Origin of the sequence: Pseudomonas sp. EZ-C24 (assembly GCF_014525325.1) — a bacterium.
Lineage (GTDB): Bacteria > Pseudomonadota > Gammaproteobacteria > Pseudomonadales > Pseudomonadaceae > Aquipseudomonas > Aquipseudomonas shirazensis.
Genome location: NZ_JACDIU010000034.1, coordinates 111,288 through 168,736 on the forward strand (window position 1 = coordinate 111,288; position 57,449 = coordinate 168,736).

The 57,449-nt window shown below is 59.9% G+C and carries 52 protein-coding genes (1 of these 52 only partly in view); 36 read left to right on the forward strand and 16 right to left on the reverse strand.

Annotation, left to right across the window (positions count from 1 at the left end; translation table 11 throughout):
* Positions 1–169: 169 nt before the first annotated feature.
* The 4 genes from gyrB to dnaA are packed head-to-tail and all read right to left on the reverse strand — an operon-like array spanning position 170 to position 6,385.
* Positions 170–2,590: a DNA topoisomerase (ATP-hydrolyzing) subunit B gene (gene gyrB, locus IDM28_RS22725; RefSeq protein ID WP_101322780.1), complete on the reverse strand. Its 2,421-nt coding sequence runs from the start codon at positions 2,588–2,590 to the stop codon at positions 170–172.
* Between the two features lie 4 nt (positions 2,591–2,594).
* Positions 2,595–3,698: a DNA replication/repair protein RecF gene (gene recF / locus IDM28_RS22730; RefSeq protein WP_101322781.1), complete on the reverse strand. Its 1,104-nt coding sequence runs from the start codon at positions 3,696–3,698 to the stop codon at positions 2,595–2,597.
* A 15-nt stretch (positions 3,699–3,713) separates the two neighbouring features.
* On the reverse strand, positions 3,714–4,817 hold the full coding sequence (gene dnaN / locus IDM28_RS22735) for a DNA polymerase III subunit beta (RefSeq protein ID WP_101322782.1): 1,104 nt from the start codon (positions 4,815–4,817) through the stop codon (positions 3,714–3,716).
* 41 nt (positions 4,818–4,858) lie between these two features.
* On the reverse strand, positions 4,859–6,385 hold the full coding sequence (gene dnaA, locus IDM28_RS22740; protein WP_101322783.1) for a chromosomal replication initiator protein DnaA: 1,527 nt from the start codon (positions 6,383–6,385) through the stop codon (positions 4,859–4,861).
* 613 nt (positions 6,386–6,998) lie between these two features.
* Here dnaA and rpmH point away from each other — a divergent pair.
* From rpmH to IDM28_RS22855, 23 genes are all read left to right on the forward strand, one after another.
* Positions 6,999–7,133, forward strand: a complete 135-nt coding sequence (gene rpmH / locus IDM28_RS22745; protein ID WP_002551315.1) for a 50S ribosomal protein L34 — start codon at positions 6,999–7,001, stop codon at positions 7,131–7,133.
* Positions 7,134–7,146: 13 nt separating this feature from the next.
* On the forward strand, positions 7,147–7,551 hold the full coding sequence (rnpA, locus tag IDM28_RS22750) for a ribonuclease P protein component (RefSeq protein ID WP_101322784.1): 405 nt from the start codon (positions 7,147–7,149) through the stop codon (positions 7,549–7,551).
* Entirely contained in the window at positions 7,544–7,789 is a 246-nt protein-coding gene (yidD, locus tag IDM28_RS22755) for a membrane protein insertion efficiency factor YidD (RefSeq protein WP_101322785.1), read from the forward strand. Before rnpA ends, yidD begins: the two co-directional genes overlap by 8 nt.
* 2 nt (positions 7,790–7,791) lie before the next feature.
* A complete protein-coding gene (gene yidC / locus IDM28_RS22760; protein WP_101322786.1) occupies positions 7,792–9,477 on the forward strand; it encodes a membrane protein insertase YidC in 1,686 nt (561 codons plus the stop codon).
* A 90-nt stretch (positions 9,478–9,567) separates the two neighbouring features.
* Positions 9,568–10,938, forward strand: a complete 1,371-nt coding sequence (mnmE, locus tag IDM28_RS22765; protein WP_101322787.1) for a tRNA uridine-5-carboxymethylaminomethyl(34) synthesis GTPase MnmE — start codon at positions 9,568–9,570, stop codon at positions 10,936–10,938.
* 532 nt (positions 10,939–11,470) lie between these two features.
* Complete coding sequence (gene mnmG / locus IDM28_RS22770) at positions 11,471–13,363, forward strand: tRNA uridine-5-carboxymethylaminomethyl(34) synthesis enzyme MnmG (protein ID WP_101322788.1); 1,893 nt, start codon at positions 11,471–11,473, stop codon at positions 13,361–13,363.
* Positions 13,360–14,010 carry a 16S rRNA (guanine(527)-N(7))-methyltransferase RsmG gene (rsmG, locus tag IDM28_RS22775; protein ID WP_150572356.1) on the forward strand — a complete coding sequence of 217 codons (651 nt, stop codon included), beginning with the start codon at positions 13,360–13,362 and terminating at the stop codon, positions 14,008–14,010. The genes mnmG and rsmG overlap by 4 nt, the downstream gene beginning before the upstream one ends.
* Before the next feature lie 18 nt (positions 14,011–14,028).
* Positions 14,029–14,820, forward strand: a complete 792-nt coding sequence (locus tag IDM28_RS22780; protein ID WP_101322790.1) for a ParA family protein — start codon at positions 14,029–14,031, stop codon at positions 14,818–14,820.
* Between the two features lie 9 nt (positions 14,821–14,829).
* Positions 14,830–15,702: a ParB/RepB/Spo0J family partition protein gene (locus IDM28_RS22785; RefSeq protein WP_101322791.1), complete on the forward strand. Its 873-nt coding sequence runs from the start codon at positions 14,830–14,832 to the stop codon at positions 15,700–15,702.
* Between the two features lie 149 nt (positions 15,703–15,851).
* Positions 15,852–16,268, forward strand: coding sequence for a F0F1 ATP synthase subunit I (locus tag IDM28_RS22790; protein ID WP_188036922.1), 417 nt, complete (start codon positions 15,852–15,854; stop codon positions 16,266–16,268).
* A 7-nt stretch (positions 16,269–16,275) separates the two neighbouring features.
* Positions 16,276–17,145, forward strand: coding sequence for a F0F1 ATP synthase subunit A (atpB, locus tag IDM28_RS22795; RefSeq protein WP_101322793.1), 870 nt, complete (start codon positions 16,276–16,278; stop codon positions 17,143–17,145).
* 144 nt (positions 17,146–17,289) lie between these two features.
* Positions 17,290–17,547 carry a F0F1 ATP synthase subunit C gene (atpE, locus tag IDM28_RS22800; protein ID WP_002555987.1) on the forward strand — a complete coding sequence of 86 codons (258 nt, stop codon included), beginning with the start codon at positions 17,290–17,292 and terminating at the stop codon, positions 17,545–17,547.
* 58 nt (positions 17,548–17,605) lie between these two features.
* Entirely contained in the window at positions 17,606–18,076 is a 471-nt protein-coding gene (locus IDM28_RS22805; RefSeq protein WP_101322794.1) for a F0F1 ATP synthase subunit B, read from the forward strand.
* Positions 18,077–18,088: 12 nt separating this feature from the next.
* Entirely contained in the window at positions 18,089–18,625 is a 537-nt protein-coding gene (locus tag IDM28_RS22810; protein WP_101322795.1) for a F0F1 ATP synthase subunit delta, read from the forward strand.
* Between the two features lie 21 nt (positions 18,626–18,646).
* Complete coding sequence (gene atpA / locus IDM28_RS22815) at positions 18,647–20,191, forward strand: F0F1 ATP synthase subunit alpha (protein WP_101322796.1); 1,545 nt, start codon at positions 18,647–18,649, stop codon at positions 20,189–20,191.
* A gap of 48 nt (positions 20,192–20,239) precedes the next feature.
* Positions 20,240–21,100, forward strand: coding sequence for a F0F1 ATP synthase subunit gamma (gene atpG, locus IDM28_RS22820; RefSeq protein WP_101322797.1), 861 nt, complete (start codon positions 20,240–20,242; stop codon positions 21,098–21,100).
* A 27-nt stretch (positions 21,101–21,127) separates the two neighbouring features.
* Positions 21,128–22,504 carry a F0F1 ATP synthase subunit beta gene (gene atpD, locus IDM28_RS22825; RefSeq protein ID WP_101322798.1) on the forward strand — a complete coding sequence of 459 codons (1,377 nt, stop codon included), beginning with the start codon at positions 21,128–21,130 and terminating at the stop codon, positions 22,502–22,504.
* Between the two features lie 44 nt (positions 22,505–22,548).
* Positions 22,549–22,968 carry a F0F1 ATP synthase subunit epsilon gene (locus tag IDM28_RS22830; RefSeq protein ID WP_101322799.1) on the forward strand — a complete coding sequence of 140 codons (420 nt, stop codon included), beginning with the start codon at positions 22,549–22,551 and terminating at the stop codon, positions 22,966–22,968.
* Positions 22,969–23,088: 120 nt separating this feature from the next.
* Positions 23,089–24,456 carry a bifunctional UDP-N-acetylglucosamine diphosphorylase/glucosamine-1-phosphate N-acetyltransferase GlmU gene (gene glmU, locus IDM28_RS22835; protein WP_188036923.1) on the forward strand — a complete coding sequence of 456 codons (1,368 nt, stop codon included), beginning with the start codon at positions 23,089–23,091 and terminating at the stop codon, positions 24,454–24,456.
* Positions 24,457–24,628: 172 nt separating this feature from the next.
* A complete protein-coding gene (locus IDM28_RS22840; protein ID WP_188036924.1) occupies positions 24,629–25,405 on the forward strand; it encodes a DeoR/GlpR family DNA-binding transcription regulator in 777 nt (258 codons plus the stop codon).
* A 1-nt stretch (position 25,406) separates the two neighbouring features.
* Positions 25,407–27,242 carry a glutamine--fructose-6-phosphate transaminase (isomerizing) gene (gene glmS, locus IDM28_RS22845; protein WP_181088479.1) on the forward strand — a complete coding sequence of 612 codons (1,836 nt, stop codon included), beginning with the start codon at positions 25,407–25,409 and terminating at the stop codon, positions 27,240–27,242.
* A gap of 356 nt (positions 27,243–27,598) precedes the next feature.
* Entirely contained in the window at positions 27,599–28,168 is a 570-nt protein-coding gene (locus IDM28_RS22850; protein WP_188036925.1) for a TetR/AcrR family transcriptional regulator, read from the forward strand.
* Between the two features lie 60 nt (positions 28,169–28,228).
* Positions 28,229–28,705 (forward strand): DUF1348 family protein, encoded by a 477-nt coding sequence (locus IDM28_RS22855; RefSeq protein ID WP_150570327.1) that lies wholly within the window; start codon positions 28,229–28,231, stop codon positions 28,703–28,705.
* Positions 28,706–28,710: 5 nt separating this feature from the next.
* Here IDM28_RS22855 and IDM28_RS22860 read toward each other — a convergent pair whose 3' ends face one another.
* On the reverse strand, positions 28,711–29,580 hold the full coding sequence (locus tag IDM28_RS22860) for a helix-turn-helix domain-containing protein (protein ID WP_101322805.1): 870 nt from the start codon (positions 29,578–29,580) through the stop codon (positions 28,711–28,713).
* Positions 29,581–29,711: 131 nt separating this feature from the next.
* On the opposite strand from IDM28_RS22860, the gene pobA reads away from it, so the two are divergent.
* The 3 genes from pobA to cfaB all read left to right on the forward strand — a co-directional run bounded on the left by pobA (position 29,712) and on the right by cfaB (position 32,954).
* Positions 29,712–30,896, forward strand: coding sequence for a 4-hydroxybenzoate 3-monooxygenase (gene pobA, locus IDM28_RS22865; protein WP_188036926.1), 1,185 nt, complete (start codon positions 29,712–29,714; stop codon positions 30,894–30,896).
* Between the two features lie 61 nt (positions 30,897–30,957).
* Positions 30,958–31,683, forward strand: a complete 726-nt coding sequence (locus tag IDM28_RS22870; protein ID WP_150570330.1) for a transporter substrate-binding domain-containing protein — start codon at positions 30,958–30,960, stop codon at positions 31,681–31,683.
* 86 nt (positions 31,684–31,769) lie between these two features.
* The gene (cfaB, locus tag IDM28_RS22875; RefSeq protein WP_188036927.1) at positions 31,770–32,954 is read left to right on the forward strand and encodes a C17 cyclopropane fatty acid synthase CfaB; all 1,185 of its coding nucleotides are present in this window, start codon (positions 31,770–31,772) and stop codon (positions 32,952–32,954) included.
* Between the two features lie 6 nt (positions 32,955–32,960).
* Here the strand turns inward: cfaB and cls are convergent, their stop codons facing one another.
* Positions 32,961–34,400, reverse strand: coding sequence for a cardiolipin synthase (gene cls / locus IDM28_RS22880; protein ID WP_188036928.1), 1,440 nt, complete (start codon positions 34,398–34,400; stop codon positions 32,961–32,963).
* Between the two features lie 130 nt (positions 34,401–34,530).
* On the opposite strand from cls, the gene IDM28_RS22885 reads away from it, so the two are divergent.
* A complete protein-coding gene (locus IDM28_RS22885) occupies positions 34,531–35,064 on the forward strand; it encodes a DUF3617 domain-containing protein (protein WP_101322810.1) in 534 nt (177 codons plus the stop codon).
* A gap of 43 nt (positions 35,065–35,107) precedes the next feature.
* Here IDM28_RS22885 and folE2 read toward each other — a convergent pair whose 3' ends face one another.
* Entirely contained in the window at positions 35,108–35,986 is an 879-nt protein-coding gene (folE2, locus tag IDM28_RS22890; RefSeq protein WP_188036929.1) for a GTP cyclohydrolase FolE2, read from the reverse strand.
* Positions 35,987–36,098: 112 nt separating this feature from the next.
* On the opposite strand from folE2, the gene zigA reads away from it, so the two are divergent.
* Together zigA and IDM28_RS22900 are read left to right on the forward strand one after the other, a co-directional pair.
* Positions 36,099–37,307, forward strand: a complete 1,209-nt coding sequence (gene zigA / locus IDM28_RS22895; protein ID WP_188036930.1) for a zinc metallochaperone GTPase ZigA — start codon at positions 36,099–36,101, stop codon at positions 37,305–37,307.
* A 121-nt stretch (positions 37,308–37,428) separates the two neighbouring features.
* Positions 37,429–38,403 (forward strand): CobW family GTP-binding protein, encoded by a 975-nt coding sequence (locus IDM28_RS22900; protein WP_188036931.1) that lies wholly within the window; start codon positions 37,429–37,431, stop codon positions 38,401–38,403.
* Here the strand turns inward: IDM28_RS22900 and IDM28_RS22905 are convergent.
* Positions 38,394–38,795: a DUF3301 domain-containing protein gene (locus IDM28_RS22905; protein WP_150570353.1), complete on the reverse strand. Its 402-nt coding sequence runs from the start codon at positions 38,793–38,795 to the stop codon at positions 38,394–38,396. The genes IDM28_RS22900 and IDM28_RS22905 overlap by 10 nt on opposite strands.
* Before the next feature lie 120 nt (positions 38,796–38,915).
* Here IDM28_RS22905 and pdxY point away from each other — a divergent pair, with 120 nt between their 5' ends.
* Positions 38,916–39,788 (forward strand): pyridoxal kinase PdxY, encoded by an 873-nt coding sequence (pdxY, locus tag IDM28_RS22910; protein WP_188036932.1) that lies wholly within the window; start codon positions 38,916–38,918, stop codon positions 39,786–39,788.
* Here the strand turns inward: pdxY and IDM28_RS22915 are convergent.
* A complete protein-coding gene (locus tag IDM28_RS22915) occupies positions 39,785–40,270 on the reverse strand; it encodes an acyl-CoA thioesterase (RefSeq protein ID WP_101322816.1) in 486 nt (161 codons plus the stop codon). The genes pdxY and IDM28_RS22915 overlap by 4 nt on opposite strands.
* Positions 40,271–40,645: 375 nt before the next feature.
* Here IDM28_RS22915 and IDM28_RS22920 point away from each other — a divergent pair, with 375 nt between their 5' ends.
* Positions 40,646–42,406: a cation:proton antiporter gene (locus tag IDM28_RS22920; RefSeq protein ID WP_101322818.1), complete on the forward strand. Its 1,761-nt coding sequence runs from the start codon at positions 40,646–40,648 to the stop codon at positions 42,404–42,406.
* 50 nt (positions 42,407–42,456) lie between these two features.
* On the opposite strand, the gene IDM28_RS22925 is transcribed toward IDM28_RS22920, so the two are convergent.
* From IDM28_RS22925 to uvrD, 3 genes are all read right to left on the reverse strand, one after another.
* The gene (locus IDM28_RS22925; RefSeq protein WP_101322819.1) at positions 42,457–42,864 is read right to left on the reverse strand and encodes an SMI1/KNR4 family protein; all 408 of its coding nucleotides are present in this window, start codon (positions 42,862–42,864) and stop codon (positions 42,457–42,459) included.
* A gap of 112 nt (positions 42,865–42,976) precedes the next feature.
* The gene (locus IDM28_RS22930) at positions 42,977–43,831 is read right to left on the reverse strand and encodes a Tim44 domain-containing protein (protein ID WP_101322820.1); all 855 of its coding nucleotides are present in this window, start codon (positions 43,829–43,831) and stop codon (positions 42,977–42,979) included.
* A 134-nt stretch (positions 43,832–43,965) separates the two neighbouring features.
* Positions 43,966–46,149: a DNA helicase II gene (gene uvrD / locus IDM28_RS22935; protein WP_188036933.1), complete on the reverse strand. Its 2,184-nt coding sequence runs from the start codon at positions 46,147–46,149 to the stop codon at positions 43,966–43,968.
* Between the two features lie 200 nt (positions 46,150–46,349).
* Between uvrD and IDM28_RS22940 the strand changes: the two genes are divergently transcribed.
* Positions 46,350–48,716, forward strand: a complete 2,367-nt coding sequence (locus IDM28_RS22940; RefSeq protein WP_188036934.1) for a putative bifunctional diguanylate cyclase/phosphodiesterase — start codon at positions 46,350–46,352, stop codon at positions 48,714–48,716.
* Here IDM28_RS22940 and zwf read toward each other — a convergent pair.
* Positions 48,713–50,155 carry a glucose-6-phosphate dehydrogenase gene (gene zwf, locus IDM28_RS22945; protein WP_101322823.1) on the reverse strand — a complete coding sequence of 481 codons (1,443 nt, stop codon included), beginning with the start codon at positions 50,153–50,155 and terminating at the stop codon, positions 48,713–48,715. The genes IDM28_RS22940 and zwf overlap by 4 nt on opposite strands.
* 104 nt (positions 50,156–50,259) lie before the next feature.
* Between zwf and hexR the strand changes: the two genes are divergently transcribed.
* Positions 50,260–51,126 (forward strand): transcriptional regulator HexR, encoded by an 867-nt coding sequence (gene hexR / locus IDM28_RS22950; RefSeq protein WP_101322824.1) that lies wholly within the window; start codon positions 50,260–50,262, stop codon positions 51,124–51,126.
* Between the two features lie 84 nt (positions 51,127–51,210).
* Positions 51,211–51,429 (forward strand): PA3496 family putative envelope integrity protein, encoded by a 219-nt coding sequence (locus tag IDM28_RS22955; RefSeq protein ID WP_101322825.1) that lies wholly within the window; start codon positions 51,211–51,213, stop codon positions 51,427–51,429.
* On the opposite strand, the gene IDM28_RS22960 is transcribed toward IDM28_RS22955, so the two are convergent.
* Complete coding sequence (locus IDM28_RS22960) at positions 51,371–52,318, reverse strand: LysR family transcriptional regulator (RefSeq protein ID WP_181003831.1); 948 nt, start codon at positions 52,316–52,318, stop codon at positions 51,371–51,373. The genes IDM28_RS22955 and IDM28_RS22960 overlap by 59 nt on opposite strands.
* Before the next feature lie 202 nt (positions 52,319–52,520).
* Here IDM28_RS22960 and IDM28_RS22965 point away from each other — a divergent pair, with 202 nt between their 5' ends.
* On the forward strand, positions 52,521–53,936 hold the full coding sequence (locus tag IDM28_RS22965) for an acetyl-CoA carboxylase biotin carboxylase subunit (protein ID WP_101322827.1): 1,416 nt from the start codon (positions 52,521–52,523) through the stop codon (positions 53,934–53,936).
* Between the two features lie 11 nt (positions 53,937–53,947).
* Positions 53,948–55,756, forward strand: a complete 1,809-nt coding sequence (oadA, locus tag IDM28_RS22970) for a sodium-extruding oxaloacetate decarboxylase subunit alpha (RefSeq protein ID WP_188036935.1) — start codon at positions 53,948–53,950, stop codon at positions 55,754–55,756.
* 68 nt (positions 55,757–55,824) lie between these two features.
* On the opposite strand, the gene IDM28_RS22975 is transcribed toward oadA, so the two are convergent.
* Together IDM28_RS22975 and IDM28_RS22980 are read right to left on the reverse strand one after the other, a co-directional pair.
* Positions 55,825–56,643: an amino acid ABC transporter permease gene (locus IDM28_RS22975; protein WP_188036936.1), complete on the reverse strand. Its 819-nt coding sequence runs from the start codon at positions 56,641–56,643 to the stop codon at positions 55,825–55,827.
* A protein-coding gene (locus tag IDM28_RS22980; RefSeq protein ID WP_188036937.1) for an ABC transporter substrate-binding protein crosses the window boundary here: on the reverse strand, positions 56,640–57,449 show its 3' portion. The gene runs 9 nt beyond the window's last position; the window shows 810 of its 819 coding nt (coding positions 10–819); its start codon lies off the right edge, out of view; its stop codon occupies positions 56,640–56,642. The genes IDM28_RS22975 and IDM28_RS22980 overlap by 4 nt, the downstream gene beginning before the upstream one ends.

Consider the following 57,449-nt stretch of genomic DNA (forward strand, 5'->3'; position numbering starts at 1 on the left):
AGCAGTGACGGCAGACAAGAACTGGGTGACCGTGAAGCCGGACGACATTCAATAAGAGGTAGTCGGCTGACAGAGCAGTGAAATACTGAAAAAACAAAAAGCCCGCGAATGCGGGCTTTTTGTTGATCGGCGGGCCCAAGCTTGAGCAGCACCGGTCATTTACGGCAGATCAGAAGTCCAGGTTGGACACCGACAACGCGTTGTTCTCGATGAACTCACGACGAGGTTCCACTGCGTCGCCCATCAAGGTATTGAAGATCTGATCAGCAGCGATCGCATCTTCGATGGTGACCTTGAGCATGCGGCGAACCGCTGGGTCCATAGTGGTCTCCCAGAGCTGATCCGGGTTCATCTCGCCCAGACCTTTGTAGCGCTGGATGGTGTGACGCTTGGCAGTCTCGTTCATCAGCCAGTCGAGGGCTTCCTTGAACTCGCTGACTGCCTTGCGCCGTTCGCCACGTTGCACGTAAGCGCCTTCACCGAACAGGGTGCTGATCTTGCCACCCAGGTTAACCACAGTGCGGTAGTCGTTGCTGCCGAAGAAGTCACGGTTGAAGGTGATGTAGCTTGCGAGGCCGTGGGAGGTGATTTCCACTTCCGGCAGCCAAACGTTGCGCTCTTTGTCTTCACGCAGGCTAGCGTTGTAGGCCAGGCCCGACTTCTGGTTGCTGTGCAGGCGAGCCTGGAAGGTTTTCAACCAAGCCTGCATGTGAGCGTGGTCACCCAACTGCTCCAGGGTGATTTCATCCATGTAGATGAAGTGCTCGGTCAGCTCCTGCGGATACAGGCGCGACAGACGCTTGAGGGTCTTCATCACACTGCGGAATTCTTGGACCAGACTTTCCAGCTGTACGCCGGAAACTGCTGGCGCCGATTCGTCCAGGTGCAGGCTGGCATCATCCAGAGCCGACTGGGTCATGTACTCTTCCATGGCCTCGTCGTCTTTGATGTACTGCTCCTGCTTGCCGCGCTTGACCTTGTACAGCGGTGGCTGAGCGATGTAGATGTAGCCGCGCTCGACCAGCTCCGGCAGCTGACGGAAGAAGAAGGTCAGCAGCAGGGTACGGATGTGCGAACCGTCGACGTCGGCATCGGTCATGATGATGATGTTGTGGTAACGCAGCTTGGCGATGTTGTACTCGTCGCGGCCGATACCACAGCCCAGCGCGGTGATCAGCGTACCGACTTCCTGGGACGAAATCATCTTGTCGAAGCGAGCTTTCTCGACGTTGAGGATCTTACCCTTCAACGGCAGGATCGCCTGGGTACGACGGTTACGGCCTTGCTTGGCCGAACCACCTGCGGAGTCACCCTCCACCAGGTACAGTTCAGACAGGGCAGGGTCCTTCTCCTGGCAGTCAGCCAGTTTCCCCGGCAGGCCAGCGATGTCCAGTGCACCTTTACGGCGAGTCATCTCACGCGCTTTACGCGCAGCTTCACGAGCACGGGCAGCGTCGATCATCTTGCCGACCACAGCCTTGGCTTCGTTGGGGTTTTCCAACAGGAAGTCAGAGAAGAACTTGTTCATCTCTTGTTCGACGGCGGTTTTCACCTCCGACGAGACCAGCTTGTCTTTGGTCTGCGAGCTGAACTTCGGATCCGGCACCTTCACCGAGATAATCGCGGTCAGGCCTTCCCGGGCGTCGTCACCCGTGGTTGCAACCTTGTTCTTCTTGGCCAGGCCCTCTTGCTCAATGTAAGCATTCAGGCTGCGGGTCAACGAAGAACGGAAGCCGACCAGGTGAGTACCACCATCGCGCTGCGGAATGTTGTTGGTGAAGCACAACAGGTTTTCGTTGAAGCTGTCGTTCCACTGCAGGGCAACTTCAACACCGACGCCATCTTCACGCTGGGTGCTGAAGTGGAAGACCTGGCTGTTGACCGGCGTCTTGTTGGTGTTCAGATACTCGACAAATGCGCGCAGGCCGCCTTCATATTTGAAGAGCTCTTCTTTGCCACTGCGCTCATCCTTCAACAGAATGCCAACACCCGAGTTCAGGAACGACAACTCGCGAATACGCTTGGCCAGAATGTCCCAGCTGAAGTGGATATTCTTGAAGGTGTCAGCAGACGGCTTGAAGTGGATATGGGTACCGGTGCTGTCGCTTTCGCCAACAACCGCCATAGGCGCTTGCGGTACGCCGTGGACGTAAGTCTGTTCCCATACCTTGCCACTACGGCGTACGGTCAGAATGAGTTGCTCAGAAAGGGCGTTCACTACCGAAACGCCAACACCGTGCAGACCGCCGGATACTTTGTACGAGTTGTCGTCGAACTTACCGCCGGCGTGCAGCACAGTCATGATGACTTCAGCAGCTGAGACGCCTTCTTCTTTATGGACGTCGACCGGAATACCACGGCCGTTGTCTCGGACGCTAATGGATTCGTCCGGATGGATGATGACGGTGATGTCATCGCAGTGACCGGCGAGGGCTTCGTCGATCGAGTTGTCGACCACCTCGAAGACCATGTGGTGCAGGCCGCTGCCATCATCGGTGTCGCCGATATACATGCCGGGACGTTTGCGTACGGCATCAAGCCCTTTCAGCACTTTAATGCTGGACGAGTCGTACGTTTGATTTTCGCTCATGCCTTCACTCCCGATGGTCGTGGGTCTGGGTGATACGGCCCTGTTCCACGTGGAACAAAGCAACTGGCGTTTCCGTCTGCCAGCCTTCCCTCAGTAATTCGTGATCTACACAGGTGATGAACACCTGGCAGCGTAATTCTTCAAGCAAGCGGCACAGTGCGCGGCGATGCTGCTCGTCCAGCTCAGACGGCAGGTCATCTACGAGATAGATACAAAGACCGCGGCGAGCCTGGCTAACCAGATGACCTTGGGCGATGCGCAATGCGCACACCACAAGTTTCTGTTGCCCACGGGACAAGATATCCGCAGCGTTGTTTGCACCAATACGCAGGCGCAAATCTGCACGTTGCGGACCGGCCTGGGTATGGCCAATCTGCTGATCGCGTTGAAGAGAAGTGGCGAGGACCTCGTTAAGTTCCCGGTCCTTGTCCCAGCCGCGATAGTAGCTCAAGGTCAATCCGTCCAGCTCGACCAGTTCGCTCAGGGTACGCTCGAAGACGGGCTTCAAGGCCTTGATGTAGGTGCGACGGTATTCATCTATCTCCGCGCTCGCCAGGCACAATTCTCGGTCCCAGGCGGCTTGCGAAGCAGCGTCAAGTGTACCATGCCGCAACCATGAGTTCCGCTGCCGCAGCGCCTTCTGCAAGCGCTGCCAAGCACCGAGGAAACGGGGTTCCACGTGGAACACTCCCCAGTCGAGAAACTGCCGACGTATTTTCGGAGCGCCCTCGAGCAGGCGAAAGCTGTCCGGGTTGATCAATTGCAGCGGCAGTAGCTCGGCAAGCTGCGCAGCACTGCGAGCGTTCTGCCCATCGATGCGAATGGTGAAGTCGCCCTGGCGCTCGCGTGATACACCCAGGTTGCTGGTGCCACCTTCGGCCAGTTGCACTTCACCAAAGACGGTACAGGTCGGCTGCTCGTACTGGATAACCGGCGTCAGCCGGGTGCTGCGAAATGATCGAGCCAGACCCAGAAGGTACACGGCTTCAAGCACGCTGGTCTTGCCGCTGCCGTTGGCGCCGTAAAGGATGTTGATGCGGGGGGAGGGCGTGAGGGTCACTGGGTGCAGGTTGCGCACCGCAGTGACCATGATACGTCGTAGGGACATTCGCTCAGCTACAGATCACAGGCGCATCGGCATGACGACGTAGGACGAGTCATCGTTGCCAGCTTCCTGCAGCAGGGCACTGCTGTTGGAGTCGGATAGAATCAGACGAACCTGTTCTGTGGTCATTACGCCCAGCACGTCCAGCAAGTAGCTGACGTTGAAGCCGATCTCCAGCGCGCTGCCGTTATAGTCGACGCTGATTTCTTCCTCAGCTTCTTCCTGCTCAGGGTTGTTGGCCTGGATTTTCAGTTGGCCGGCGGCCAACTGCAGGCGAATCCCGCGGTACTTCTCGTTGGACAGAATCGCAGTACGGCTGAAAGCTTCACGCAATGCCTGACGATCACCCACCACCAGCTTGTCACCGCCTTTAGGCAGCACCCGCTCGTAGTCTGGGAACTTGCCGTCTACCAGCTTGGAGGTAAAGGTGAATTCACCGGTGGTAGCGCGGATATGGTGCTGGCCGAGTACGATACTGACCATGCCTTCTGGATCGGTCAGCAAACGCGCCAGCTCCAGGATACCTTTGCGTGGCACGATCACCTGGTGCCGGTCAGCTTGCTCGATGCCTGCGGTCATCGAGCACATCGCCAGGCGATGGCCGTCAGTAGCAACGGCGCGCAGGGTGCCAGGGGACACTTCAAGCAGCATACCGTTGAGGTAGTAGCGCACGTCCTGCTGAGCCATGGCGAAGCTGGTGCGCTCGATCAGACGGCGCAGGCGGCTCTGCTCCAGGTCGCAGGTCAGCGAGCCTGGGCCTTCTTCAACAGTCGGGAAGTCATTGGCGGGCAGCGTCGACAGGGTGAAGCGGCTGCGACCGGCTTTAACCAGCAGCTTCTGCTCATCAACCTTGATGTCGATCAGCGCGTCACTTGGCAAGCTCTTGCAGATGTCCATCAGCTTACGTGCCGGGACAGTGATTTCGCCTGGCTCGGCTGGTTCTTCCAGCTGCACGCGACCAACCAGTTCGACTTCCAGGTCGGTACCGGTCAACGACAGCTGCTGGCCTTGTACGACCAACAGGACGTTGGACAGGACCGGCAAGGTCTGGCGACGCTCGACGACACCTGCGACCAGTTGCAGGGGTTTCAACAGGGCTTCGCGTTGAATGGTGAAATGCATGGTCTAGTCCCTTGCCTTCAAAATGGCTGCGCCGGCGATCATCATGTCGTCAGCGTCCGCAGCAGGTTCTTGTAGTCCTCGCGGATGTCCGCATCGGATTCTTTCAGTTCGTTGATCTTGCGGCAGGCGTGCAGCACGGTGGTGTGGTCGCGGCCGCCAAACATATCGCCAATCTCAGGCAAGCTGTGGTTGGTCAGCTCTTTCGACAACGCCATGGCTACCTGACGCGGACGCGCTACCGAGCGCGAGCGACGCTTGGACAGCAGATCGGAGATCTTGATCTTGTAGTACTCAGCGACGGTGCGCTGAATGTTATCCACACTGACCAATTTATCCTGCAGCGCCAGCAAGTCCTTCAGCGACTCGCGGATCAGCTCGATGGTGATATCGCGGCCCATGAAGTGCGAGTGAGCGATGACCCGCTTCAGCGCGCCCTCCAGCTCACGCACGTTGGAACGAATACGCTGGGCAATGAAGAAGGCTGCGTCATGCGGCAAATCCACCTTGGCCTGGTCGGCCTTCTTCATCAGGATCGCAACGCGGGTCTCGAGTTCTGGCGGCTCGACTGCAACAGTCAAACCCCAGCCGAAGCGCGATTTCAGACGCTCTTCAAGGCCTTCGATTTCCTTCGGATAGCGGTCGCTGGTCAAAATCACCTGCTGACCGCCTTCAAGCAAGGCGTTGAAGGTGTGGAAAAACTCTTCCTGCGAACGCTCCTTGCGGGCGAAGAACTGAATGTCATCGATCAGCAGCGCATCGACTGAGCGGTAGAAGCGCTTGAACTCGTTGATGGCATTGAGCTGCAGCGCCTTGACCATGTCGGCCACGAAGCGCTCGGAATGCAGGTACACCACCTTGGCATTCGGGTTCTTCTTCAGCAGGTGGTTACCCACAGCGTGCATCAAGTGAGTTTTCCCCAGGCCTACACCGCCATACAGAAAGAGCGGGTTGTAACCATGCTTGGGGTTATCCGCCACCTGCCACGCAGCCGCACGGGCAAGTTGGTTGGATTTACCTTCCACAAACGTATCGAAGGTGAACGTGCGGTTCAGATAGCTGGTGTGCTTGAGCGCACCTTCTACCTGCACAGTGCGCTGTTCAGTGCGCCCAGGTGCAGTTGGCTGCACGGGCGTATCGCCGCCCATCGAGTCAAAGCTGTGGCGCGAAGTCGGCTCTTCGACTTCGTTGACCATTACCGGCTCGATCGATTTGGCCGCAGTGCGCTCTTCAGACGGAGCCGCAGGTGCAGGCTGCTGAGACTGTGCAATCGCTGCCGCCGCAGCACTGACCGGGGCGTTGGGAGCTGCGCGTGCTGCAGAACTGCGGCGGCTGCCTATCAACAAGGACAGCGCCGGTGCGATGCCGCTGCCGTGCTCACCCAGCAGCTCAAGCAGCCGGCCCAGGTACTTTTCATTGACCCAGTCGAGGACGAAGCGATTAGGCGCGTATACGCGCAGCTCGTCGCCTTCGGCTTCGACCTGTAGTGGACGGATCCAGGTGTTGAATTGCTGGGCAGGCAGTTCGTCGCGCAGAAGCTCCACGCACTGCTGCCAAAGTTCCACTGACACGGATATCCCCTGAGTTGAAAGCCGGATGAGGCAAAAAGCAAACCGCCATTGTACCGGGCGGGTGAGTACTTATCCACATAAGAGCGGCATGGATAGCGTGCCAAAGCAGCCAATTCATGTCCGAAAAGCCATCTTAACCCCTGAATAAGGTCTGTGGATAACCCCACATAAGGGCTATGCACAACCCTGGGTTGAAGCCTGTGGATAAAACCCCTGTGGATAAACAGCCATTTGATCCACAGGTTTCGACCATGCGCAGCACAAGCGCAGCACCTGTTTCTGACAGAGTCTACGATCTCTGTACATAGTATGGATAAAGGGCTGCGTAATGTTATCCACAGAAAAGGCTGTGTATAAGATCTATAAGTTATTCAGAAAAGCTTTATATATGCCTCTTTTATATTTTCATATTGAGCGTGTCTGTGAAAAGCGCTCAGGCCGATGACACACTCGGTCCAGCACCACCTCATCCACCTCGCCGATGAAAAAAGTGCTGCCATCCATAAGGAAAGGCTGGTTGGAAATTGACCTATTGGCTTGCTTTCTCTAGAATCGCCGATCTCTTAAAACGGGGGCCATTCCGGCCCGTGTCGTCGAACCCAGGTAACACGCCATGAAACGTACTTTCCAACCAAGCACCATCAAGCGCGCGCGCACCCACGGCTTCCGTGCCCGTATGGCCACCAAGAACGGTCGTGCAGTACTGTCGCGTCGTCGCGCCAAAGGCCGTAAGCGTCTGGCCGTTTGATTTTTCGGCACAGGTGGTGAGTCAGGACTTCAGTCGGGATAAGCGACTGCTTACAGCCCGGCACTTCAAAGCGGTCTTCGACTCGCCAACTGGCAAGGTTCCAGGCAAAAGCCTGCTTATCCTTGCCCGCGAGAACGGCCTCGATCACCCGCGCCTCGGCTTGGTGATCGGCAAGAAGAGCGTCAAGCTTGCCGTTCAACGCAATCGCCTCAAACGTTTGATGCGTGATTCCTTTCGTCTGAATCAGCAGAGTCTTGCTGGGCTGGACATTGTGATCGTCGCGCGCAAAGGCTTGGGCGAGGTAGAAAACCCAGAATTGCACCAACACTTTGGCAAACTCTGGAAGCGCCTGGCTCGCAGTCGGCCCTCTCCAGCGGTAACTGCCGATCCTGCAGGGGTAGACAGTCCAGATGCGTAAACTGGCCCTCGTTCCGATCCAGTTTTACCGTTACGCCATTAGTCCTCTGATGGCCAGCCACTGTCGTTTCTACCCCAGCTGCTCCTGTTACGCCTACGAAGCCATTGAAAACCATGGCCTCTTGCGTGGCGGGTGGCTAGCCGTTCGTCGCCTGGGGCGTTGTAATCCGTGGAACGACGGCGGTTTCGATCCCGTCCCACCCGCTCCCTCCTCCCGAACTTCTTCGATAGCCGAGTAATCATGGATATTAAACGCACGATCCTGATCGTCGCCCTGGCAATCGTGGCCTACGTGCTGGTCCTTAAATGGAACCAGGACTACGGTCAGGCTGCTCTGCCGACTCAGCACACTGCTGCCAGCAACGCTGCACCGGCTCTGCCGGACACCGTACCGGCTGGTAACAACGACGGCGCCAGCGCCGACGTGCCGAGCGCCAATGCTGATGCCAGCCCGGCCGAACTGGCTCCAGTGGCCGTCAGCAAGGACCTGATCCGCGTCAAGACCGACGTCCTTGATCTGGCTATCGACCCGGTCGGTGGTGACATCGTCCAGCTGAACCTGCCGCAATTCCCGCGTCGTCAGGATCATCCGGATATCCCGTTCCAGCTGTTCGACAACGGCAATGAGCGCACCTACCTGGCCCAAAGCGGCCTGACCGGCGCCAATGGCCCGGACGCCCGCGCCACCGGTCGCCCTGTATATGCCGCCGAGCAGAAGAGCTTCCAGCTGGCCGATGGCCAGGAACAACTGGTCGTCGACCTGAAGTTCAGCGAGAACGGCGTCAACTACATCAAGCGCTTCAGCTTCAAGCGCGGCGAGTACGATCTGACCGTCAGCTACCTGATCGACAACCAGAGCGGCCAGGCCTGGTCGGGCAACATGTTTGCTCAGCTCAAGCGTGATGCCAGCTCCGATCCATCGTCGAGCACCGCGACCGGTACCGCGACCTACCTGGGCGCTGCCCTGTGGACGCCGTCCGAGCCGTACAAGAAAGTGTCGATGAAAGACATCGACAAGGGCAGCCTGAAAGAAACCGTATCCGGTGGCTGGGTTGCCTGGCTGCAGCACTACTTCGTAACTGCCTGGATTCCGGCCAAGTCGGATAACAACGTCCTGCAGACCCGGAAAGACAGCCAAGGCAACTACATCATCGGCTACACCGGCCCGGCGCTCAGCGTGCCTGCTGGTGGCAAGGTCGAAACCAGCGCCATGCTGTACGCCGGTCCGAAGATTCAGTCCAAGCTCAAGGAGTTGTCCCCAGGCCTGGAACTGACCGTCGACTACGGCTTCCTGTGGTTCATTGCCCAGCCGATCTTCTGGCTGCTGCAACATATCCACAGCCTGCTGGGTAACTGGGGCTGGTCGATCATCGTCCTGACCATGCTCATCAAAGGTCTGTTCTTCCCGCTGTCGGCTGCCAGCTACCGTTCGATGGCGCGCATGCGTGCCGTATCGCCGAAACTGGCCGCGCTGAAGGAACGCTTCGGTGACGATCGCCAGAAGATGTCCCAGGCGATGATGGAGCTGTACAAGAAAGAGAAGATCAACCCGCTCGGTGGCTGCTTGCCGATCCTGGTGCAGATGCCGGTGTTCCTGGCCCTGTACTGGGTTCTGCTGGAAAGCGTCGAGATGCGCCAGGCACCATGGATGCTGTGGATTACCGACCTGTCGATCAAGGATCCGTTCTTCATCCTGCCGATCATCATGGGCGCGACCATGTTCATCCAGCAGCGCCTGAACCCAACCCCGCCGGATCCGATGCAGGCGAAGGTCATGAAAATGATGCCAATCATCTTCACCTTCTTCTTCCTGTGGTTCCCAGCTGGTCTGGTGCTGTACTGGGTTGTGAACAACTGCCTGTCGATTTCGCAGCAGTGGTACATCACTCGCCGTATCGAAGCAGCCTCCAAAAGTGCTGCCGCCTAACAGGCTGATACGCTAGCCTGTGAATAAAAACGCCCCCTCGTGGGGCGTTTTTGCTATCTGTGTAATGAATTTGTGGAGAGGCTTGCGAGCATGAACCCTGTGCGTGAAACCATCGCCGCGATTGCCACCGCCCAAGGCCGCGGTGGGGTCGGCATCGTCCGGCTGTCCGGTCCATTGGCGAGCGAGGCCGGGCTGGCCATTACCGGCCGCAGCCTGAAACCACGTTATGCACACTACGGCCCGTTCCGCGACCAGGACGGCCTGGTGCTCGACGAGGGCATCGCGTTGTTCTTCCCCGGGCCGAACTCGTTCACCGGCGAAGACGTGCTCGAGCTGCAGGGCCACGGCGGCCCGGTGGTATTGGACATGCTCTTGCAGCGTTGCCTGCAGCTGGGCAGCCGCCTGGCGCGTCCGGGTGAATTCAGTGAGCGGGCTTTTCTCAACGACAAACTCGACCTGGCCCAGGCAGAAGCCATCGCCGACCTGATCGAGGCCAGCTCGACTCAGGCTGCGCGAAATGCACTGCGGTCACTGCAGGGCGAGTTTTCCAAACGTGTGCACAGCCTGACCGAAGCGCTGATTGCCTTGCGCATCTACGTCGAGGCGGCGATCGATTTTCCCGAAGAGGAGATCGATTTCCTCGCCGATGGCCACGTACTGGGCATGCTCGATGAGGTTCGCACTGCGTTATCCACAGTGCAGAAGGAAGCAGGCCAGGGCGCATTGCTGCGTGACGGCATGAACGTGGTGATCGCCGGCCGGCCCAATGCCGGCAAGTCGAGCCTGCTCAACCGGCTGGCCGGGCGCGAAGCGGCGATCGTAACTGAAATCGCCGGCACCACCCGGGACATCCTGCGTGAACATATCCACATCGATGGCATGCCGTTGCACGTTGTGGATACCGCAGGCCTGCGCGATACCGATGATCATGTGGAAAAGATCGGGGTGGAACGTGCGTTGAAGGCAATCAGCGAAGCTGACCGTGTGCTGCTCGTCGTCGACAGTACCGCGCCGGAAGCGGCAGATCCATTCGCTTTGTGGCCCGAATTTCTCGACCAACGGCCAGATCCGGGTAAAGTCACCCTGATTCGCAACAAGGCCGACCTCAGTGGTGAAGCGGTTGCAGTTGAACAATGCGCCGATGGCCACGTCACCATCACGCTTAGCGCCAAGGGCGATGACACCGGCTTGGAGCTGCTGCGCGAGCACCTGAAAGCCTGCATGGGTTATCAACAGACCTCCGAAAGCAGCTTCAGCGCGCGTCGGCGCCACCTGGAGGCGCTGAACATCGCAAGTACGCATCTGGAGCACGGTCGTGCTCAGCTCACGCTGGCGGGCGCGGGAGAGCTGCTGGCCGAGGATCTGCGCATGGCGCAGCAGGCACTCGGCGAAATTACCGGTGCGTTCAGCTCGGACGACCTGCTTGGGCGCATCTTCTCCAGCTTCTGTATCGGTAAATAATCCACAAATCTGTCGCCGACGGGCCTGAGCGCAGGCCTTTCGGCCCATGACAGCGGCAGCACACTGGACGCAATGTCCGGTTTTACTCCCTCCTTTGTAAAAAATCCCTAATCCGTGGCTGCTGATTTTGATCAACAGGCTCGTTCTCTGCGTCTAAGCTCTGTGGATAAGCCGCCCTTAGCTCAGTTGATAACCATGCTTTTTTTCTGAGGATAAATCCGCCTGTGGGTAACATGGCATTCTATCCACAGGCTCAAAGGGCTTATCCAGAGCCCTCATAGGCACATGGACACAGGGTTTAATTCCTCTGTACATGCCATGAATTCTGGCCTGTAGCGTTCTATCCACAGATAATGGCCTGCATAGAAATAAACATAAAAACAAAGCTTTTAAATATTTTCCTTTTTAATTTCTGTTATCCCGTTCATCCACAGGCTGGTCAAAATTTGCGCAGACGGTTTCTTTAGAAGGCAGGAAGTCGCATACTTGTCCGCTTAATTTTTCTATTCGCGAAACAGGCACGAGGTGCGTGGTGGATTTCCCTTCCCGTTTTGAAGTGATCGTCATCGGCGGCGGCCATGCCGGTACCGAGGCTGCGCTTGCGTCTGCACGCATGGGTGTAAAAACCCTGTTGCTGACCCACAACGTGGAAACCCTCGGTCACATGAGCTGCAACCCAGCTATCGGTGGCATCGGCAAGAGCCATCTGGTCAAAGAGATCGATGCGCTCGGCGGCGCCATGGCGTTGGCCACCGACAAAAGCGGTATCCAGTTCCGTGTTCTGAACAACCGCAAAGGTCCAGCTGTACGGGCAACCCGTGCCCAGGCCGACCGCGCTATCTACAAGGCGGTGGTACGCGAGATTCTCGAGAACCAGCCCAACCTGTGGATTTTCCAGCAGTCCTGTGACGACCTGATCGTCGAGCAGGACCAGGTCAAGGGCGTGGTTACACAAATGGGTCTGCGCTTTTTCGCGGATTCGGTGGTGTTGACCAGTGGCACCTTCCTCGGCGGGCTTATCCACATCGGCATGCAGAACTACAGCGGTGGTCGCGCCGGTGACCCGCCTTCCAATGCCTTGGCCCAACGCATGCGTGAACTGCCGCTGCGTGTCGGTCGCCTGAAAACCGGTACACCGCCACGCATCGACGGCCGCTCGGTGGATTTCTCGGTAATGACCGAGCAGCCGGGTGATACACCGATTCCAGTGATGTCGTTCATGGGCAACGCGCAGATGCATCCGCGTCAGGTCAGCTGCTGGATTACCCATACCAACGCCCGCACCCACGAGATCATTGCCTCGAACCTGGATCGCTCGCCGATGTATTCGGGCGTGATCGAAGGCGTCGGCCCGCGTTACTGCCCGTCGATCGAAGACAAGATCCACCGCTTTGCCGACAAGGACAGCCACCAGGTATTCATCGAGCCGGAAGGCCTGACTACCCACGAGCTGTACCCCAACGGCATTTCCACTTCGTTGCCGTTCGACGTGCAACTGGAGCTGGTGCGCTCGATCCGTGGTATGGAAAACGCCCACATCGTGCGCCCCGGCTATGCCATCGAGTACGACTACTTCGACCCGCGTGATCTCAAGTACAGCCTCGAGACCAAGGTCATCGGCGGCTTGTTCTTCGCCGGTCAGATCAACGGCACCACCGGTTACGAAGAGGCCGGTGCACAAGGTTTGCTCGCCGGGACCAACGCTGCGCTGCGCGCGCAGGGCCGTGACAGCTGGTGCCCGCGGCGCGACGAGGCCTACCTCGGGGTGCTGGTCGATGACCTGATTACCCTCGGCACCCAGGAGCCGTACCGCATGTTCACTTCGCGTGCCGAGTACCGCCTGATCCTGCGCGAAGACAACGCCGACCTGCGCCTGACCGAGAAGGGCCGTGAGCTCGGCTTGATCGACGATCAGCGTTGGGCCGCGTTCTGCACCAAGCGCGAAGGCATCGAACGTGAAGAACAGCGCCTGAAATCCACCTGGGTGCGCCCTAATACTGCGCAAGGCCAAGCCATTGTGGATAAGTTCGGCACGCCGCTGAGCCACGAGTACAGCCTGCTCAACCTGCTGGCCCGCCCAGAGATCGACTATGTCGGCCTGATCGAGGCTACCGGGGGCGAAATCCTCGATGCACAGGTTGCCGAGCAGGTCGAAATAAAGACCAAGTACGCCGGCTACATTGACCGCCAGCAGGAAGAAATCGCCCGCCTGCGCGCCAGTGAAGACACCCAGCTGCCTGTGGATATCGACTACACGACGATTTCCGGGCTGTCCAAAGAGATCCAGAGCAAGCTTGGCCAGACCCGTCCAGAGACTCTCGGCCAGGCTTCGCGTATCCCCGGCGTCACGCCGGCGGCGATTTCGCTGTTGTTGATCCACCTGAAAAAACGCGGCGCTGGCCGCGAATTGGAGCAAAGCGCTTGAGTTCTTCGGTCACCCCGCAGCACGCAGAAGAGTTGTCCACAGGCGCGCGCCAGCTTGGCGTCGCCCTGAGCGAGCAGCAGCACCAGCAATTGCTGGGTTATCTGGCCCTGTTGATAAAATGGAACAAGGCCTACAACCTCACCGCAGTGCGCGATCCTGATGAAATGGTTTCGCGGCATTTGCTCGACAGCCTCAGCGTGATGCCGTTTATCCACAGCGACGCGCAAAGCTGGCTCGATGTTGGCAGCGGTGGTGGCATGCCCGGTATCCCGTTGGCGATTCTGCATCCGCACAAGCAAGTGACCCTGCTCGACAGCAACGGCAAGAAAACCCGCTTCCTGACCCAGGTGAAGCTGGAGCTCAAGCTCGACAACCTGCAGGTTATCCACAGCCGGGTCGAGGAGTATCAACCGGCGCAGCCGTTTGCCGGGATCATCTCCCGAGCGTTCAGCAGCATGGAGAACTTCACCGGCTGGACGCGCCACCTCGGTGACACGCAGACGCACTGGCTTGCAATGAAAGGGCTGCATCCTGCCGACGAACTGGTAGCATTGCCCGCAGACTTCACAGTCGAAAGCGAGCAGGCCCTGACCGTTCCGGGTTGTCAGGGCCAGCGTCATCTGCTGATACTGCGCCGCAAGGCATGACTGGGAACACACGCAACAATGGCTAAGGTATTCGCAATTGCGAACCAGAAGGGTGGTGTGGGTAAAACCACCACCTGCATCAATCTCGCCGCATCGCTGGCTGCGACCAAGCGTCGTGTGCTGCTGATCGACCTCGATCCGCAGGGCAACGCGACCATGGGCAGCGGGGTCGACAAGCATGAGCTCGAGCATTCGGTCTATGACCTGCTGATTGGCGAATGCGACCTGGCCCAGGCGATGCACTACTCCGAGCACGGTGGCTATCAGCTGCTGCCGGCCAACCGCGACCTGACCGCCGCGGAAGTCGTCCTGCTGGAAATGCAGGTCAAGGAGAGCCGCCTGCTCAATGCGCTGGCGCCGATCCGCGACAACTACGATTTCATCCTGATCGACTGCCCGCCGTCGTTGTCGATGCTGACGCTCAATGCGCTGGTAGCCTCCGATGGCGTGATCATCCCGATGCAGTGCGAGTACTACGCATTGGAAGGTCTCAGCGACCTTGTGGATAACATCAAGCGCATCGCCGCCAAGCTGAACCCGCAGCTGAGGATCGAGGGTCTGCTACGGACGATGTTCGATCCGCGCCTGAGCCTGAACAATGACGTCTCGGCGCAGCTCAAGCAGCACTTCGGCGACCAGCTCTACGACACCGTGATCCCGCGCAACATTCGCCTGGCCGAAGCGCCAAGCTTCGGCATGCCGGCGCTGGCCTACGACAAGCAATCGCGTGGCGCGCAGGCTTATCTGGCCCTGGCCGGCGAGCTGGTCCGCCGCCAACGTCGGCCATCACGCACTGCACAAACAACTTAAGGAATCCGCATGGCCGTTAAGAAACGAGGTCTCGGACGTGGGTTGGATGCACTGCTCAGTGGTCCTTCCGTCAGCTCGCTCGAGGAGCAGGCTGTCAAGATCGACCAGAAAGAACTGCAACACCTGCCGGTCGAGCTGATCCAGCGTGGCAAGTACCAGCCACGCCGTGACATGGACCCGGAGGCGCTGGAAGAGCTGGCCGCCTCGATCCGTATCCAGGGCGTGATGCAGCCGATCGTGGTCCGTCCGATCGCTGATGACCGCTTCGAGATCATCGCCGGTGAACGCCGCTGGCGGGCGACTCAGCTGGCTGGCCTCGACACCATCCCGGCGATGGTCCGCGATGTGCCCGATGAAACCGCCATTGCCATGGCACTGATCGAGAACATCCAGCGTGAAGACCTCAACCCGCTGGAAGAGGCGATCGCCCTGCAACGGCTGCAGCAGGAGTTTGAACTGACTCAGCAGCAGGTTGCCGATGCGGTCGGCAAGTCGCGGGTGACCGTGGCCAACCTGCTGCGCCTGATCTCGTTGCCGGAGGCGATCAAGACCATGCTCGCTCATGGTGATCTGGAGATGGGCCACGCGCGTGCTTTGCTCGGTCTTGAAGAGAATCGGCAGGAAGAGGGGGCGCGTCATGTTGTCGCACGTGGCCTGACCGTGCGCCAAACCGAGGCACTGGTACGCCAGTGGTTGAGCGGTAAACCTGATCCGGTAGAACCGAACAAACCTGATCCGGACATCGCTCGCCTTGAACAGCGTCTGGCAGAGCGGCTGGGCTCCGCAGTGCAGATTCGCCATGGCAACAAGGGCAAAGGCCAGCTGGTAATCCGTTATAACTCGCTAGATGAGTTGCAGGGTGTGCTTGCTCACATCCGCTGAAACAATTTCTGTTGTAGCGCGTAGTCGGAAATCACTACCCAAGAGTTGAATAGGGGTTAAACCACCCCTATACTCTGCGCGCATTTTGTCGGCACAAATTATGCCAAGTCGATGCTGACTTGAGGGTCGGCATTCGAGGAGTAGTGGTGATGGAAACCCGCACGCCAAACCGCTTGCCTTTCCATCGCTGGGCGGTTTTTCCGGTGCTGCTGACGCAATGTGTCATTGTCCTGCTGGCAACTTTGGTGTTGTGGCAGTGGAAGGGTGCAGTCAGTGGATATTCAGGCCTCTGTGGAGGACTGATTGCCTGGTTGCCCAATGTGTATTTTGCCTGGAAGGCTTTTCGCTTTAGCGGAGCCCGGGCAGCGCAGGCCATCGTCAAGTCGTTCTACGCAGGCGAGGCAGGCAAATTGATTTTGACGGCAGTGCTGTTTGCACTGACCTTCGCAGGAGTGAAGCCATTGGCGCCGTTAGCAGTCTTCGGCGTCTTCATGCTGACCCAACTGGTCAGCTGGTTCGCGCCCCTGCTAATGAATAAAAGACTTTCGAGACCTAAGGGCGTTTGAGGCAACCATGGCAGCAGAAACCGCTTCGGGCTATATCCAGCACCACTTGCAGAACCTGACCTACGGTCAACTACCAGACGGCAGCTGGGGCTTGGCCCATTCGGCTGCTGAAGCCAAGGCTATGGGTTTCTGGGCATTCCACCTGGACACCCTGGGCTGGTCGGTTGCACTGGGTCTGATCTTCCTGTTCATCTTCCGCATGGCAGCCAAGAAGGCCACTTCCGGCCAGCCTGGCGGTCTGCAGAACTTCGTCGAAGTGATGGTCGATTTCGTTCACGGCAGCGTGAAGGACTCGTTCCACGGTCGTAGCCCGGTGATTGCACCGCTGGCGCTGACTATCTTCGTCTGGGTGTTCCTGATGAACGCCATCGACCTGGTACCGGTTGACTGGATCCCGCAACTGGCGATCCTGATCTCGGGCGACCCGCACATCCCGTTCCGCGCTGTGTCGACTACCGACCCTAACGCTACTCTGGGCATGGCCCTGAGCGTGTTCGCGCTGATCATCTTCTACAGCATCAAGGTCAAGGGCATCGGCGGCTTCATCGGCGAACTGACCCTGCATCCGTTCGGCAGCAAGAACGTCTTCGTTCAGGCGCTGCTGATCCCGGTCAACTTCCTGCTGGAATTCGTTACCCTGATCGCCAAGCCGATCTCGCTGGCCCTGCGACTGTTCGGCAACATGTATGCCGGCGAGCTGGTGTTCATTCTGATCGCGGTGATGTTCGGCAGCGGCCTGCTCTGGCTCAGCGGCCTGGGCGTGGTGCTGCAATGGGCGTGGGCTGTGTTCCACATCCTGATCATCACACTGCAAGCATTCATCTTCATGATGCTGACCATCGTCTACCTGTCGATGGCGCACGAAGATAACCATTAAGACCGCCTGGCGTGTCTGATAGCCTTCCCCGCCTGGCTGGGGGGAGGGCTGAAAAAGTCCGCAAGGGCAGCTGTACCAAACGATTCGTTTTACCGCTTCAAACTAAAAAACCTAACCAATACGACGTAAAAGTCGGGAGGAAAGATGGAAACTGTAGTTGGTCTTACCGCTATTGCTGTTGCTCTGCTGATCGGTCTGGGCGCACTGGGCACCGCCATTGGTTTCGGCCTGCTGGGCGGCAAGTTCCTCGAAGGTGCTGCTCGTCAGCCTGAGATGGTTCCAATGCTGCAGGTCAAAATGTTCATCGTTGCCGGTCTGCTCGACGCCGTAACCATGATCGGTGTTGGTATTGCTCTGTTCTTCACCTTCGCAAACCCGTTCGTTGGTCAACTCGCTGGCTAATCATCTCGTCCTACGAGTTGATGGCTGGTGATGAACAAAGACCGAGCGAGGTGTTGGCGTGAACATTAATGCAACCCTGATTGGCCAATCCGTTGCCTTCTTGATTTTTGTTGTTTTCTGCATGAAGTACGTTTGGCCTCCGGTCATCGCTGCTCTGCAAGAACGTCAAAAGAAGATTGCCGATGGTTTGGACGCTGCCAACCGCGCAGCTCGCGACCTGGAGCTGGCCCAAGAGAAAGCGGGTCAGCAACTGCGTGAAGCTAAAGCACAGGCAGCTGAAATCATTGAGCAGGCCAAGAAACGCGCTGCTCAGCTTGTCGAGGAAGCCCGTGACCAGGCCCGCGTCGAAGCTGACCGTGTGAAGGCTCAGGCTCAGGCCGAGATCGAACAGGAACTGAACAGCGTCAAAGACGCCCTGCGTGCCCAAGTGGGTGCCCTGGCTGTTGGCGGTGCTGAGAAGATCCTTGGGGCCACAATCGATCAAAACGCGCATGCGGAGCTGGTTAACAAACTGGCCGCTGAAATTTAAGCGAGGGCGATCATGGCAGAACTGACCACGTTGGCCCGACCTTACGCTAAGGCTGCCTTTGAGCATGCCCAGGCCCATCAGCAACTGGCCAATTGGTCAGCCATGCTCGGCCTGGCTGCTGCTGTGTCGCAAGACGACACCATGCAGCGCCTGCTCAAGGCCCCGCGACTGACGAGCGCACAAAAGGCCGCCACGTTCATTGACGTGTGCGGTGACAAGTTTGATGCACAGGCACAGAATTTCATTCATGTTGCCGCGGAAAATGGCCGTCTCCTGCTCCTGCCGGAAATTGCCGACCTGTTCGAGCTGTACAAGGCCGAACTGGAAAAATCCGTGGACGTGGAAGTCACCAGTGCTTTTGCGTTGAACCAAGAACAGCAAGACAAACTCGCCAAGGTTCTCAGTGCACGGCTCGGCCAGGAAGTTCGCCTGCACGCGTCAGAGGATGCCAGCCTGATCGGCGGCGTCCTCATCCGCGCCGGCGACCTGGTAATCGATGGCTCTGTTCGCGGCAAAATCGCGAAACTGGCCGAAGCATTGAAATCTTGAGTTTGAAGGGGCAGCAGAGCAATGCAGCAACTCAATCCTTCCGAAATAAGTGAAATCATCAAGGGCCGCATCGATAACCTCGATGTAGCCTCTCAAGCCCGCAACGAAGGTACCGTCGTCAGCGTTTCTGACGGTATCGTGCGGATTCACGGTCTGGCCGACGTTATGTACGGCGAAATGATCGAGTTTCCGGGTGGCGTGTACGGCATGGCCCTGAACCTGGAGCAAGACTCCGTAGGTGCAGTGGTCCTGGGTGCCTATGACACCCTCGCCGAAGGCATGAGCGCCAAGTGCACCGGCCGCATCCTCGAAGTTCCGGTTGGTAAGGAACTGCTGGGTCGCGTTGTCGACGCACTGGGCAACCCAATTGATGGCAAGGGCCCGCTGGGCAACACCGAGACCGATGCGGTCGAGAAAGTTGCTCCAGGCGTAATCTGGCGTAAGTCGGTAGACCAGCCTGTACAGACTGGCTACAAATCCGTCGACGCCATGATCCCTGTCGGCCGTGGCCAGCGTGAGCTGATCATCGGTGACCGTCAGATCGGTAAAACTGCAATGGCCATCGACGCCATCATCAACCAGAAAGACTCCGGTATTTTCTGTGTTTATGTTGCTGTCGGCCAGAAGCGTTCGACCGTTGCCAACATCGTTCGCAAGCTGGAAGAAAACGGCGCCCTGGCCAACACCATCGTGGTGGTTGCCAGTGCTTCGGAATCCGCCGCACTGCAGTTCCTGGCACCTTATGCCGGCTGCACCATGGGCGAGTTCTTCCGTGACCGCGGCGAAGACGCACTGATCGTCTACGATGACCTGTCCAAGCAGGCTGTTGCCTACCGTCAGATCTCCCTGTTGCTGCGCCGTCCACCAGGTCGCGAAGCATACCCAGGCGACGTGTTCTATCTCCACTCCCGTCTGCTGGAGCGTGCATCGCGCGTTTCCGAAGAGTACGTAGAGAAGTTCACCAACGGCGCAGTGACCGGCAAAACCGGCTCCCTGACCGCGCTGCCGATCATCGAAACCCAGGCTGGCGACGTTTCCGCGTTCGTTCCGACCAACGTGATCTCGATCACCGACGGTCAGATCTTCCTGGAATCGGCCATGTTCAACTCGGGCATCCGCCCTGCAGTGAACGCCGGTGTTTCGGTATCCCGCGTAGGTGGTGCCGCTCAGACCAAGATCATCAAGAAGCTCTCCGGTGGCATCCGTACCGCCCTGGCTCAGTACCGTGAACTGGCTGCATTCGCCCAGTTCGCATCTGACCTGGACGAAGCCACCCGCAAGCAGCTCGAGCACGGTCAACGTGTAACCGAGCTGATGAAGCAGAAGCAATACGCTCCAATGTCCATCGCGGACATGGCGCTGTCGCTGTATGCCGCTGAGCGTGGGTTCCTGACCGACGTTGAAATCGCCAAGGTTGGCAGCTTCGAACAAGCGCTGATCGCCTACTTCAACCGTGATCACGCCGATTTGATGGCCAAGATCAACGTGAAGGGTGACTTCAACGACGAAATCGATTCGGGCATCAAAGCCGGTATCGAGAAGTTCAAGGCCACCCAAACCTGGTAAGCCGCGGCGGGGGCTTCGGCCCCCGCTTGCTAACCTGATAGGTGATACATGGCAGGCGCAAAAGAGATTCGCAGTAAGATTGCGAGCATCAAAAGCACGCAAAAGATTACCAGCGCCATGGAAAAAGTGGCGGTCAGCAAAATGCGCAGGGCTCAAATGCGCATGGCTGCTAGCCGTCCCTATGCGGAGCGTATCCGCCAGGTGATCGGTCATCTGGCCAACGCCAACCCGGAATACCGCCACCCGTTCATGATCGAACGTGCCGTAAAGCGCGTCGGTTATATCGTGGTGAGCAGTGACCGTGGTCTGTGCGGTGGCTTGAATACCAACCTGTTCAAGGCCCTGGTCAAGGACATGAACGCCAATCGCGAGCAGGGTGTTGAAATCGACCTGTGCGTGATCGGTAGCAAGGGTGCGACTTTCTTCCGCATCTTTGGCGGCAACGTGGTAGCTGCAATCAGCCATCTGGGCGAAGAACCGTCGATCAATGATCTGATCGGTTCCGTCAAGGTCATGCTGGACGCCTACCTGGATGGCCGTATCGACCGCCTTTCGGTGGTATCGAACAAGTTCATCAATACCATGACGCAAAGTCCGACGGTCGAGCAGTTGGTACCGTTGGTGGCAACCCCGGATCAAGAACTCAAGCACCACTGGGACTACCTCTACGAACCCGATGCCAAAGAGCTGCTGGACGGCTTGATGGTGCGTTACGTGGAGTCGCAGGTCTACCAGGCGGTGGTCGAGAACAACGCGGCCGAACAGGCTGCCCGGATGATCGCCATGAAAAACGCCACAGACAACGCCGGTGACCTGATCAGCGACCTCCAGCTGATCTACAACAAGGCGCGTCAGGCTGCGATCACCCAGGAGATCTCGGAAATCGTCGGCGGCGCTGCCGCGGTTTAACGGTTCAAAAATTCAGAGGATCCAGCTATGAGTAGCGGACGTATCGTTCAGATCATCGGCGCCGTCATCGACGTGGAATTCCCACGTGACGGCGTACCGAGTGTTTACAACGCGCTGAAAGTTCAAGGCGCGGAAACCACCCTGGAAGTTCAGCAGCAGCTGGGCGACGGCGTGGTTCGTACTATTGCGATGGGCTCGACCGAAGGCTTGAAGCGCGGTCTGGCTGTAGTCGACAGCGGCGCTGCCATCTCTGTCCCGGTCGGTAAAGCGACTCTGGGCCGGATCATGGACGTGCTCGGCAACCCGATCGACGAAGCTGGCCCGATCGGCGAAGAAGAGCGTTGGGGTATTCACCGCGACGCACCTTCCTTCGCTGACCAGGCAGGCGGCAACGACCTGCTCGAAACCGGCATCAAGGTTATCGACCTGGTTTGCCCGTTCGCCAAGGGTGGTAAGGTTGGTCTGTTCGGTGGTGCCGGTGTCGGCAAGACCGTAAACATGATGGAACTGATCCGTAACATCGCCATCGAGCACAGCGGTTATTCCGTGTTCGCCGGTGTGGGTGAGCGTACTCGTGAGGGTAACGACTTCTACCACGAGATGAAGGACTCCAACGTTCTCGACAAAGTAGCCTTGGTCTACGGTCAGATGAACGAGCCACCAGGCAACCGTCTGCGCGTAGCGCTGACCGGCCTGACCATGGCCGAGAAGTTCCGTGACGAAGGTAACGACGTTCTGCTGTTCGTCGACAACATCTATCGTTACACCTTGGCCGGTACTGAAGTATCCGCACTGCTGGGCCGTATGCCTTCGGCAGTAGGTTACCAGCCGACCCTGGCTGAAGAGATGGGCGTACTGCAAGAGCGCATCACTTCGACCAAGGAAGGTTCGATCACCTCGATCCAGGCCGTATACGTGCCTGCGGACGACTTGACCGACCCGTCGCCAGCGACCACCTTCGCCCACTTGGACGCCACCGTCGTTCTGTCCCGTGACATCGCCTCCCTGGGTATCTACCCAGCGGTCGATCCACTCGACTCGACTTCGCGCCAGCTGGATCCGAACGTGATCGGCAACGAGCACTACGATACCGCTCGCGGCGTTCAGTACGTGCTGCAGCGCTACAAAGAGCTGAAGGACATCATTGCGATTCTGGGTATGGACGAACTGTCCGAAACAGACAAGCAGCTGGTATCCCGCGCTCGTAAGATTCAGCGCTTCTTGTCCCAGCCGTTCTTCGTGGCCGAAGTCTTCACCGGTTCTCCAGGCAAATACGTTTCCCTGAAAGACACCATCGCAGGCTTCAGCGGCATCCTCAAAGGTGACTACGACCACCTGCCAGAACAAGCGTTCTACATGGTCGGCAGCATCGAAGAAGCTGTTGAGAAAGCCAAGAAACTGTAATCCCGGTGCCCCGCAAGGGGCGCCAATCAGGTTGAGGCAAGCAGATGGCTATGACAGTCCATTGCGATATCGTCAGCGCAGAAGGAGAGATTTTCTCCGGTCTGGTCGAGATGGTAGTTGCGCACGGTAACCTGGGTGATCTTGGTATCGCTCCGGGCCACGCGCCGCTGATCACCAATCTCAAGCCAGGCCCGATCACGCTGACCAAGCAGGGTGGCACCCAAGAGGTGTTCTACATCTCTGGTGGTTTCCTCGAGGTCCAGCCGAACATGGTCAAGGTGCTTGCCGATACCGTGCAACGTGCTGGCGACCTGGACGAAGCTCAGGCCCAAGCAGCCCTCAAGGCTGCCGAGAACGCCCTGAACAGCAAAAGCGCTGATTTCGACTACGGCGCTGCTGCCGCGCGTCTGGCCGAGGCCGCAGCTCAGCTGCGTACCGTCCAACAGATGCGCAAAGGGAAGTAATCGGCCCAGGCCGACGCTTCCGTTGCGATTGAGTAAAAGGGTAGCCTCGGCTACCCTTTTTCTTTTTCCGAAATTTCTCTTCGGTCACAGCGCTGACCGCCCCGGATTGGTAGCCAGTCAATGTCACTCGATATCGTTATTCTCGCCGCAGGCCAAGGCACCCGCATGCGTTCGGCACTGCCTAAAGTGCTGCACCCGGTTGCTGGCAATTCCATGCTCGGCCATGTTATCCACAGCGCGCGCGAGCTTAAGCCGCAAGGCATTCATGTGGTGATCGGCCACGGTGCCGAGCTGGTCCGTGAACGCCTGGCAGCAGACGACCTCAACTTCGTCCTGCAGGACAAGCAACTGGGCACCGGCCATGCCGTCGCTCAAGCCATCCCGGCGCTGACCGCTGACACCGTGCTGGTGCTGTACGGCGATGTGCCGCTGATTGAAGTGGAAACCCTGCAGCGCCTGCTGGCCCAGGTCAGCCCACAGCAATTGGGCCTGCTCACCGTCAACCTGGAAGACCCGACCGGCTATGGCCGCATCGTCCGCGATGCTCAGGGCCAGGTTGCCGCGATCGTCGAACACAAGGATGCCAGCGAGGCACAGAAGGCGATCACCGAGGGCAACACCGGAATCCTGGCGATGCCGGCTGCGCGCCTGAGCGACTGGATGAGTCGTTTGTCCAACAACAATGCCCAGGGCGAGTACTACCTCACCGACGTCATTGCCATGGCTGTGGCAGACGGCCTGGTGGTCGCTACCGAGCAGCCGCACGATGCCATGGAAGTGCAGGGCGCCAACGACCGCCGCCAGCTGTCCGAGCTCGAGCGTCATTACCAACTGCGCGAAGGTCGCCGCCTGATGGCGCTGGGCGTGACCCTGCGTGATCCGGCCCGCTTCGATGTGCGCGGCGAGGTGACGGTCGGCCGTGATGTACTGATCGACGTCAACGTGATTCTCGAAGGCAAGGTGGTGATCGAGGATGACGTGCAGATCGGCCCCAACTGTGTGATCAAGAACAGCACCTTGCGCAAGGGTGCTGTGGTCAAGGCCAACAGCCATATCGAAGGTGCGGTGCTGGGCGAGGGCAGCGATGCTGGCCCGTTTGCGCGCCTGCGCCCGGGCAGCGTGCTGGATGCCAAAGCGCATGTGGGTAACTTTGTCGAGCTGAAGAACGCTCATCTGGGCGAGGGTGCCAAAGTCGGTCACCTGACCTACCTGGGCGATGCTGAGGTCGGTGCACGCACCAATATTGGCGCCGGCACCATCACCTGCAACTACGATGGCGCCAACAAATTCAAGACAGTGCTGGGCGCGGACGTCTTTATCGGTTCGAACAACTCGCTGGTCGCGCCTGTGGATATCCTGGACGGCGCCACTACTGCGGCCGGTTCGACCATCAATCAAAACGTCGAGGCCGGTCAGCTGGCAGTCGCGCGTAGCCGTCAGCGCAATATCGACGGCTGGAAGCGCCCTGTGAAAATCACCAAGAACTGATTTATCCACAGCCGTTAATCAGAAAGCCGACTTATGTGAGTAAGTCGGCTTTCTTATTTCAGCAGGTGACATCCGTTTCAAAAGTTACCCACAGGCGCATGAGCGCTTGACGAAGACGCCGAGTTAGGTTTTGATTGGGCTACTTATCTTTCGGATCGAAACTTAATCTGTCATGTCGAAACGAAACACCCCCCAGCGCCGTCATAACATCCTTGCCCTGCTCAGCGAGCAAGGCGAGGTGAGTGTGGATAACCTGGCCAAGCGTTTCGAAACCTCCGAGGTGACCATTCGCAAGGATCTGGCTGCGCTCGAGAGCAATGGCCTGCTGCTGCGTCGCTACGGCGGCGCGGTACCGGTACCGCAGGAGCTGCTGGCCGAAACTGTGCAACCCGTATCCCTGTACAAGCAGGCCATCGCTCGCGCCGCCGTGGAGCGGATCCGCGAGCACGCCCGGATCATCATCGACAGCGGCAGTACCACCGCCGCCATGATCCCCGAGCTGGGCCGCCAGCCCGGCCTGGTGTTGATGACCAACTCGCTCAACGTAGCCCGCGCCATCAGTGACCTTGAACACGAGCCGGTGCTGTTGATGACCGGAGGCACCTGGGACCCGCATTCGGAGTCGTTCCAGGGCCAGGTCGCCGAGCAGGTACTGCGCTCGTACGATTTCGACCAGTTGTTCATCGGCGCCGATGGAATCGACCTGCAGCGTGGCACCACCACCTTCAACGAGCTGCTCGGTTTGAGCCGCGTGATGGCCGAAGTTGCCCGCGAAGTGATCGTGATGGTCGAGTCGGACAAGGTCGGACGCAAGATCCCTAACCTGGAGCTGCCGTGGAGCAGCATCAGTACCCTTATTACAGACGAGCGCCTGCCCATGGCGGCGCGCGAAGCATTCAAAGCCCGCGGCATTAACCTGATCTGCGCCGCGATCAGCCAGGAGCAATAATATGTGTGGAATCGTTGGTGCCGTTGCTGAACGTAATATCACGACCATTCTGATCGAAGGCCTCAAGCGCCTCGAGTACCGTGGCTACGACAGCGCTGGCTTGGCTGTGCTGACCGAGAACGGCGCGCTGCAACGCCGCCGCCGCATCGGCAAGGTCAGCGAGCTGGATGCCGCCGTCGCCGCCGAGCCCCTTGCCGGCAAGCTGGGCATTGCCCACACCCGCTGGGCCACCCACGGCGCGCCGACCGAGCAGAATGCCCACCCGCATTTCTCCAGCGATGAACTGGCGGTGGTGCACAACGGCATCATCGAAAACCACGAAGAGCTGCGCGAAGAGCTCAAAAGCCTGGGTTACGTATTTGCCTCGCAGACCGACACCGAAGTCATCGTCCACCTGATTCATCACACCCTCAAAAGCACACCAGACCTGGCCGATGCCCTCAAGGCGGCGGTCAAGCGCCTGCATGGTGCCTACGGCCTGGCGCTGATCAGCATCAAGCAGCCGGACCGCCTGGTCGCCGCACGCAGCGGCAGCCCGCTGGTGATCGGCCTCGGCCACGGCGAAAACTTCCTCGCCTCCGACCAGTTGGCCCTGCGCCAGGTCACCGACCGCTTCATGTACCTGGAGGAGGGCGACATCGCCGAAATCCGCCGCGACCAGATCACCATCTGGGACCAGGCCGGCGCACAGGTGCAACGCGAAACCGTGCAGTACCACGAAGGCGCTGAAGCAGCCGACAAAGGCACTTATCGCCACTTCATGCTCAAGGAAATCCACGAGCAGCCAGCGGTGGTGCAGCGCACTCTCGAAGGCCGCCTGGGCGGTGACCATGTGCTGGTGCAAGCCTTCGGTCCACAAGCTGCCGAGCTGTTCGCCAAAGTACGCAATGTGCAGATCGTTGCCTGCGGCACCAGCTACCACGCCGGTATGGTCGCCCGTTACTGGCTGGAAAGCCTGGCCGGCATCCCTTGCCAGGTCGAAGTCGCCAGCGAGTTCCGCTACCGCAAGGTCGTAGTGCAGCCAGACACCCTGTTCGTGTCGATTTCCCAGTCGGGCGAAACTGCCGACACCTTGGCCGCCCTGCGCAACGCCAAGGAGCTCGGCTTCCTTGGCAGCCTGGCCATCTGCAACGTCGGCATCAGCTCGCTGGTGCGCGAGTCCGACCTGACCTTGCTGACCCTGGCTGGCCCGGAAATCGGCGTTGCCTCGACCAAGGCCTTCACCACCCAGCTGGTCTCGCTGATGCTGCTCACCCTGGCCCTCGGCCGCGTACGTGGCACCCTCGAAGCCGGTGTAGAAGCAGAGCTGGTCGAAGAGCTGCGCCGCCTGCCGACTCGCCTGGGCGAAGCGCTGGCGATGGACGGCGTGGTCGAGAAGATCGCCGAGCTGTTCGCCGACAAGCACCACACCCTGTTCCTCGGCCGCGGCGCGCAGTACCCGGTAGCCATGGAAGGTGCGCTCAAGCTCAAGGAAATCTCCTACATCCACGCTGAAGCCTACCCAGCTGGCGAGCTCAAGCACGGCCCGCTGGCGCTGGTAGACGCCGACATGCCGGTAGTCACCGTCGCGCCGAACAACGAACTGCTGGAGAAGCTCAAGTCTAACCTGCAGGAAGTCCGCGCCCGCGGTGGTGAGCTGGTGGTGTTTGCCGATGAGCACGCCGGCATGAGCAATGCAGAAGGCATTCACGTGATCAACGTGCCGCACATCGCCGACGCGCTGGCGCCGATTCTCTACACCATCCCGCTGCAGTTACTGTCGTACTACGTGGCGGTGTTGAAGGGGACTGATGTCGACCAGCCGCGGAACTTGGCTAAGTCGGTTACGGTGGAGTGATGTGAAGCTGGGAGGGCGGTTGGTTGGCCATGCAATATGGCTGACGCGAGATAAACGCCCTCCCGGATACACCACTCGGCCGCGATCCAGAGTAGATCTGTACGCCGCCAGCGGATAGTTAGTGGGAACACAACCGGGGCAACAAGGCTGCTCCGGTTGCGATTGGCTCGCAGCCTGATCCCTTGCCTTCATCGCTACAACCGCGGGCATGTTGCCGCCAACACCGATATCACCGCCATCCTCAGCCCCTAACTGTGATATGCCGGCTACTTGGCTTTCCCCAGCGCTCACTCATCTATTCGAAAATTCAGCAGTTGCTGCTTGAATGTGGAGAACGATCGTTCTACATTTAATCCATGGGCAGACCAACGATAGATCATCGAGACCAGATCCTCGCAACCGCCGAGAAACTCATTTACCAGAACGGTATTCATGCCACAGGCATGGATCTACTGGTGAAGACCTCTGGCGTGTCCCGCAAGGGCATCTACAACCATTTCGCTACCAAGGATGAGGTGGCCGCTGCGGCGCTGAGTGCGCGCGATGTGCGATGGATGCAATGGTTTAGAACAGAGTGCGACAAAGCGTCTACGCCGTATGACCGTGTGCTTACTATGTTCTCTGTTTTGAAGGGCTGGTTCGAATCCGAGGGTTTTTGTGGCTGTGCCTTCATCAATACAGCAGGCGAGGTTGGGAATCCCGATGATCCCATCCGCCAGCTCGCAAAGCTGCACAAGCAAAAGCTCCTGGACTACACGCTTGAACTGACCGAGCAATTGAACACCGAGCAACCGTTGGTGTTAGCCAGGCAGTTACTGGTGTTGATGGAAGGCGCAATCACCATGGCGCGAGTTATGGGTGATTATCACGCTGCTGATGATGCAAAGGACGTTGCGCGGATGTTGCTGAAAGAGTTCACGCCCTAACGCTTGAGCTGCAGAGAAACAACTCAAACTTATCTATCCTGCTCGACTGGAGTCACGACCATGTCCAATGCCCAAACTCGTCCGCCACTTCCTCCTTTCACTCGCGAAACAGCGATTGAAAAAGTTCGACTGGCTGAAGACGGTTGGAACAGCCGGGATGCCGAGAAAGTCTCGCTCGCCTACACGCTGGATACCAAATGGCGTAACCGTGTTGAATTTGCCGCCAATCGCGAAGAAGCCAAAGGCTTTCTCACCCGCAAGTGGAAAAAAGAACTCGATTATCGCCTGATCAAGGAGCTCTGGGCCTTTACCGATAATCGCATCGCCGTTCGCTACGCGTATGAGTGGCATGATGACTCAGGTAACTGGTTCCGCTCCTACGGTAACGAGAACTGGGAGTTCGAATCGGATGGCCTGATGCATCGTCGTTTCGCCAGCATTAACGACATGCCTATCAAGGAAAGCGAGCGCAAGTTCCACTGGCCACTGGGCCGCCGCCCGGATGATCACCCAGGCCTGACCGAGCTTGGCCTGTAAAGCATCTAAACTTCCCGGCGTTGCAGCCGGAATTCCTTCGGCGTCAGCCCGGTAGCCCGCTTGAAGAAGCGCGAAAAGTAAGCCTGTTCGGCAAAGCCCAGACTGTCGGCCACCTGGCCGATGGTCATTGAGGTGTAGACCAGGTTGCGCTTGGCCTCGAGGATTACCCGCTGGTTGACCAGTTGCAGCGCAGACTGGCCGGCAAGTTGCCGACACAGCGCATTGAGGTGGGCAGTGCTGACGCCGATCTGCCGGGCGTAGTCATCAATCTGCTGGTGTTCACGGAAGTGCTTTTCTATCAGCTGCGCCAGATGATCAAGGTGCTGCATCCCGCGCTCACGGGGTTTCGCGATGTGCTGAGCACGCTCGCGAGCACGCCGTGAGATCCATACCAGCAGGGCACACAGCAGCGACTGCAACATCAAGTCGCGCTCCGGTCGGCGCAATACGTATTCCTCGGTCAACTGGGCGAACAACTGCTCCAGGTAGGCTCGGTCTTCGCCAGCCAGGTAGCAGTGTGCCTCAGCCATTGGCTTGCCTTCGAGCAGCGGCGCAAAGCGGTCGAGTACCGGCTTGGCCAGGCTGATCACATAGCCTTGGATGTCCTCGGAAAAGCGAAACCCGTGAATGCTCATCACCGGAACGATCTGTAAGGCACCACCGCTCACTTGCTGTTCGACATCTTCGACCAGGACTCGGGCCTGCCCAGCCTGCACGTAGAGCAATTGCGCCAGATCGCCGTGGCGGTGGGTCTTGATTTCCCAGTCATGCAGACGACTGCGCTCAGGAATCGACTCGCAGTGGATCAGATCTGGCGTCGGCCAGGACGTCTCGCCGTAGAGCTTGAACACCGGGATACCATTCACGTTCGCCATTGCCGATATCCGCAGATCCTCGAAAAGTCCTAAAAATAAAGCAGAAAGTGCCTTCTTATGGAACCTCTATCTGCGAAAAATACAGAACGACTAATCGTAACCCTGAGCCCCGGCTCATGAGGATAAGAACAATGAAGACTCAAATTGCCATTATCGGGGCGGGTCCGTCTGGACTGCTGCTCGGCCAACTGCTGCAAAACGCCGGTATCGACAACGTGATCATCGAGCGCCAGAGCCCTGACTATGTCCTCGGCCGGATCCGCGCCGGCGTGCTTGAGCAAGGTATGGTTGATCTGCTGCGCGAGGCGGGTGTTTGTGCACGGATGGATCAGGAAGGGCTGGTGCACGATGGTTTCGAGCTGGCCTTCAATGGTCGTGTCGAGCACATCAACCTGCGCGAACTGACTGGCGGCAAGACCGTGATGATCTATGGCCAGACCGAGGTCACCCGCGATCTCATGCAGGCTCGCCGGCACAGTGGTGCGCCTACCTACTACGACGCCAGCGATGTGCAACTGCACGAGTTGAAGGGCGACAAGCCTTACGTCACGTTCATCCAGGACGGTAACCAGGTGCGCATCGACTGCGACCTGATCGCCGGCTGCGATGGCTATCACGGCGTTTCCCGCAAATCGATCCCGGACGGCGTGCTCAAGGAATTTGAGCGGGTGTATCCGTTCGGTTGGCTGGGCGTTCTGGCCGATACGCCGCCGGTCAACGAAGAACTGATATACGCCAGCCACGAGCGCGGCTTTGCCCTGTGCAGCATGCGCTCGCCCACGCGCACTCGTTACTACGTGCAGGTCGCCAGCGATGAAAAGGTCGAGGACTGGTCGGATCAGCGCTTCTGGGACGAACTCAAGAGCCGTTTGCCCGAAGCCGTTGCCGCCAAGCTGATTACAGGCCCCTCCATCGAGAAAAGCATCGCGCCGCTGCGCAGCTTCGTGGTCGAGCCAATGCAGTATGGCCACCTGTTCCTGGTCGGGGATGCCGCCCACATCGTCCCGCCTACCGGCGCCAAGGGCTTGAACCTGGCCGCCAGCGACGTCAGCACCCTTTACCGAATCCTGCTCAAGTACTACCACGAAGGCCGCCAGGACCTGCTCGAGCGTTACTCGCAGATCTGCCTGCGCCGAGTCTGGAAGGCCGAACGCTTCTCTTGGTGGATGACCTCGGTGTTGCATCAATTCCCCGGCACCGACGCCTTCAGCCAACGCATGCAGCAGACCGAACTGGAATACTTCGTGAGCTCGGAAGCCGGGCGTAAAACGATTGCGGAGAACTATGTTGGCTTGCCGTACGAGGCGGTGGAGTGAATGATGGGCGCCACTCCTATACCCTCGGCAATCCAGCCAGCCATTGCAGCGGAACCCTGACATGCACGGGATGACCCCAGAAGTATTAGCCGATCTTGCTCCCGAAGGAACGCTGCGAGTTGCGATCAACTACGGCAATCCGGTCCTCGCCCAGCAGGGCGCTGATGGCACACCCTTGGGCGTGTCCGTTGCCTTGGCCAAAGCGCTGGCCGCTGAACTCGGTGTCGAATTGCAGATAACCGGCTTCGACGCCGCCGGCAAGGTGTTTGCGGCGTTGGACCAAGACCTGTGGCGTGTCGCGTTCCTGGCGATCGAGCCGGTGCGGGCCGCTCAGATCGATTTCACCGAGCCCTATGTGCTCATCGAAGGTACTTATCTAGTCAAGCGTGATTCAGCCTGGCAGCACGTGGACGAGCTCGATCAGGCTCAAACCCGTATCGCTGTGAGCAAGGGCGCGGCCTATGATCTGTATCTGTCCCGTACCCTGCAGCATGCGCAGTTGGAGCGTGCAGACACGTCCCCTGCCGCCGTGGATCTGTTCATCGCCAATGGGCTGGATGCCGCGGCAGGGGTGCGTCAGCCGCTGGAGCAGTTTGCCTTGGGTAACCCTGAGTACCGGGTAATGGACGGCGCGTTTACCGCTATTCGCCAGGCCATGGCAGTGCCACGCGGCAGGGATGCCGGCGCTGCATACGTTCGCGGGTTCATCGAGCGATGCCTGGCGCAAGGCTTTGTTCGTGGGGCGTTGTTGGCGAGCGGTCAGGCCGACGTCAGCGCGCCTCGCTGACCCTGGCCGACCAGCGTCAGCTCCCTGGCTGAGTAGCTGTACTACCCTGTTGCGAAGACGTCCGAACTTCACACGGGGGACTCTTCATGCAAGCGCAACTTCCACCCGCACTGCAGCAGCTGCATTTACCCTTGCGTCTCAAGCTTTGGGATGGCAATCAGTTCGATCTGGGGCCTAGCCCTCAGGTCACCATCCTGATCAAGGAACCGCAACTGATCAGCCAGCTCAGCCACCCCAGCATGGGTGAGCTGGGCACTGCGTTCGTTGAAGGCAAGCTGGAGTTGGAAGGCGACATCGGCGAGGCGATCCGGGTCTGCGATGAGCTCAGCGATGCCTTGCTGGTGGGGCAGCAGGACACCGCACCGGTACGCTCCGCGCACGACAAGCACACCGATGCGCAGGCCATCTCCTACCACTACGATGTGTCTAATGAGTTCTACCAGCTGTGGCTGGACCAGGACATGGCCTACTCGTGCGCCTACTTCAAGGAGCCGGACAACACCCTCGATCAGGCCCAGCAAGACAAGTTCGACCACCTGTGTCGCAAGCTACGCCTGCAGCAGGACGACTACCTGCTGGACGTCGGCTGTGGCTGGGGCGGGCTGGCGCGCTTCGCTGCGCGTGAGTATGGCGCCAAGGTGTTCGGCATCACCTTGAGCAAGGAGCAGCTCAGGCTGGCGCGCCAGCGGGTCAAGGAGGAGGGGCTGACCAAGCGGGTCGATCTGCAGATCCTCGACTATCGCGATCTGCCGCAGGACGGACGCTTCGACAAGGTGGTCAGTGTCGGTATGTTCGAGCATGTCGGCCATGCCAACCTCGACCTGTATTGCCAGACGTTGTTCGGCGCCGTGCGTGAGGGTGGGGTGGTGATGAATCATGGCATCACGGCGCGGCATGTGGATGGCCGACCGGTGGGCAGAGGGGCGGGCGCGTTCATCGACCGTTACGTGTTCCCCAATGGCGAGCTGCCGCACCTGTCAATGATCAGTAGCAGCATCTGCACCGCCGGGCTCGAGGTGGTGGATGTCGAGAGCCTGCGCTTGCATTACGCGAGGACCCTGCATCAGTGGAGTGAAAACCTCGAGCACCAGCTGCACCGGGCAGCGGCGATAGTGCCGGCCAAGACTCTGCGTATCTGGCGGCTGTATCTGGCGGGGTGTGCCTATGCTTTCAGCAAGGGCTGGATCAACCTGCACCAGATCCTCGCGGTCAAACCCTATGCCGATGGCCACCACGATCTGCCATGGACGCGCGAAGATCTGTATCGCTGAGCGCCCTCAGAGCACCGGAGATATCAGCCGAGCGATACGCATCCCAAGCTGTTGCAGGCGATGGGTATCGCGGCTGTCCTCGGCAGTGATCTCCTTGGCGTGGGAGAAGTCCTCCTGCAACATCGCCTCGACCTGATCGGCAAACGCCCGGTCAACGGTCAGCAGGGTGATTTCGAAATTCAGCCGGAACGAGCGGTTGTCCAGGTTGGCGCTGCCAATGGCGCTGACCTCATCGTCAACCAACACCACCTTCTGATGCAGGAAGCCTGGCTGGTAGCGGAACATGCGTACGCCGGCGCGCACCGCTTCGAAGGCAAACAGGCTGGAAGCAGCGTAGACCACGCGGTGGTCCGGTCGCGCCGGAATCAGCACGCGCACGTCCACGCCGCGCATCACAGCCAGGCGCAATGCGGCAAACACGGCCTCGTCGGGGATGAAGTAGGGCGTGGTTATCCACACCCGGTGCACCGCCGAATGGATAGCCTCGACGAAGAACAGCGAGCAGGTTTCCTGGGGATCAGCCGGGCCGCTCGCCAGCAGCTGGCAGAGCACGCCGTTGTCCGGGTAGTTGTCCTGCAGAATCAGCGGCGACAGCTCGCGCGTTGCCCAGTACCAGTCCTCGGCAAATGACTCCTGCAGGCAGGCCACGGCCGGGCCGTTGATCTGGACATGGGTATCGCGCCAAGGGGACAGCTGCGGGTTGCCGCCCAGGTATTCATCGCCGACGTTATGCCCACCGATAAAGCCGACTTCACCATCGGCCACGACGATCTTGCGGTGGTTGCGGAAGTTGACCTGAAAGCGGTTGAACCAGCCGCCACGGGTGGCGAAAGCCTTTACTTGCACACCGCCATCGCGCAGCGCCTTCACGTAGCTGGCAGGCAGCGTGTGGCTGCCGATGCGGTCGTAGAGGACGAAAACCTGCACACCCTCGCCAGCCTTGCGCAGCAGCAACTGCTGTAGCTCGCGGCCGATGATGTCGTCGTGGATGATGAAAAACTGGACCAGCACCGCTTGCCGCGCTTTGTCGATCGCAGCAAAGATCGCGTCAAAGGTAGCCCGGCCATTGATCAGCAGCTTGACCTGGTTGTTCGCCAGGCACGGCATGCGACCCAGCTTGGGCATGGCGCGCAGGGCCTTGTAACTGTCCGACTCGCGCGCCGCCAATGCTTCTTCAACCCATGGCCGCCAGTTCAGGTTGGCCATCGCCACGTGCATTTCCTGGTTGGCCTGACGGCGCGCCTTGATATAGGCGTTGAACGAGCGGGCGCCGAAGACTAGATAAGGGATCAATGCCAGATATGGGATGAACAGCAATGGCATCGCCCAAGCAATTGCGCCCTGGGCAGTGCGCACGGTGAGCACGGCATGCAGAGCAGCTACCATCCCCAATAAATGAGTGAAGCCAATCACGTAACCGAAGAAATAGGGGCTGTGGTAATCCATGTGCATCCTGCTTGCTGAGAACACTACTGATAACAGACCACGGGTCTAGTGTAGCGTGCAACCGACTGACAAATTTGACGTCTAAGCTGAGTCCGGCCAGTTGCCCGGTTATGCCAAGGAGCATTTATTGATGAACATCCGCCTGCCCCTGTTCGCCCTGGTCGTGGGTCTGACCAGCCCGTTGGTCCACGCACAAATGCTCCAGCCTGGGCTGTGGGAGCTGACCACCAGCGACATGCAGGTCGATGGCAAAGCGCTGCCCGACATGGGCTTCATGCTTGGTCAGCTGAAGAACCTGCCGCCTGAGCAACGGGCGATGATGGAAGGCGTGCTGGCTAAGCAAGGTATTACCGTTGGTGGCAATGGCGTGCGCTCGTGCCTGACACCGGAGCAGGTCAAGACCGACGATATTCCGCTGCAGGACCCCAAGTCCGGTTGCACCCAGAAGATCACTGACCGCACCGGCAAGGTCTGGAAGTTTGAATTCAGCTGCCCGAAAGCGCAGGGTCAGGGTGAAGCGACGTTCCTCAGTGACCGCGAATTCACCACCAAGGTCAACGGCACCTTCAATGCTTCGGGTGTGGAACAGAAGGGCAGCATGAATACCCGCGCGCTGTGGCTGGGTAGCGACTGTGGCACGGTCAAGCCACGGGTGGGCGGCTAAGCGCTATTGTTGCAACCGGCTGCCCCAGCAGCCGGTTGCTGTTTCACCAGCGCCATTCGCTGACGGCTACCGCATCGTGCGCATGCAGGCTCTCTGCGTGCTCGACCTTTACGCTGAATCCATTTGCCCAAGGCAGCGCCTGCATCGCTACATGCAGGCGGCGGGCAGCATCTTCGCAGAACATCAGGTTCTGCCCATTGGCTAAAGCAAAGGCCTGCTCATCGGCGCGCTTCACTGCTGTCTGCACCGCAGTGCCCAGTGCTGCCTCCGTGCTATCTATCAGCACTCTGAAAGGCATTGTGTCGTCGCTCGTGGCTAACCTCACCTTGATGTGTGCTTCGCTGCGCTGGCTGTGCGGTGTGGCGACGATGCCTTCACTGCTGCCGAGCCAGGCAAGCACTGCCTCTTGCTCCAGTTCCACACCAGCGAAATCATCCAGGAACTGCTGCTGAATGAGCTGACGCGCCAGCGCAGCGGAACATGGGCATGTCGAGGAATAGGCAATCCGCACAAATAGTTCCACGTGGAACATTTCGTTTTTGATCGACGCATCAACGGTTATTGGATAGCTCTTCCAGCCGGCTAGCGAGCTGATCAACGCAGGTCGATTGACCAGATAATCAAAACTCAGACTGCAATGAGCGGCTGTAGACAGGCCTTCGTGGGTGTCGAGGAACTCGCTGAGCAGGCGGCGCAAGACAAGAGGCGACAGTTCGTCCTGCTCAAGGCTTTGCAATGCCAGGTACAAGCGCGACATGTGGATACCGCGCGAGCGTCCATCAACCAGATTGACACCTGCGCTGGCGCGAGCACTCACCCGGTGCCCCTCGATGGTCACGGGCAGCGCGATGCCTTGCATGCCGACCCAATCCAGCGGCAGGGCCTGTGCGTCCATCTGTGCAGCAATATCGGGCAGGATCATGGGTGGCTTCCGGGAGAGATTATTCGCAGGACGGGTTGGCCAAATTGTATTGTTATAATATAACATTAAGCAAATGCATCGTTTCGAATGCGTTCGCCTGATGAGGTTTGCCATGTCCACCCGTCTCCCCGTCACCGTGCTGTCTGGCTTTCTTGGCGCAGGCAAAAGCACCTTGCTCAATCATGTGCTGCGCAACCGCGATAACCTGCGCGTCGCCGTCATCGTCAACGACATGAGCGAAATCAACATCGATGCCAGCGAAGTACAGCGCAACGTCAGCCTCAACCGCGCCGAGGAAAAACTCATCGAGATGAGCAACGGCTGCATCTGCTGCACCCTGCGCGAAGACCTGCTCGAAGAAGTGGCCCGGCTGGCCGAGGACGGCCGCTTCGATTACCTGCTGATCGAGTCGACCGGCATCTCCGAACCGCTACCGGTCGCCGAGACCTTCACCTTCCGCGATGAACAAGGTCGGAGCCTGTCTGACCTGGCCCGGCTCGACACCATGGTGACCGTGGTTGACGGGTTGAATTTTCAGCACGACTTCCAGGCCGCAGATACCTTGGCCAGCCGCGGTGAGACGCTGGGCGAAGACGATGAGCGTTCGATCAGTGACCTTCTGATCGAGCAGATCGAGTTCGCCGATGTGCTGCTGCTGAGCAAGATCGACCTGATCGGCCAGGACCAGCGCAACGAGCTGATGGCGATCCTGCGTAGCCTCAATGCCCGCGCGCAAATCGTGCCGATGGTGATGGGCCAAGTGCCGCTGGCGCAGATTCTCGACACCGGGCTGTTCGACTTCGAGCAGGCAGCGCAGGCACCCGGCTGGCTGCAGGAGCTGCGCGGCGAGCACGTACCAGAGACCGAGGAATACGGCATCGCCGCAAGTTCCTGGCAGGCGCGTCGGCCACTGCACCCGCAGCGGTTCTTCGACTTTATCCACAAGCCATGGACCAACGGCCGACTGCTGCGCTCGAAAGGCTTCTTCTGGCTTGCCAGCAAGTATCAGGAGGCGGGTAGTTGGTCGCAGGCGGGCGGCATGATGCGCTACAGCTATGCGGGGCGCTGGTGGTGTTTTGTGCCGGAGGACCAGTGGCCGCAGGACGACGCCAGCAAGGCTGCGATCCTGGGTCACTGGAGTGAGGAAGCCGGTGATTGCCGTCAGGAACTGGTATTCATCGGGCAGAACATCGACTTTGCACAGTTATCCACAGCGCTGGATGCGTGCCTATTAACCGATGAGGAGATGGCCGCTGGTTCTGACGCGTGGCTGAAATATTCAGACCCGTTCGGCGCGTGGCATGAGGGTATGGCAGCGTAAAACGATGCCTGTGGATAACCTCACGATACGCAGGCTGGCCTTGACTGCCTGAGCGGGCGGGGCATAGTGGACGCTTCCGGTTACGGGGCCGCTTTGCCTCGCTGTGCGCAGATCCATCGACATGCTCAAGAACATCCCCACCCACATTGTTGCCGGCCCTCTAGGCGCCGGCAAGACCAGCCTGATTGGCCATTTGCTTGCGCAAAGGCCTGCCAATGAGCGCTGGGCAGTGCTGGTCAACGAGTTTGGTCAGATTGGCCTGGACGCTGCGCTGTTGCACCGTGACGAAGACGGCGTTGCCATCGCTGAGGTTGCCGGTGGCTGCTTGTGCTGCGTCAATGGCGTGCCGTTTCAGGTTGGGCTGGGTCGGCTGCTGCGCAAAGCTCGCCCGGACCGGCTGTTTATTGAGCCGTCCGGCCTGGGTCATCCGTTGCAGCTGTTGCAGCAGCTAAGCCAGGCGCCCTGGGCCGGCATACTGCAGTTGCAGCCACTGATGATGGTACTGGATGCGTCAGCATTGGTCAGGGGAGAGCGCTTGGCAGAGGCGCAGCAACAAGCGCTGGCGGCAGCGGAGCTGTTGATAATCAACAAGGCCGACGCTGTGGATAACCCTCAGCGGCTGGCGATAACCGCGCAGTTATCGGGCAAACCCGCTTTCTGGACCGAACAAGGACGGCTGACGATCGCAGAACTTTTACAGTTTTCCACAGGCCCGACGCATGCTTTGACGGTTGCGCCGTTGCCTGAGGACAACTATCTCCAGCCAGCCGCCTCGTTGTGGACAAGTAGCGACAAGCCATTGTTTGCCGCTAAAAAAGGCGAAGGTGGTTGGAGCTGTGGCTGGCGCTGGCATCCATCCCAATGCTTCGAACAAGGCCGCATCGAGCATTTTCTGAGCACCACGGCCTGGCTCAGAGCCAAAGGAGTTATCCACAGCACAACTGGCTGGCAGTCGTTCAACGGGCTAGCTGACGGCGCCTTGAGTTGGCAGCGCAGCGAATGGCGCAAGGATTCACGGCTGGAGCTGATCTTCGAGCAAGAGCAGCCTATAGCTGCGCTGCAGCAGGCCATGACCGACTGCCGTATTCAGCGCTGATCGTTGCTCCAGCGGTTGTGCTCCTGGCGCCACTGCTGCATCTCGATCACGTTGTCGCTGCGCGGCGCCGGTTTGATTTCGAACGGGTAGGGCGCCAGTTCGATCTGCATGGTGTGTGCACCAAACTGTGTGACCGTACCCGGATGGCGCTGCTCGCCCGTCACGGTGAACTCGAAGTTGTAGATCCGCGCCAGGCGCTTGCGGCCGTTGGCGTCGCGGACAAAGCCAATACGCTTGAGCGCTACGGCCTCGTCCAGCAGCTCCAGGTCGAGTTTGGCGCAATGCTGTTTGACCCGCTCGAGGGCTTTCTCGCGCAGCCCGTGGTTATGCCACAGCCAGGCGCCGCCGCTGGCCAGCAGCATCAGGAAGAAGAGGTTCTCCAGGGTCAACATTTGCATATGCTCCAAACAGGTAGATCCAGCTTAACTGCGTCCCTGGCCTGTCGTACAGGTGGCAATCGGGTTCATACTGCGCGACGTTCTTATCTTGAAATCAGTTTTGGAAACCTCTGCATGAAACGCACGCCGCACTTGCTCGCGATCCAATCCCATGTGGTCTTCGGCCACGCCGGAAACAGCGCCGCGGTGTTTCCCATGCAGCGCATAGGCGTGAATGTCTGGCCGCTGAACACGGTGCAGTTCTCCAACCATACTCAGTATGGCCAGTGGGCCGGAGAAGTGCTTGCTCCAGCGCAAATTCCTGCGTTGGTGGAAGGCATTGCCAACATCGGCGAGCTGGGCAACTGCGATGCGGTGTTGTCCGGGTATCTGGGCAGCGCCGAGCAGGGACGGGCGATTCTGGCAGGCGTCGAGCGGATCAAGGCGGTCAACCCAAAGGCGCTGTATCTGTGCGACCCGGTCATGGGCCATGCCGAGAAGGGCTGCAGCGTGCCGGCCGAGGTCAGCGAGTTCCTTCTGCAACAGGCCGCGGCCAGGGCCGATATTCTCTGCCCTAACCAGCTTGAGCTGGACAGCTTCAGCGGGCGCAAGGCGCAGTCGCTGGAAGATTGCGTGGCCATGGCGCGCAACCTGCTCGCCCGCGGGCCGCAGGTGGTGCTGGTCAAGCACCTGAGCTATCCCGGCCGCGCCGAAGATTCTTTCGAAATGCTGCTGGTAACCGGCGAAGACTGCTGGCACCTGCGCCGGCCGCTGCTGTGCTTCCCACGCCAGCCGGTTGGCGTCGGTGACCTCACCTCAGGGCTGTTCCTGGCTCGCGTGCTGCTGGGCGACAGCTGGCTGCAAGCGTTTGAATACACCGCAGCGGCTGTCCATGAGGTGCTGCTGGAAACCCAAGCCTGCGCCAGCTACGAACTGCAGCTGGTGCGAGCCCAGGATCGCATTGCCCATCCGCGGGTGCGTTTCGAAGCGCAGCGCCTGAGCGTTTAAATCGAGTCGGTTTTCAGGTCCTGGTAGCGTTTTTCCAGCTCCTGACGAATCTGCCGGCGCTGTTTTCCTTGGAGGAAGCGGCGTTTTTCTTCGCTGCTTTGCGGCAGGCGCGCCGGGACCGGGACTGGCCGGCGATTGTCATCCACCGCCACCATGGTGAAGAAGCAGCTGTTGGAGTGGCGAACGGAGCGCTCACGAATGTTCTCGGTCACCACTTTGATGCCGACTTCCATCGACGTATTGCCGGTGTAGTTGACCGATGCCATGAACGTCACCAGCTCACCGACATGCACAGGCTCGCGGAACACTACCTGATCGACCGACAGGGTCACTACATACGTCCCCGCATAACGGCTGGCGCACGCATAGGCCACCTCGTCGAGGTATTTGAGCAAGGTGCCGCCGTGTACGTTGCCGGAGAAGTTGGCCATGTCCGGGGTCATCAGGACGGTCATAGTCAGCTGGGCGTTTCCAGGTTCCATAGAGTGCTCACGGTGAGGTTGCGCTGAATCGGGGCCGGTATCTGCAGACACTTCTTGGTACCCCTGTTGAATTTCCGATCTAGATACGGGACGCCGCAGAGCGCTCCGTCGTCACGCGCATGGGCCGTCAGCGGTGTTGTGCACCACACCCGGGCAGCGGTCAGAGCTCACATCACAAAACGTGCAGCAGCACATCAACCGATCTGTTTCTGCATATTGCGCAGACGTTTTGCGTCCGGGCGCGATGGTAACCTGAGTCGGCCCATGCAACATGGGCTTTCCCGCTTTAATCACAGTATGTACTTGCTGCCCGCTCAGGCTCGCCTCAGCGGAGGAGCGGTCTGCTCTGGCACCGTGAACAAGGAGTAGCACGCCATGCATGCCATAAGCTTCATCCAGGATCTTGCCGTAATCATGTTGGTGGCGGGCGTGGTCACCATCCTCTTTCATCGGTTGAAACAGCCGGTGGTCCTGGGTTACATCGTTGCCGGCTTTATCATCGGCCCGCACACCCCACCATTTGGCCTCATTCACGACGAAGACACGATCAAGACCCTGGCCGAGCTTGGGGTGATCTTCCTGATGTTCTGCCTAGGCCTTGAGTTCAGCCTGCGCAAGTTGTTCAAGGTGGGTGCCACGGCATTTATCGCGGCCTTCCTGGAAATCGTCCTGATGATCTGGATCGGTTTCGAAATCGGCCGCTGGTTTGGTTGGAACACCATGGACTCGCTGTTCCTCGGCGCGATCCTGGCGATTTCCTCGACCACCATCATAGTAAAAGCCCTCAATGACCTGAAGATGAAGAACGAGCGCTTCGCGCAGCTGATCTTCGGCGTGCTGATCGTCGAGGACATCCTCGGTATCGGCATCATCGCCTTGCTCTCGGGTATCGCCGTCAGCGGCTCGGTAAGCTCTGGCGAAGTCTTCTCCACAGTCGGCAAGCTGTCGCTGTTCATGATCGTGGCGTTGGTCATCGGCATTCTGCTGGTGCCGCGGCTGCTGGCCTACGTGGCCAAGTTCGAAAGCAACGAGATGCTCCTGATCACCGTGCTGGGGCTCTGCTTCGGCTTCTGCCTGCTGGTGGTCAAGCTCGAGTACAGCATGGTCCTCGGTGCCTTCCTGATCGGTGCGATCATGGCCGAGTCGCGGCAACTGCTGAAGATCGAACGCTTGATCGAGCCGGTACGCGACATGTTCAGCGCGATCTTCTTCGTGGCCATCGGCCTGATGATCGACCCGCAGGTGTTGGTCGACTACGCCTGGCCGATTGTGGTGATCACCTTTGCCGTGGTGCTGGGCAAGATGCTCTCGTGCGGCATGGGTGCGTTCATTGCCGGCAACGATGGGCGTACCTCGCTGCGGGTCGGCATGGGCCTGTCGCAGATTGGCGAGTTCTCGTTCATCATCGCCGCGCTGGGCATGACCTTGCAGGTCACCAGCGACTTCCTCTATCCGGTGGCGGTAGCGGTCTCGGCGATTACTACCTTGCTTACGCCGTATCTGATTCGGGCGGCTGATCCGCTGTCGATCAAGCTCGGCCAGATCATGCCCAGCCGGCTGTCGCGGGTGCTGTCGCTGTATGGCGAATGGCTGCGCAGCATTCAGCCGCAAGGTGAGGGCGCCATGCTCGCGGCGATGATCCGGCGCATCCTGCTGCAGGTTGGAGTCAACCTGGCGTTGGTGATCGCGATCTTCTTTACCGGGGGCTACTTTGCCGAGCGGATCGGCCTGTGGCTGAGCGAGTGGCTGGGCGATGTCAGCCAGCAGAAGGCGCTGATCTGGGGCGCCGCGCTGTTGCTGTCGCTGCCGTTCCTGATTGCGGCGTACCGCAAGCTCAAGGCGCTGTCGATGCTATTGGCGGAGATGGGGGTCAAGCCAGAGATGGCCGGGCGGCATACGCAGCGGGTCCGGCGGGTGATCGCCGAGGTTATCCCGTTGTTGTCACTGCTGGTGATCTTCCTGCTGCTGTCGGCGTTGTCGGCGAGTATCTTGCCGACCAATGAGCTGCTGCTGGTGATCGTGGTGGTTGCTGCGGTGGTCGTCGCGGTACTGTGGCGTTGGTTCATCCGCGTGCACACGCGGATGCAGATCGCTCTGCTCGAAACCCTGGAAAACAACCGCGATCAGGCCCACTGACATTCAACGCAATCGCGGTGCAGAGTGCGCCGCGATTGCGTTGAGCCGGATCAGCTTTCCAGCCAGACGTCGCGCGCCCAGTGCCAGACCGATTCCCAGCTTTCTTCGGTGACCAGTTCTTCTTCGCCCGACCACAGCACCACGGTGCCGTCTTCTTCGACGCAGTAGTAGTTCTCGCCATCCTGACAGATCGGGATCAGCTCGCGTGGTACGCCGGCATCCCAGGCGTTGGCAGCAACTTCCGGCAGATAGGTGTGTGACTGTGGGTCGGTGACGGTGACCGGCTCCAGGCTGCCGTAGATAACATCGCTGACTGTCAGCAGATATTCCTTGAATACGAACGGAATATTGATGAACAGCTGCTCCTCGACTTCGACCAACTGATCTTCGTCAGGAAGCTCCAGGGGCACCGGCACCGGCTCATTGGCTTCACGCAGTTGTTCGATCACTTCTTCCACGGTTCACATCCTCTCGCTTGATGACAACGCTGCGGGTTATACCCTAGTAGGGCGCTCTGGCAAAAGCAAAAACCCCGGGCAAGCCCGGGGTTTTTTATGCAGCAAGCCTGGATCAGCCGTTTTGGCGGATACCGGCGACCAGCCAAGGCTGGTTGTCGCCTTGGGCGCGCTCCATGTGCCAGCTTTCGCTGAACGCCTCGCCCTGGTCGAAACGCGAGGTTTTCGACACACCGCTGAAGGTCAGGGTGGCGATAGTCTTGTCGGCGCGATCTTCGACACCGTCCAACTGTACTTCGAGGTTGTCGATGTAGGTGGACTGGAAGCCATCACCCAGATCAGCGCGCTCGCGCTTGAGGAAGGCAAGCAGTTGCGGGGTCACGAACTCGGAGATCTTGTCCATCTCGTTGGCGTCCCAGTGCTGCTGCAGCGTCTGGAAGTGGCTGCGCGCGGCATTCAGGAAGCTTTGCTCGTTGAACCAGGCGGGTGCGTTGATCGCAGGTGCGGCAGCAACTGGTGCTGCAGAACCACCGAAGATCGACGGCTGCGCTGCTTGCTGGTTGTAAGCCTCACGCTGGAACGGTGCATGGCCGGCAGCAGCAACTTGTGGTTGTTGCTTGCGGCGACGCGCAGCGATGAAGCGGAACACCAGGAAGGCGATCAGGCCCATGATCAGGAAGTCCATGATCTGCATGCCCTGGAAACCGTCACCCATGAACATGGAGGCCAGCAGACCACCGGCGGCCAGGCCAGCGAGTGGGCCCAACCAGCGCGAAGCACCGCTGGCGGCGGCCGGCGCACGACCTGCAGCATTAGGTGCGGCAGCTGGAGTGTTTGGCGTAGCCTGGCGAGTCTGGTGCATAGGCGCGGCGCCCGAGCTCTTGCCGCCGCCGAAGCGTTTGGCATTGGCGTCCAGGCTCAGCGTCAGGCCGAGGCACAGCGCCAGGGCGATGCTAAGAAAACGTTGCATAAGTGGGATATCCCCTGATTGTGGATTGCACGCGCGTCATGTTGCACATGTTGTAGCAGACATGACCAGCAGCATAATGTTTCGAGCTTTTGCCTGAACGGTCATTCAGCAACCGCTCAGGCATCCGCGTTGGCTTAGATGGCCTCGAGCTTGGCGTAACCGAGCATCAGCCACTTGCTGCCCTCGGCGAAATTCACCTGCACCCGTGCCTGGGCGCCAGAGCCCTCGAAGTTGAGGATCACGCCCTCACCAAACACCGAGTGCTGCACGCGCTGGCCAAGGTTGAACGAGGTCTGCGGGATGTTGGCATTGGCAAAGATACTGCTGGCCGGCGCCTGCGAGCCGCCGAACGGGCGGCTGACCGAGTTCGACAGGCGCACTTCCTGCACCAGCCCAGCGGGGATTTCGCGGACGAAGCGCGAGACCTTGTTGTAGGTCTCGCTGCCATACAGACGACGCGTCTCGGCGTAGGTCATGAACAGCTGGCGCATGGCCCGGGTGATGCCGACATATGCCAGACGGCGCTCTTCGGCCAGGCGGCCAGGTTCTTCCAGGCTCATCTTGTGCGGGAACAGGCCTTCTTCCAGGCCGACCAGGAACACGTAGGGGAATTCCAGGCCCTTGGCGCTGTGCAGGGTCATCAATTGCACGCTGTCTTCGTGTTCATCAGCCTGCGACTCACCGGCTTCCAGCGAGGCGTGGCCGAGGAAGGCCGACAGCGGCGACAGGTCGGCGTCTTCGTCGCTGCTTTCGAAGTTACGCGCAGCGCTGACCAGTTCCTCAAGGTTTTCTACCCGTGCCTGGCCCTTTTCACCTTTTTCTTCCTGGTGATAGATGATCAGCCCGGACTGCTCGATGACGGTCTGGGTCATGACGTGCAGTGGCATGTCGACGGCTTTGGCCGCCAGCCCTTCGATCAACTCGATAAAGGCACCCAGCGCGCTCGCGGCGCGGCCTTTGAGGCCTTTGGCGGCGATCAGCTGGCACATCGCTTCCCACATCGACAGCTGCGCATGGCGAGCATGGTCGCGGATCGCTTCAACCGTCTTTTCGCCGATGCCACGCGGTGGCACGTTGATCACCCGCTCCAGCGCAGCGTCGTTGCCACGGCCCTCGAGCAGGCGCAGGTAGGCCATGGCGTTCTTGATTTCGGCACGCTCGAAGAAGCGTTGGCCGCCGTAGATCCGGTAAGGGATGCGTTCGCGCAGCAGGGCCTCTTCAAGCACCCGCGATTGGGCGTTGGAGCGATAGAGGATGGCGATGTCGCTGCGCGCATGGCCTTGCTTGATCACGCTCTCGATCGACTCGACTACATAACGTGCCTCGTCGTGCTCGTTGTAGGCGGCGTACAAGGTCAGCGGCTCGCCTTCACCGACATCGGTCCACAGCTCTTTGCCGAGACGGTCGGTGTTGTTGGCGATCAGGGCGTTGGCGGCCTTGAGGATGCCGCCGGTGGAGCGGTAGTTCTGCTCCAGGCGGATCATCTCGGCGTCGGGGAAGTCTTCGGTGTACTGATGGATGTTCTCGATCTTGGCACCGCGCCAGCCGTAGATCGACTGGTCGTCGTCGCCCACCGCCATCAGGCTGTCGCCGCCTTTGGCGAGCAGGCGCAACCAGGCGTACTGCACGGCGTTGGTGTCCTGGAACTCATCCACCAACAGGTGGCGGAAGCGCCGCTGGTAGTGCTCGAGCAGGCCCGGGTTGTCGCGCCACAGGTCCAGCGCACGCAGCAGCAGTTCGGAGAAGTCGATCACGCCGGCGCGTTCGCAGGCTTGCTCGTAGGCTTCATAGACGCTGCGCATGGTCGCCAGGAACAGATCGCCGCCCGCTTGAATGTGCTGCGGGCGCAGGCCTTCATCCTTCTGCCCGTTGATGAACCACTGGGCCTGGCGCACCGGCCAGCGCTGCTCATCCAGGCCCAGCTCGCGCATCACCCGTTTGACCAGGCGCTGCTGGTCATCGCTGTCGAGAATCTGGAAGTTCTGCGCCAGCTTGGCTTCCTGCCAGTGTGCCCGCAACAAGCGGTGGGCCAGGCCGTGGAAGGTACCCACCCACATGCCGGCGGGGCTGATCCCCATCAGTTGCTCGATCCGCTGGCGCATTTCGGCGGCAGCCTTGTTGGTGAAGGTCACCGACAGGATCGAGTGCGGCGAGGCCTGTTCGACCTGGATCAACCAGGCGATACGGTGCACCAGCACGCGGGTTTTACCGGAACCGGCACCAGCAAGCACCAGTTGACGCCCGACCTTGGCCGCTACGGCCTGGCGTTGGGCATCGTTGAGGGAATTCAGCAGGAGGGAGAGGTCGTCTGTGCGCATCCGGCCATTCTAGGTTGCTGTGGGGGGAGGGGGCAAATCTCTACTGTATAAATATTCACCTCGGGCGCCAGCCGTTCATCGGTTCTGTGATGTCAATCCGCCGGTAACGGCAGTGGATGACATAGAGCAGTTTGGCCTGCGCCTTCGCTTGTGTAAGATCCGGGCAACTTTTTGTCGCCAGCCAATAACAAGAAAATGACATGACTCAGGATTGCACGGCGGTCGGCGTATTGCCGCAGATGTCGAGGAATGTGCGCAGGCAATTCGCCACTCAGCTTTCCATCGAGCGCACCCGGCTGCTGTATCAAGGCTCGCTGCTGCCTACACTATTGATGCTGTTCAACGGCCTGCTCTGCGCGTGGCTGCTGTGGAGCCCTGGACGCTATCTGCTGCTGGGCACCTGGCTGATCTGGTTGCTGGCGCTGGCGGGGCTGCGCCTGGTGCAGGTCACCGCGTTCGACGCCGCACCGACCCAGCGCCAGGCCAGCCTGAGCTGGCGGCGGATGTTTCTGCTGGGCTCGGCGTTCAGTGGTCTGACCCTGGCCAGCGCAGCGATTGCCCTGGTGCCGGTGGCCAATTTCGTCCAGCAGGCCTGGGTGTTCGGCTTGCTTGGGGTAGCGGCGTTGTCTGCCAGCGTGTCCTATGCCGTCAGCCTGCCGGCGTTTCTCAGTTTCGCCTTGCCCTGCCTGCTGCCGCCGATTGCCTTCCTGTTCTACTTCGACGCAGGCCAGCAACGTGGCTGGGGTTGGTTGGGGCTGATTCTGCTGGGGGCGCTGATGGTGGTCGCCTGGCAGGTGCATCGATTGGTCGATCGCAGCCTGTTACGGCGCTTTCAGAATCAGGCGCTGAACGAAGACCTGCAGCGCATCTACGCGCAAAAGGCGCTTGAAGAACAGCAACGCTTGGCGTCGTCTGTATTTGAAGCCTGCAACGACGGTATCGTGGTGCTCACGGCCGACTTCACCTTGCTTGCCGTCAACCAGGCCTACTGCCAGATGACTGGCTACTCCATTGCCGAGCTGCTCGCCCGCCAGTTGCTTGAGCTGCCCTGCAGCAGCGACGCCCGACGTTATCAGCAGTCCATGGAGCATGCCCTGGCCCAGCACGGCCAATGGCAGGGCGAGCTGGTCGAAGCCCGCCGCAATGGCGAGTTGTATCCGCAGTGGCTGCAACTCACCGCCGTGCGCGGAGCGTCTGGCAAGCTCAACAATATCGTCGGCTTTTTCACCGATCTGTCGGCGCGGCGCGCGTCTGAAGAGCGGCTGCGCTACCTCGCTCACTATGACGAGCTGACCGGCCTGGCCAACCGGGCGCTGTTCCGTTTGCGCGTACATGACGCCGGCCAGCGCGCGCGGCTGAACGGGCGCAGCCTGGCCTTGCTGCACATCGACGTTGATCGCTTCAAATTGCTCAATGAAAGCCTCGGCCACGAGCTGGCCGACCAGTTGCTGAAAAAGATCGCCCAGCGGATCGCCAATGCCGTGCCCGAAGCCGACACCGTGGCGCGCCTGTCGGGCGACGAGTTTGCCGTGCTGTTTGACGGCTACAGCAACCTGTCCAGCCTCGTCCGGGTGACCACCCGCTTGCTCGACAAGCTGCGCGTGCCGTTGCGCCAGGATGATCATGAGGTGGTGATCAGTGCCTCGGTGGGCATCAGCCTGTTGTCTGACGCGGCGTTCGATGGCAATACCCTGATCAGCCAGGCGGACATGGCCAAGCGTCACGCCAAGCACCTGGGCGGTGACAACTTCCAGTTCTACACCGAGAGCCTTCGCGCCAGCACCCTGGAGCGCCTGCAGCTGGAGATTCAGCTGCGCAAGGCCATCGATGAGGGTCAGCTGTGCGTCTATTACCAACCCAAACTGTGCCTGCGCAGCGGCAAGCTGCATGCGGCCGAGGCATTGGTGCGGTGGCAGCATCCGCAACTGGGCATGGTCCCGCCCAGCGCGTTCATTGGCCTGGCCGAAGAAACCGGGTTGATCGCGCCGATGGGCGAGTTCGTTCTGCGCCAGGCCTGCCGGCAGGCGTGCCAGTGGCTGCGTGAGGGCGTGCAGGTTCGCGTCTCGGTCAACCTGTCGGTCTATCAGTTGCGTCAAGGCAAGCTGGTCAGCCTGGTGCGCCAGGTATTGGAAGAAACCGGGCTGGCGCCAGAGCAACTGGAGCTTGAGCTGACTGAGAGCCAGCTGCTGGATAGCGTCGAGCACATCATCGCCATCTTCGAGCAGTTGCATGCGCTGGGGGTCAAACTAGCTATCGATGACTTCGGCACGGGCTATTCATCACTGAGTTACCTGAAGCGCTTGCCGGTGGACTACGTGAAGATCGATCAGACCTTCATCAGCGGGCTGCACGAGGGCAGTCAGGACGCCGCGATCACCCGTGCGATCATCGTCATGGCCAATAGTCTCGGTTTGAAGGTCGTGGCCGAGGGTGTCGAGACCCAGGAGCAACTGGACGTGCTCACTGCCCAGGGTTGTGATGAGGCGCAAGGCTATCTGATCAGCAAGCCGGTGGATGCGGCAGCCTTTATAGGGTTGCTGAGCAACCCGGCCGCCGCCAAGGCTTAGCTGTACCAGTGCCTGCCGTGGCGGCTGAGCAAGCTGTTGGCCAGCTCTGGCCCATTGCTGCCGGCGTGGTATGGCCGCGGCGCCTGGAAGTGCTCTTCCCAACCCTGCAGGATCGGGTCGATCCAGGCCCAGGCGGCTTCTACCTCATCGCGGCGCATGAATAGCGTCGAGTCGCCGTCGAGCACGTCCAGCAGCAAGCGCTCGTAAGCTTCCCAGCGGCGGGTCTGGCCGAACGCCTGAGCGAGGTTGAGGTTCAGCTCGACCGGCTCCAGACGCATGCCTTTGCCCGGGGTCTTGGTCATCATGCGCAGGCTGATGCGCTCATCGGGCTGGAGCTGGATCAGCAATTGATTGACCTGACCGCCGCTGAACAGCTCGTGCGGCACCGGCTTGAACTGGATGACGATCTGCGACGAGCGCCGCGCCATGCGCTTGCCGGTGCGCAGGTAGAACGGCACCCCGGCCCAACGCCAGTTGTCGATCTGCGCCTGAACGGCGACGAAGGTCTCGGTATCGCTGTCGTTGTCGACGTCTTTCTCGAAATAGTAGGCCGGCACTTCCTGGCCGCCGATATGCCCGGCGCTGTACTGGCCGCGCACGGTCTTGTCCTGCACGTCCTGGCCGCTGATGGGCTTGAGCGCGCGCAGAATCTTCACCTTCTCGTCGCGCACGGCCTCGGCCTCGAACTGCGCCGGCGGCTCCATGGCGACCAGGCAGAGCAACTGCAGCAGGTGGTTCTGCAGCATGTCGCGGGTGGCGCCGGCCCGGTCGTAGTAGCCGCCGCGGCTCTCGACACCGAGGGTTTCACACACGCTGATCTGCACATGATCGACCTGGCCATTGCGCCACACCGGCTCCAGCAGGGCATTGGCAAAGCGCAGCGCCATCAGGTTCTGCACGGTCTCTTTGCCCAGGTAGTGATCGATGCGAAACACCTGCGATTCGGCGAACACTTCTCCGATGGCCTGGTTGATCGCGGTAGCCGACTGCAGCGAGTGGCCGATGGGCTTTTCCAGCACGATGCGCGCTTCGTGGTCGGCCAACCCGGCGATGCGCAGGTGGGTGGCGATCGGTACGAATAGGTGCGGCGCGGTGGCCAGATAGAACACTCGGGTCAGCCCGCCAGGCTCGCCCAGATAGCGTGCCAGGCGACCGAAGTCAGCACTCTGCGAGGCGTCCATGGCGAAGTAGTCGAGCCGCGCGCAGAAGCGTCGCCACACCTCTTCATCGAAGTCGTTGCGGGCGATCTGCACCCGGCAATGGCGTTCGGCGAGCTTGAGGAAGTCGTCGCGGTGCAGGTTGCGCCGTGCCAGCGCGATGATCCGTACGGCATTGTGCAGGCGCGCCTCGCGGTACAGGTGATAGAGCGCCGGCAGCAGTTTGTGCAGGGCCAGATCACCGGTGCCGCCAAAGACCAGAATGTCGCAAGGAATCGTCAAGCCACCACTCTCCACGTTCGTTTAACTGGGCGCTTTGCCGGTCATGTAGTATAACTACAAGAAAGCTACATCCCCGGCCAGTCGATCATAACCGAGTCCAGCCCGTGAATCTGTTGCACCATATCGCCCAATCGCGCCACTTGCTGCGTAAATCGGAACTGAAAGTAGCCGACCATGTGCTGCTGGACCCCGCTGCCGTCATGCACAGCTCGATGGCCGACCTTGCCCACAACGTCGGTATCAGCGAGCCGACCATAGTGAGGTTTTGCCGGGCGATTGGCTGTTCAGGGTTTCAGGATCTGAAGCTGAAACTGGCGCAGAGCCTGGCTGCTGGCGCCAGTTTTGGTCAGTTCGCGATCCACGAAGACGACTCGGTTGCCGACTACAGCCTGAAGATTTTCGACACCACCCTGCATACCCTGATGGAGGTGCGCGAGCAGCTCGATCCGGAGGCCTTGCAGCGTGCTGTGGCAGCCATGGCCCAGGCCCAGCGGGTTGAGTTCTACGGCTTTGGTGCATCTGGCGCGGTCGCGGCCGACGCCCAGCACAAGTTCTTCCGCCTGCTGCTCAGCGCGGCGGCGTATTCCGACCCGCACATGCAGGCGATGTCGGCGGTAACCCTCAAGCCCGGTGACGTGGCGGTGTGCATCTCGCAGTCAGGGCGCTCCAAGGACTTGCTGATCACGGCCAATCTGGTCCGTGAGAGCGGCGCCAACCTGATCACCCTGTGCCCAAGCCAGACACCGTTGGCCGAGTTATCCACAGTCAATCTGGCCATCGACGTGCACGAAGACACCGAGATCTACACCCCGCTGACCTCGCGGATTGCCCACCTGGTGGTGATCGACGTGCTGGCCATGGGCGTGGCCATGGCGCGCGGGCCGAGCCTGGTCAACCACCTCAAGAGCGTCAAGCGCAGCTTGCGCAGCCTGCGCCTGTCGCCCAAGTCGATCAAGGCCATGGACGACTGACCAGAAAAGTTAATCGAGCTGTCACCTCACGGTAAACCAGCTCGGTCAGTCTGAAGCTCCCCGCACTCGCTCAGGGAGACAGGCATGACTCGTGACTTCGATGGCTCGTTTCAACCCAACGCCAAAGCGCGCAAACAACAGCAGAAGGATCAGCGCCGGATGGAATTCCGCCGGGCGATCGAAAGCTATTCCGAGCAACGGCAACTGTTGCGCGAAATCGCCGATTATTCCGAACTGAGGGATATCACGGTGTGGCAGGTACTGCCGGGGGCGTCGCCGAAAAACGCTCCACAAGCCCACTGATCAACGCACGTTCGCTGCGGATGAACGCCAGAAACGCCAGGGCAACCGGCGACTGACGCTTGGCTTTGGCCTGCACTACACACCAGCTGCGGTACAGCGGCAGCTCTTCCACTGGCAGCTCCTTGAGCCTGCCAGTGGCCAGTTCCAGGCGCAACGCATGGCGGGTCAGCAGGGCAATGCCGAGGCCGGCGCTGACACACTCGCGCTGCGCTTCTGCCGAGGCTACCTCGAGGGTCTGGGTGAAGTGCACGCGCTTGTCCTTGAAGTATTCTTCGCAGGCCTTGCGCGTGCCTGAGCCCTGTTCGCGGATCAACAGGGTATGCGGCTCGAGGTCTTGCAGGCGCAGCGTGTCGAGCTTGCACAGCGGGTGATCCGGTGGTGCCACGGCAACGATCGGGTTGTTCAGAAACGGCAGAAACTCAAGGCCCATGTCCTGCGGCACCATCGACATGATGATCAAGTCGTCGCGGTTGTCCGACAGGCGCCGGATCACCTGCGCCCGGTTGACCACGGTGAGGGTCAGGTTGACCTCGGGGTGACGCTCCTTGAAGGCCGCAAACAAGTGCGGCACGAAGTACTTGGCACTGGACTCGACGGCCAGTTTCAGTTGCCCCTGCAGCGAGCCCTGCATGTCCGACAGTTGCATGTCGAGGTTTTCCAGGCGGCCGAAGATGTCGCGGCTGGCGCGCTGCAACGCCTCGGCGGCTTCGGTCAGGTACAGCTTCTTGCCGACATACTCGAACAACGGCTGGCCAACCAGCTCTTCCAGCTGGCGGATCTGTAGACTTACGGCGGGTTGCGTCAACGACATCTCTTCGGCAGCGCGGCTGTAAGAGCGCAAATCGCACACCTCATTGAAGATCTGCAACTGACGCAATGTCATACGCATCAATGACTTACGCATTTATACCCACCGTTTGGCAAAACCTTGTTACCGAACTATAAGCTTTTGCTAATGCTGCCCCTAACAAATATTGATTTTTGTTTATCGTGCGCTGGCGCTAGGGTGAATGTGCGACTGGCCAGCAGCGTCTGGCCGCGCCGAGCGGTAGAACCGGCTCGTATGTTCCAACGGCTTTGGGAAGAATCCAGTGATAAAAAAAATCCTGATCGCCAACCGGGGTGAAATTGCAGTTCGGATCGTGCGTGCCTGCGCTGAAATGGGCATTCGTTCGGTGGCGATCTATTCCGACGCCGACCGCCATGCGCTGCACGTCAAGCGTGCAGATGAGGCCCACAGCATCGGTGCCGAGCCACTGGCTGGCTACCTGAACCCGCGCAAGCTGGTCAACCTGGCGGTCGAGACCGGCTGTGATGCATTGCATCCTGGCTATGGTTTTCTCTCCGAGAACGCTGAGCTGGCGGAGATCTGCGCCGAGCGTGGGATCAAGTTCATCGGCCCGTCGGCGGATGTGATTCGGCGCATGGGCGACAAGACCGAAGCGCGCCGGACCATGATCCAGGCAGGTGTCCCGGTCACCCCCGGCACCGAGGGTAACGTGGCAGATATCCACGAGGCGCTCAACGAAGGTGAGCGCATTGGCTACCCGGTCATGCTCAAGGCAACCTCCGGTGGTGGCGGCCGTGGTATCCGTCGCTGCAACAGCCGCGAAGAGCTCGAGCAGGCATTTCCCCGGGTGATCTCCGAAGCCACCAAGGCCTTTGGCTCGGCTGAAGTGTTCCTGGAAAAGTGCATCGTCAACCCCAAGCACATCGAGGCGCAGATCCTCGGCGACAGCTTTGGCAATGTGGTGCACCTGTTCGAGCGTGACTGCTCGATCCAGCGCCGCAACCAGAAGCTCATCGAAATTGCCCCCAGCCCGCAGCTGACCCCGGAGCAACGCGCCTACATTGGCGATCTGGCGGTGCGCGCGGCCAAGGCGGTCGACTACGAGAACGCCGGTACCGTGGAGTTTCTGCTCGCCGATGGCGAGGTGTACTTCATGGAGATGAACACCCGGGTCCAGGTCGAACACACCATCACCGAAGAAATCACCGGTATCGACGTGGTCCGCGAGCAGATCCGCATCGCCTCCGGTCTGCCGCTGTCGGTCAAGCAGGAAGACATCCAGCACCGCGGCTACGCGTTGCAGTTCCGCATCAACGCCGAAGACCCGAAAAACAACTTCCTGCCAAGCTTTGGCAAGATCACCCGTTACTACGCCCCGGGCGGCCCGGGCGTGCGCACCGATACGGCGATCTACACCGGCTACACCATCCCGCCGTACTACGACTCGATGTGCCTGAAGCTGGTGGTCTGGGCACTGACCTGGGAAGAAGCCATGGACCGCGGCCTGCGCGCCCTGGACGACATGCGCCTGCAGGGGGTCAAGACCACCGCCGCGTACTACCAGGAAATCCTGCGTAACCCGGAATTCCGTAGCGGCCAGTTCAATACCAGCTTCGTTGAAAGCCACCCTGAACTGACCAACTACTCGATCAAGCGCAAACCCGAAGAGCTGGCCCTGGCCATCGCCGCCGCCATCGCCGCCCACGCAGGCCTGTGAGGAATACAACAATGTCCAAGAAAATCCACGTAACCGACACAATCCTGCGCGACGCCCACCAGTCCCTGCTGGCCACGCGCATGCGCACCGAAGACATGCTGCCGATCTGCGAAAAGCTCGACAAGGTCGGCTACTGGTCACTGGAAGTGTGGGGCGGCGCAACCTTCGACGCCTGCGTGCGCTTCCTCAAGGAAGACCCGTGGGAGCGCCTGCGCCAGCTGCGAGCGGCATTGCCCAACACCCGCCTGCAGATGCTCCTGCGCGGGCAGAACCTGCTCGGCTATCGCCATTACAGCGATGACGTGGTCAAGGCCTTCGTGGCCAAGGCAGCGGTCAACGGCATCGACGTATTCCGCATCTTCGATGCCATGAACGACGTGCGTAACCTGCGTGTGGCGATCGAAGCGGTCAAGGCTGCCGGCAAGCATGCTCAGGGTACCATTGCCTACACCGTCAGCCCGGTGCACACCATCGACGCATTCGTGGCCCAGGCCAAACAGATGGAAGCCATGGGTTGTGACTCGGTGGCAATCAAGGACATGGCCGGCCTGCTGACGCCGTTCGCCACTGGCGAGCTGGTCAAAGCGCTCAAGGCTGAGCAGTCGCTGCCGGTATTCATCCACTCCCATGACACCGCTGGCCTGGCCGCTATGTGCCAGCTCAAGGCTGTGGAAAACGGCGCCGATCATATCGATACAGCCATCTCCAGCTTCGCCTGGGGCACCAGCCATCCGGGAACCGAGTCGATGGTCGCTGCGCTCAAAGGCAGCGAGTTCGACACTGGCCTGGACCTGCAACTGCTGCAGGAAATCGGCCTGTACTTCTATGCCGTGCGCAAGAAGTACCACCAGTTCGAAAGCGAATTCACCGCGGTCGACACCCGTGTGCAGGTCAACCAGGTCCCTGGCGGGATGATTTCCAACCTGGCCAACCAGCTCAAGGAGCAGGGCGCCCTCAACCGCATGAACGAAGTGCTGGCAGAGATCCCGCGGGTTCGTGAAGACCTTGGCTTCCCACCGCTGGTGACCCCGACCTCGCAGATCGTCGGTACTCAGGCGTTCTTCAACGTACTCGCCGGCGAGCGCTACAAGACCATCACCAACGAGGTCAAACTGTACCTGCAAGGCGGTTACGGCAAGGCTCCGGGTGTGGTCAACGAACAGCTGCGCCGCCAGGCCATCGGTAGCGAAGAAGTCATCGACGTACGCCCGGCCGATCTGCTCAAGCCCGAGATGACCAAGCTGCGTGCCGACATTGGTGCCCTGGCGCAAAGCGAAGAAGACGTGCTGACCTTTGCCATGTTCCCGGACATCGGGCGCAAGTTCCTCGAAGAGCGCGCGGCCAGCACCCTGACTCCTGAAGTGCTCCTGCCAATCCCTGAGGCTGGCGCAGTGGCTGCCCCTGGCGGCGAAGGCGTGCCTACCGAGTTCGTCATCGACGTGCACGGCGAGACCTACCGTGTCGACATCACCGGTGTCGGCGTCAAGGCCGAGGGCAAGCGTCACTTCTACCTGTCGATCGACGGCATGCCGGAGGAAGTGGTATTCGAGCCGCTCAACGACTTCGTTGGCGGTGGCGGCAGCAAGCGCAAGCAGGCCAGCGGGCCGGGCCATGTCAGCACCAGCATGCCGGGCAACATCGTCGATGTGCTGGTCAAGGAAGGCGATGTGGTCAAGGCCGGCCAGGCGGTGCTGATCACCGAGGCGATGAAGATGGAGACCGAAGTGCAGGCGCCTATCGCCGGCAAGGTTGTGGCCATCCATGTTGCCAAGGGCGACCGGGTTACACCAGGCGAGATTCTGATCGAGATCGAGGGCTGAGCAACGCCCTCATCTACAAGCGGTTAACCTCATTGGGGAGCGGATAGCTCCCCTTTTTTTATCCACTTTCAGCGCTGATAGCCTTTGCCGAAGTAGCGCTCAAGCCGCGCCTGCACCAGTTCCAGCATGATCGACAGCACCCAATAGATCACCGCCGCTGTAGTCAGCATCTCCAGGTACCGGTAGCTGGAACGCCCATACGACTGCGCCAGAAACATCACCTCCCAAACCCCCATCACCGAAATCAGCGACGAATCCTTGAGCATCGAGATGAACTGGTTGGCGCTCGGCGGGATGATAGTGCGCATCGCCTGCGGCAAGGTGATATGCCAGAAGATCGCTGCCGGACGCATGCCCAGAGCGAGTGCCGCCTGGCGTTGGCCGAGCGCTACGCCGATGATCCCGGCGCGGAAGATCTCGCTCAGGTAAGCACCGTAGTTCAGCGACAGGGCGATGATCCCCGCAGCAATCGCCCCCGGCACCAGCCCCAACTGCGGCAGGCCGAGATAGATCAGCAGAATCTGGATCAGCAACGGCGTGCCGCGGAAGAACGACGTGTAGAAACTGGCCACGCCAAACAGCACCGCGCTTGGCGACAGTCGCGCCAGCGCTGCGGCAAAGCCCAACAGCACCGACACCAGCATCGAGCACAGGCACAGGAACAACGTCAGCGCCGCGCCCTGCAGAAAGCCGTTAGGGCCCAGCTTGAAGCCCGCCAGATTGGGGAACTTGTCGACGATAATCGCGAAATTAAGATCAAAACTGAGAAAGAAGCCGACAAACAGCAGCAGCAACACCAGCCACGTCAGGTATAGCCGTGTGCGAAAGCCGAACATGCGCAAGGCGGTTTTACCTACGGGGTTGGGAGCGGGTTGATGAGCGTTCATTTACTGATGTCAGCGCCGATCCATTTCTGTGACAGCTTGGCCAGCGTGCCATCGGCTTTCAGCTCGGCAAACACCTGACGCACCTTGGCATCCCACTCCGGGTCGCCTTTTTCGATGGCCACCGAGTTGGGCTCTTCATACAGTGGCGCGCCGGCCAGCTTGAAGCGCTTGTCCTGATTCAGACGCGGTTGCGCGGTCACCAGGTTGGTGAGGATTGCATCCAGGCGTACGCCGGCACCCAGGCCGAGGTCCTGGAAAGCGACGTTGTCGGTGTCATACGGGGCAATCTGGACGAACTCGAACGGGTACTCCAGCTTTTGCTCTTCGGCGCCCTCGATCACCAGGTTCTTGTTCAGATAGCTCTCGTAGCTGGAGGCGCTGGTCAGGCCGACTTTGCGCCCTTCGAGGTCCTTGGCTGAATGAATGCGATCATCCTTGGCATTGACCACGATCACCGCCGGCGAGGCGTAGTATTCAACCGGAAAGTCGAACACTTCAGCGCGGGCCTTGCTCGGCGTCATCGAGCAGATGCATAGGTCATAGCGACCGCTCCAGCGGCCGGCGGCGATCACGTCCCAGGACGGTGTTTCCAGGCGCAGCTTGACTCCGAGTTTCTGTGCGACCGCCTTGGCCACGTCGACGTCAAAACCGTCGAGCTGGTTCTGGTCATTCAAGAAGGAGAACGGCGGATAGCTCTCCATCAATACGTTGACGACTTCCTTGCGCGACTCGACGCGGTCCAAGGTGGCACCGGCAAAGGCAGAGGTAGCGCTAAAGGCCAGCAGGCCCGCGCAAAGCAAGGAAGG

Excerpts from the sequence above, each read along its gene's own strand:
- recF (WP_101322781.1), bottom strand. The coding sequence starts at position 3,698 with ATGTCCCTACGACGTATCATGGTCACTGCGGTGCGCAACCTGCACCCA.
- IDM28_RS22975 (WP_188036936.1), bottom strand. The coding sequence starts at position 56,643 with ATGAACGCTCATCAACCCGCTCCCAACCCCGTAGGTAAAACCGCCTTG.
- cfaB (WP_188036927.1), top strand. The coding sequence starts at position 31,770 with ATGCAAGCGCAACTTCCACCCGCACTGCAGCAGCTGCATTTACCCTTG.
- IDM28_RS22810 (WP_101322795.1), top strand. The coding sequence starts at position 18,089 with ATGGCAGAACTGACCACGTTGGCCCGACCTTACGCTAAGGCTGCCTTT.
- pdxY (WP_188036932.1), top strand. The coding sequence starts at position 38,916 with ATGAAACGCACGCCGCACTTGCTCGCGATCCAATCCCATGTGGTCTTC.
- glmS (WP_181088479.1), top strand. The coding sequence starts at position 25,407 with ATGTGTGGAATCGTTGGTGCCGTTGCTGAACGTAATATCACGACCATT.
- IDM28_RS22785 (WP_101322791.1), top strand. The coding sequence starts at position 14,830 with ATGGCCGTTAAGAAACGAGGTCTCGGACGTGGGTTGGATGCACTGCTC.
- zigA (WP_188036930.1), top strand. The coding sequence starts at position 36,099 with ATGTCCACCCGTCTCCCCGTCACCGTGCTGTCTGGCTTTCTTGGCGCA.
- IDM28_RS22885 (WP_101322810.1), top strand. The coding sequence starts at position 34,531 with ATGAACATCCGCCTGCCCCTGTTCGCCCTGGTCGTGGGTCTGACCAGC.
- atpE (WP_002555987.1), top strand. The coding sequence starts at position 17,290 with ATGGAAACTGTAGTTGGTCTTACCGCTATTGCTGTTGCTCTGCTGATC.
- gyrB (WP_101322780.1), bottom strand. The coding sequence starts at position 2,590 with ATGAGCGAAAATCAAACGTACGACTCGTCCAGCATTAAAGTGCTGAAA.
- IDM28_RS22960 (WP_181003831.1), bottom strand. The coding sequence starts at position 52,318 with ATGCGTATGACATTGCGTCAGTTGCAGATCTTCAATGAGGTGTGCGAT.
- IDM28_RS22900 (WP_188036931.1), top strand. The coding sequence starts at position 37,429 with ATGCTCAAGAACATCCCCACCCACATTGTTGCCGGCCCTCTAGGCGCC.
- IDM28_RS22780 (WP_101322790.1), top strand. The coding sequence starts at position 14,029 with ATGGCTAAGGTATTCGCAATTGCGAACCAGAAGGGTGGTGTGGGTAAA.
- IDM28_RS22930 (WP_101322820.1), bottom strand. The coding sequence starts at position 43,831 with ATGCAACGTTTTCTTAGCATCGCCCTGGCGCTGTGCCTCGGCCTGACG.
- yidD (WP_101322785.1), top strand. The coding sequence starts at position 7,544 with ATGCGTAAACTGGCCCTCGTTCCGATCCAGTTTTACCGTTACGCCATT.
- cls (WP_188036928.1), bottom strand. The coding sequence starts at position 34,400 with ATGGATTACCACAGCCCCTATTTCTTCGGTTACGTGATTGGCTTCACT.
- IDM28_RS22905 (WP_150570353.1), bottom strand. The coding sequence starts at position 38,795 with ATGTTGACCCTGGAGAACCTCTTCTTCCTGATGCTGCTGGCCAGCGGC.
- IDM28_RS22955 (WP_101322825.1), top strand. The coding sequence starts at position 51,211 with ATGACTCGTGACTTCGATGGCTCGTTTCAACCCAACGCCAAAGCGCGC.
- IDM28_RS22870 (WP_150570330.1), top strand. The coding sequence starts at position 30,958 with ATGCACGGGATGACCCCAGAAGTATTAGCCGATCTTGCTCCCGAAGGA.
- atpB (WP_101322793.1), top strand. The coding sequence starts at position 16,276 with ATGGCAGCAGAAACCGCTTCGGGCTATATCCAGCACCACTTGCAGAAC.
- pobA (WP_188036926.1), top strand. The coding sequence starts at position 29,712 with ATGAAGACTCAAATTGCCATTATCGGGGCGGGTCCGTCTGGACTGCTG.
- IDM28_RS22860 (WP_101322805.1), bottom strand. The coding sequence starts at position 29,580 with ATGGCGAACGTGAATGGTATCCCGGTGTTCAAGCTCTACGGCGAGACG.
- uvrD (WP_188036933.1), bottom strand. The coding sequence starts at position 46,149 with ATGCGCACAGACGACCTCTCCCTCCTGCTGAATTCCCTCAACGATGCC.
- IDM28_RS22920 (WP_101322818.1), top strand. The coding sequence starts at position 40,646 with ATGCATGCCATAAGCTTCATCCAGGATCTTGCCGTAATCATGTTGGTG.
- IDM28_RS22840 (WP_188036924.1), top strand. The coding sequence starts at position 24,629 with ATGTCGAAACGAAACACCCCCCAGCGCCGTCATAACATCCTTGCCCTG.
- oadA (WP_188036935.1), top strand. The coding sequence starts at position 53,948 with ATGTCCAAGAAAATCCACGTAACCGACACAATCCTGCGCGACGCCCAC.
- atpD (WP_101322798.1), top strand. The coding sequence starts at position 21,128 with ATGAGTAGCGGACGTATCGTTCAGATCATCGGCGCCGTCATCGACGTG.
- IDM28_RS22915 (WP_101322816.1), bottom strand. The coding sequence starts at position 40,270 with ATGGAACCTGGAAACGCCCAGCTGACTATGACCGTCCTGATGACCCCG.
- atpA (WP_101322796.1), top strand. The coding sequence starts at position 18,647 with ATGCAGCAACTCAATCCTTCCGAAATAAGTGAAATCATCAAGGGCCGC.
- rpmH (WP_002551315.1), top strand. The coding sequence starts at position 6,999 with ATGAAACGTACTTTCCAACCAAGCACCATCAAGCGCGCGCGCACCCAC.
- IDM28_RS22855 (WP_150570327.1), top strand. The coding sequence starts at position 28,229 with ATGTCCAATGCCCAAACTCGTCCGCCACTTCCTCCTTTCACTCGCGAA.
- folE2 (WP_188036929.1), bottom strand. The coding sequence starts at position 35,986 with ATGATCCTGCCCGATATTGCTGCACAGATGGACGCACAGGCCCTGCCG.
- IDM28_RS22790 (WP_188036922.1), top strand. The coding sequence starts at position 15,852 with ATGGAAACCCGCACGCCAAACCGCTTGCCTTTCCATCGCTGGGCGGTT.
- IDM28_RS22850 (WP_188036925.1), top strand. The coding sequence starts at position 27,599 with ATGGGCAGACCAACGATAGATCATCGAGACCAGATCCTCGCAACCGCC.
- IDM28_RS22830 (WP_101322799.1), top strand. The coding sequence starts at position 22,549 with ATGGCTATGACAGTCCATTGCGATATCGTCAGCGCAGAAGGAGAGATT.
- mnmE (WP_101322787.1), top strand. The coding sequence starts at position 9,568 with ATGAACCCTGTGCGTGAAACCATCGCCGCGATTGCCACCGCCCAAGGC.
- atpG (WP_101322797.1), top strand. The coding sequence starts at position 20,240 with ATGGCAGGCGCAAAAGAGATTCGCAGTAAGATTGCGAGCATCAAAAGC.
- yidC (WP_101322786.1), top strand. The coding sequence starts at position 7,792 with ATGGATATTAAACGCACGATCCTGATCGTCGCCCTGGCAATCGTGGCC.
- glmU (WP_188036923.1), top strand. The coding sequence starts at position 23,089 with ATGTCACTCGATATCGTTATTCTCGCCGCAGGCCAAGGCACCCGCATG.
- dnaN (WP_101322782.1), bottom strand. The coding sequence starts at position 4,817 with ATGCATTTCACCATTCAACGCGAAGCCCTGTTGAAACCCCTGCAACTG.
- IDM28_RS22940 (WP_188036934.1), top strand. The coding sequence starts at position 46,350 with ATGACTCAGGATTGCACGGCGGTCGGCGTATTGCCGCAGATGTCGAGG.